The sequence below is a fragment of the Candidatus Pelagibacter sp. genome, from assembly GCF_052049855.1.
GTDB lineage: Bacteria > Pseudomonadota > Alphaproteobacteria > Pelagibacterales > Pelagibacteraceae > Pelagibacter.
On the sequence record NZ_JBNGZE010000001.1, the window covers coordinates 286440 to 344110 of the forward strand.

General features: G+C 30.2%; 62 protein-coding genes, 1 tRNA gene and 1 riboswitch (2 of these 64 cut by a window edge). Of the genes, 47 read left to right on the forward strand and 16 right to left on the reverse strand.

Features of this window, described 5'->3' with window-relative positions; all coding sequences use genetic code 11:
* On the reverse strand, positions 1-803 hold the 5' portion of the coding sequence (fumC, locus tag ACTT9X_RS01500; RefSeq protein WP_440933930.1) for a class II fumarate hydratase. 586 nt of this gene lie to the left of the window's left edge; the window shows 803 of its 1389 coding nt (coding positions 1-803); it begins with the start codon at positions 801-803; its stop codon lies beyond the left edge, outside the window.
* A gap of 67 nt (positions 804-870) precedes the next feature.
* On the opposite strand from fumC, the gene ACTT9X_RS01505 reads away from it, so the two are divergent.
* The gene (locus ACTT9X_RS01505) at positions 871-1242 is read left to right on the forward strand and encodes a phosphoribosyl-ATP diphosphatase (RefSeq protein WP_440933931.1); all 372 of its coding nucleotides are present in this window, start codon (positions 871-873) and stop codon (positions 1240-1242) included.
* On the opposite strand, the gene nadC is transcribed toward ACTT9X_RS01505, so the two are convergent.
* Positions 1239-2072, reverse strand: coding sequence for a carboxylating nicotinate-nucleotide diphosphorylase (gene nadC, locus ACTT9X_RS01510; protein WP_440933932.1), 834 nt, complete (start codon positions 2070-2072; stop codon positions 1239-1241). The two genes, ACTT9X_RS01505 and nadC, sit on opposite strands and share 4 nt — an antisense overlap.
* A gap of 4 nt (positions 2073-2076) precedes the next feature.
* Positions 2077-3066 (reverse strand): quinolinate synthase NadA, encoded by a 990-nt coding sequence (gene nadA / locus ACTT9X_RS01515; protein ID WP_440933933.1) that lies wholly within the window; start codon positions 3064-3066, stop codon positions 2077-2079.
* 55 nt (positions 3067-3121) lie between these two features.
* Between nadA and ACTT9X_RS01520 the strand changes: the two genes are divergently transcribed.
* Positions 3122-3207 (forward strand) — tRNA-Leu (locus ACTT9X_RS01520).
* Positions 3208-3400: 193 nt separating this feature from the next.
* On the opposite strand, the gene ygfZ is transcribed toward ACTT9X_RS01520, so the two are convergent.
* A complete protein-coding gene (ygfZ, locus tag ACTT9X_RS01525) occupies positions 3401-4291 on the reverse strand; it encodes a CAF17-like 4Fe-4S cluster assembly/insertion protein YgfZ (RefSeq protein ID WP_440933934.1) in 891 nt (296 codons plus the stop codon).
* Positions 4292-4334: 43 nt separating this feature from the next.
* Between ygfZ and ACTT9X_RS01530 the strand changes: the two genes are divergently transcribed.
* Positions 4335-5642, forward strand: coding sequence for a dihydroorotase (locus ACTT9X_RS01530; RefSeq protein WP_440933935.1), 1308 nt, complete (start codon positions 4335-4337; stop codon positions 5640-5642).
* On the opposite strand, the gene ACTT9X_RS01535 is transcribed toward ACTT9X_RS01530, so the two are convergent.
* On the reverse strand, positions 5635-5967 hold the full coding sequence (locus tag ACTT9X_RS01535) for a DMT family transporter (protein WP_440933936.1): 333 nt from the start codon (positions 5965-5967) through the stop codon (positions 5635-5637). The genes ACTT9X_RS01530 and ACTT9X_RS01535 overlap by 8 nt on opposite strands.
* Entirely contained in the window at positions 5960-7861 is a 1902-nt protein-coding gene (locus ACTT9X_RS01540; protein WP_440933937.1) for a propionyl-CoA synthetase, read from the reverse strand. The genes ACTT9X_RS01535 and ACTT9X_RS01540 overlap by 8 nt, the downstream gene beginning before the upstream one ends.
* 209 nt (positions 7862-8070) lie before the next feature.
* Here ACTT9X_RS01540 and ACTT9X_RS01545 point away from each other — a divergent pair, with 209 nt between their 5' ends.
* From ACTT9X_RS01545 to ACTT9X_RS01570, 6 genes are all read left to right on the forward strand, one after another.
* A complete protein-coding gene (locus ACTT9X_RS01545) occupies positions 8071-8844 on the forward strand; it encodes a bacteriorhodopsin-like (RefSeq protein WP_440933938.1) in 774 nt (257 codons plus the stop codon).
* Positions 8845-8945: 101 nt separating this feature from the next.
* The gene (locus ACTT9X_RS01550; RefSeq protein ID WP_440933939.1) at positions 8946-9947 is read left to right on the forward strand and encodes a fatty acid desaturase; all 1002 of its coding nucleotides are present in this window, start codon (positions 8946-8948) and stop codon (positions 9945-9947) included.
* Between the two features lie 60 nt (positions 9948-10007).
* Entirely contained in the window at positions 10008-10328 is a 321-nt protein-coding gene (locus tag ACTT9X_RS01555; RefSeq protein ID WP_440933940.1) for a 2Fe-2S iron-sulfur cluster-binding protein, read from the forward strand.
* Positions 10329-11345 (forward strand): NAD(P)/FAD-dependent oxidoreductase, encoded by a 1017-nt coding sequence (locus ACTT9X_RS01560; RefSeq protein ID WP_440933941.1) that lies wholly within the window; start codon positions 10329-10331, stop codon positions 11343-11345. It begins immediately after the preceding gene.
* On the forward strand, positions 11342-11968 hold the full coding sequence (locus ACTT9X_RS01565) for a glutathione S-transferase family protein (protein WP_440933942.1): 627 nt from the start codon (positions 11342-11344) through the stop codon (positions 11966-11968). Before ACTT9X_RS01560 ends, ACTT9X_RS01565 begins: the two co-directional genes overlap by 4 nt.
* Positions 11969-12024: 56 nt before the next feature.
* Complete coding sequence (locus tag ACTT9X_RS01570) at positions 12025-13311, forward strand: hypothetical protein (protein WP_440933943.1); 1287 nt, start codon at positions 12025-12027, stop codon at positions 13309-13311.
* Positions 13312-13512: 201 nt separating this feature from the next.
* Here ACTT9X_RS01570 and ACTT9X_RS01575 read toward each other — a convergent pair whose 3' ends face one another.
* A complete protein-coding gene (locus ACTT9X_RS01575) occupies positions 13513-14028 on the reverse strand; it encodes a TraR/DksA family transcriptional regulator (protein ID WP_440933944.1) in 516 nt (171 codons plus the stop codon).
* A 78-nt stretch (positions 14029-14106) separates the two neighbouring features.
* Between ACTT9X_RS01575 and ACTT9X_RS01580 the strand changes: the two genes are divergently transcribed.
* The 4 genes from ACTT9X_RS01580 to ACTT9X_RS01595 are packed head-to-tail and all read left to right on the forward strand — an operon-like array spanning position 14107 to position 18883.
* Positions 14107-15429: a glycosyltransferase family 39 protein gene (locus ACTT9X_RS01580; RefSeq protein ID WP_440933945.1), complete on the forward strand. Its 1323-nt coding sequence runs from the start codon at positions 14107-14109 to the stop codon at positions 15427-15429.
* Positions 15430-16299, forward strand: coding sequence for a glycosyltransferase family 2 protein (locus ACTT9X_RS01585; protein ID WP_440933946.1), 870 nt, complete (start codon positions 15430-15432; stop codon positions 16297-16299).
* A gap of 2 nt (positions 16300-16301) precedes the next feature.
* Positions 16302-17735: a DUF1800 family protein gene (locus tag ACTT9X_RS01590; RefSeq protein WP_440933947.1), complete on the forward strand. Its 1434-nt coding sequence runs from the start codon at positions 16302-16304 to the stop codon at positions 17733-17735.
* Positions 17732-18883, forward strand: coding sequence for a DUF1501 domain-containing protein (locus tag ACTT9X_RS01595; protein WP_440933948.1), 1152 nt, complete (start codon positions 17732-17734; stop codon positions 18881-18883). The genes ACTT9X_RS01590 and ACTT9X_RS01595 overlap by 4 nt, the downstream gene beginning before the upstream one ends.
* Here ACTT9X_RS01595 and ACTT9X_RS01600 read toward each other — a convergent pair.
* Positions 18880-19101: a hypothetical protein gene (locus ACTT9X_RS01600; protein WP_440933949.1), complete on the reverse strand. Its 222-nt coding sequence runs from the start codon at positions 19099-19101 to the stop codon at positions 18880-18882. The genes ACTT9X_RS01595 and ACTT9X_RS01600 overlap by 4 nt on opposite strands.
* A gap of 85 nt (positions 19102-19186) precedes the next feature.
* Here ACTT9X_RS01600 and ACTT9X_RS01605 point away from each other — a divergent pair, with 85 nt between their 5' ends.
* From ACTT9X_RS01605 to ureG, 7 genes are read left to right on the forward strand one after another with little or no spacing between them, the layout of a single operon-like run.
* Positions 19187-19996 (forward strand): urease accessory protein UreD, encoded by an 810-nt coding sequence (locus ACTT9X_RS01605; RefSeq protein ID WP_440933950.1) that lies wholly within the window; start codon positions 19187-19189, stop codon positions 19994-19996.
* The gene (locus ACTT9X_RS01610; protein ID WP_440908215.1) at positions 19997-20299 is read left to right on the forward strand and encodes an urease subunit gamma; all 303 of its coding nucleotides are present in this window, start codon (positions 19997-19999) and stop codon (positions 20297-20299) included.
* 7 nt (positions 20300-20306) lie between these two features.
* Complete coding sequence (locus ACTT9X_RS01615; protein WP_440933951.1) at positions 20307-20612, forward strand: urease subunit beta; 306 nt, start codon at positions 20307-20309, stop codon at positions 20610-20612.
* Entirely contained in the window at positions 20609-22318 is a 1710-nt protein-coding gene (gene ureC / locus ACTT9X_RS01620; protein ID WP_440934027.1) for an urease subunit alpha, read from the forward strand. The genes ACTT9X_RS01615 and ureC overlap by 4 nt, the downstream gene beginning before the upstream one ends.
* Before the next feature lie 3 nt (positions 22319-22321).
* Positions 22322-22765, forward strand: a complete 444-nt coding sequence (locus ACTT9X_RS01625; protein ID WP_440933952.1) for an urease accessory protein UreE — start codon at positions 22322-22324, stop codon at positions 22763-22765.
* Positions 22731-23411, forward strand: coding sequence for an urease accessory protein UreF (locus ACTT9X_RS01630; RefSeq protein ID WP_440933953.1), 681 nt, complete (start codon positions 22731-22733; stop codon positions 23409-23411). The genes ACTT9X_RS01625 and ACTT9X_RS01630 overlap by 35 nt, the downstream gene beginning before the upstream one ends.
* A complete protein-coding gene (gene ureG / locus ACTT9X_RS01635; protein ID WP_440933954.1) occupies positions 23408-24019 on the forward strand; it encodes an urease accessory protein UreG in 612 nt (203 codons plus the stop codon). The genes ACTT9X_RS01630 and ureG overlap by 4 nt, the downstream gene beginning before the upstream one ends.
* Before the next feature lie 10 nt (positions 24020-24029).
* On the opposite strand, the gene ACTT9X_RS01640 is transcribed toward ureG, so the two are convergent.
* Both ACTT9X_RS01640 and ACTT9X_RS01645 read right to left on the reverse strand, forming a co-directional pair.
* A complete protein-coding gene (locus tag ACTT9X_RS01640; RefSeq protein WP_440933955.1) occupies positions 24030-25307 on the reverse strand; it encodes a Y-family DNA polymerase in 1278 nt (425 codons plus the stop codon).
* Positions 25285-25680, reverse strand: a complete 396-nt coding sequence (locus ACTT9X_RS01645) for a LexA family protein (RefSeq protein ID WP_440934028.1) — start codon at positions 25678-25680, stop codon at positions 25285-25287. Before ACTT9X_RS01645 ends, ACTT9X_RS01640 begins: the two co-directional genes overlap by 23 nt.
* A gap of 187 nt (positions 25681-25867) precedes the next feature.
* Between ACTT9X_RS01645 and ACTT9X_RS01650 the strand changes: the two genes are divergently transcribed.
* The 6 genes from ACTT9X_RS01650 (at position 25868) to alaS (ending at position 32877) form a co-directional block, all read left to right on the forward strand.
* Positions 25868-26251 (forward strand): VOC family protein, encoded by a 384-nt coding sequence (locus tag ACTT9X_RS01650; protein WP_440933956.1) that lies wholly within the window; start codon positions 25868-25870, stop codon positions 26249-26251.
* Between the two features lie 12 nt (positions 26252-26263).
* Entirely contained in the window at positions 26264-26629 is a 366-nt protein-coding gene (locus tag ACTT9X_RS01655) for a GFA family protein (protein WP_440933957.1), read from the forward strand.
* A gap of 7 nt (positions 26630-26636) precedes the next feature.
* Entirely contained in the window at positions 26637-27566 is a 930-nt protein-coding gene (locus ACTT9X_RS01660; protein WP_440933958.1) for a uridine kinase, read from the forward strand.
* Positions 27563-28855 (forward strand): TolC family outer membrane protein, encoded by a 1293-nt coding sequence (locus ACTT9X_RS01665; protein ID WP_440933959.1) that lies wholly within the window; start codon positions 27563-27565, stop codon positions 28853-28855. Before ACTT9X_RS01660 ends, ACTT9X_RS01665 begins: the two co-directional genes overlap by 4 nt.
* Before the next feature lie 107 nt (positions 28856-28962).
* A complete protein-coding gene (gene recA / locus ACTT9X_RS01670) occupies positions 28963-30117 on the forward strand; it encodes a recombinase RecA (protein WP_440933229.1) in 1155 nt (384 codons plus the stop codon).
* A gap of 93 nt (positions 30118-30210) precedes the next feature.
* Positions 30211-32877 carry an alanine--tRNA ligase gene (gene alaS / locus ACTT9X_RS01675; RefSeq protein WP_440933960.1) on the forward strand — a complete coding sequence of 889 codons (2667 nt, stop codon included), beginning with the start codon at positions 30211-30213 and terminating at the stop codon, positions 32875-32877.
* On the opposite strand, the gene ACTT9X_RS01680 is transcribed toward alaS, so the two are convergent.
* Positions 32869-34083, reverse strand: coding sequence for an NADP-dependent isocitrate dehydrogenase (locus tag ACTT9X_RS01680; protein WP_440933961.1), 1215 nt, complete (start codon positions 34081-34083; stop codon positions 32869-32871). The two genes, alaS and ACTT9X_RS01680, sit on opposite strands and share 9 nt — an antisense overlap.
* A gap of 76 nt (positions 34084-34159) precedes the next feature.
* Between ACTT9X_RS01680 and ACTT9X_RS01685 the strand changes: the two genes are divergently transcribed.
* Genes ACTT9X_RS01685 through panB form a run of 9 tightly spaced genes read left to right on the forward strand, consistent with a single transcriptional unit; the run spans position 34160 to position 41468 of the window.
* Positions 34160-34807 carry a phosphatidylserine decarboxylase gene (locus ACTT9X_RS01685; protein WP_440933962.1) on the forward strand — a complete coding sequence of 216 codons (648 nt, stop codon included), beginning with the start codon at positions 34160-34162 and terminating at the stop codon, positions 34805-34807.
* Positions 34808-34809: 2 nt separating this feature from the next.
* Positions 34810-35619 carry a CDP-diacylglycerol--serine O-phosphatidyltransferase gene (gene pssA / locus ACTT9X_RS01690; protein WP_440933963.1) on the forward strand — a complete coding sequence of 270 codons (810 nt, stop codon included), beginning with the start codon at positions 34810-34812 and terminating at the stop codon, positions 35617-35619.
* Positions 35619-36530, forward strand: coding sequence for a glycosyltransferase (locus ACTT9X_RS01695; RefSeq protein WP_440933964.1), 912 nt, complete (start codon positions 35619-35621; stop codon positions 36528-36530). Before pssA ends, ACTT9X_RS01695 begins: the two co-directional genes overlap by 1 nt.
* Complete coding sequence (locus tag ACTT9X_RS01700; RefSeq protein WP_440933965.1) at positions 36531-37142, forward strand: RlmE family RNA methyltransferase; 612 nt, start codon at positions 36531-36533, stop codon at positions 37140-37142.
* Between the two features lie 37 nt (positions 37143-37179).
* The gene (gene guaB, locus ACTT9X_RS01705) at positions 37180-38256 is read left to right on the forward strand and encodes an IMP dehydrogenase (protein ID WP_440933966.1); all 1077 of its coding nucleotides are present in this window, start codon (positions 37180-37182) and stop codon (positions 38254-38256) included.
* Positions 38256-38696, forward strand: a complete 441-nt coding sequence (locus ACTT9X_RS01710) for a tetratricopeptide repeat protein (protein WP_440933967.1) — start codon at positions 38256-38258, stop codon at positions 38694-38696. Before guaB ends, ACTT9X_RS01710 begins: the two co-directional genes overlap by 1 nt.
* Positions 38686-40248, forward strand: a complete 1563-nt coding sequence (gene guaA / locus ACTT9X_RS01715) for a glutamine-hydrolyzing GMP synthase (RefSeq protein ID WP_440933968.1) — start codon at positions 38686-38688, stop codon at positions 40246-40248. Before ACTT9X_RS01710 ends, guaA begins: the two co-directional genes overlap by 11 nt.
* A 22-nt stretch (positions 40249-40270) precedes the next feature.
* On the forward strand, positions 40271-40690 hold the full coding sequence (locus ACTT9X_RS01720; RefSeq protein ID WP_440933969.1) for a VOC family protein: 420 nt from the start codon (positions 40271-40273) through the stop codon (positions 40688-40690).
* Positions 40691-40694: 4 nt separating this feature from the next.
* Positions 40695-41468 (forward strand): 3-methyl-2-oxobutanoate hydroxymethyltransferase, encoded by a 774-nt coding sequence (panB, locus tag ACTT9X_RS01725; protein ID WP_440933970.1) that lies wholly within the window; start codon positions 40695-40697, stop codon positions 41466-41468.
* On the opposite strand, the gene ACTT9X_RS01730 is transcribed toward panB, so the two are convergent.
* The 3 genes from ACTT9X_RS01730 to ACTT9X_RS01740 form a co-directional block, all read right to left on the reverse strand.
* The gene (locus ACTT9X_RS01730; RefSeq protein ID WP_440933971.1) at positions 41469-42080 is read right to left on the reverse strand and encodes a TerC family protein; all 612 of its coding nucleotides are present in this window, start codon (positions 42078-42080) and stop codon (positions 41469-41471) included.
* Between the two features lie 98 nt (positions 42081-42178).
* The gene (locus ACTT9X_RS01735) at positions 42179-42664 is read right to left on the reverse strand and encodes a tetratricopeptide repeat protein (protein WP_440933972.1); all 486 of its coding nucleotides are present in this window, start codon (positions 42662-42664) and stop codon (positions 42179-42181) included.
* On the reverse strand, positions 42657-43436 hold the full coding sequence (locus ACTT9X_RS01740) for a 5-oxoprolinase subunit PxpA (protein WP_440933973.1): 780 nt from the start codon (positions 43434-43436) through the stop codon (positions 42657-42659). Before ACTT9X_RS01740 ends, ACTT9X_RS01735 begins: the two co-directional genes overlap by 8 nt.
* A gap of 27 nt (positions 43437-43463) precedes the next feature.
* Between ACTT9X_RS01740 and ACTT9X_RS01745 the strand changes: the two genes are divergently transcribed.
* The 10 genes from ACTT9X_RS01745 to ACTT9X_RS01790 all read left to right on the forward strand — a co-directional run bounded on the left by ACTT9X_RS01745 (position 43464) and on the right by ACTT9X_RS01790 (position 54238).
* Positions 43464-44141: a 5-oxoprolinase subunit B family protein gene (locus ACTT9X_RS01745; protein ID WP_440933974.1), complete on the forward strand. Its 678-nt coding sequence runs from the start codon at positions 43464-43466 to the stop codon at positions 44139-44141.
* Entirely contained in the window at positions 44131-45075 is a 945-nt protein-coding gene (locus ACTT9X_RS01750) for a biotin-dependent carboxyltransferase family protein (protein WP_440933975.1), read from the forward strand. Before ACTT9X_RS01745 ends, ACTT9X_RS01750 begins: the two co-directional genes overlap by 11 nt.
* Positions 45075-45947, forward strand: a complete 873-nt coding sequence (locus tag ACTT9X_RS01755; protein ID WP_440933976.1) for a DMT family transporter — start codon at positions 45075-45077, stop codon at positions 45945-45947. Before ACTT9X_RS01750 ends, ACTT9X_RS01755 begins: the two co-directional genes overlap by 1 nt.
* 29 nt (positions 45948-45976) lie before the next feature.
* Positions 45977-46062: riboswitch (glycine riboswitch) on the forward strand.
* A 77-nt stretch (positions 46063-46139) separates the two neighbouring features.
* A complete protein-coding gene (gene gcvT, locus ACTT9X_RS01760) occupies positions 46140-47243 on the forward strand; it encodes a glycine cleavage system aminomethyltransferase GcvT (protein WP_440933977.1) in 1104 nt (367 codons plus the stop codon).
* Positions 47243-47623: a glycine cleavage system protein GcvH gene (gene gcvH, locus ACTT9X_RS01765; protein ID WP_440933978.1), complete on the forward strand. Its 381-nt coding sequence runs from the start codon at positions 47243-47245 to the stop codon at positions 47621-47623. Before gcvT ends, gcvH begins: the two co-directional genes overlap by 1 nt.
* Positions 47623-50493 carry an aminomethyl-transferring glycine dehydrogenase gene (gcvP, locus tag ACTT9X_RS01770; RefSeq protein WP_440933979.1) on the forward strand — a complete coding sequence of 957 codons (2871 nt, stop codon included), beginning with the start codon at positions 47623-47625 and terminating at the stop codon, positions 50491-50493. The genes gcvH and gcvP overlap by 1 nt, the downstream gene beginning before the upstream one ends.
* A gap of 6 nt (positions 50494-50499) precedes the next feature.
* Entirely contained in the window at positions 50500-51738 is a 1239-nt protein-coding gene (locus ACTT9X_RS01775) for an NAD(P)/FAD-dependent oxidoreductase (protein ID WP_440933980.1), read from the forward strand.
* A complete protein-coding gene (locus tag ACTT9X_RS01780) occupies positions 51731-52495 on the forward strand; it encodes a DUF1365 domain-containing protein (RefSeq protein WP_440933981.1) in 765 nt (254 codons plus the stop codon). Before ACTT9X_RS01775 ends, ACTT9X_RS01780 begins: the two co-directional genes overlap by 8 nt.
* On the forward strand, positions 52495-53673 hold the full coding sequence (locus tag ACTT9X_RS01785; RefSeq protein WP_440933982.1) for a class I SAM-dependent methyltransferase: 1179 nt from the start codon (positions 52495-52497) through the stop codon (positions 53671-53673). Before ACTT9X_RS01780 ends, ACTT9X_RS01785 begins: the two co-directional genes overlap by 1 nt.
* A gap of 16 nt (positions 53674-53689) precedes the next feature.
* Positions 53690-54238, forward strand: a complete 549-nt coding sequence (locus ACTT9X_RS01790) for a DUF3833 domain-containing protein (RefSeq protein WP_440933983.1) — start codon at positions 53690-53692, stop codon at positions 54236-54238.
* Here the strand turns inward: ACTT9X_RS01790 and ACTT9X_RS01795 are convergent.
* Positions 54235-54981: an SDR family NAD(P)-dependent oxidoreductase gene (locus ACTT9X_RS01795; RefSeq protein WP_440933984.1), complete on the reverse strand. Its 747-nt coding sequence runs from the start codon at positions 54979-54981 to the stop codon at positions 54235-54237. The two genes, ACTT9X_RS01790 and ACTT9X_RS01795, sit on opposite strands and share 4 nt — an antisense overlap.
* A 23-nt stretch (positions 54982-55004) precedes the next feature.
* On the opposite strand from ACTT9X_RS01795, the gene ACTT9X_RS01800 reads away from it, so the two are divergent.
* Together ACTT9X_RS01800 and ACTT9X_RS01805 are read left to right on the forward strand one after the other, a co-directional pair.
* Entirely contained in the window at positions 55005-55472 is a 468-nt protein-coding gene (locus ACTT9X_RS01800; protein WP_440933985.1) for a TspO/MBR family protein, read from the forward strand.
* A 2-nt stretch (positions 55473-55474) separates the two neighbouring features.
* Complete coding sequence (locus ACTT9X_RS01805) at positions 55475-56578, forward strand: NAD(P)/FAD-dependent oxidoreductase (RefSeq protein ID WP_440933986.1); 1104 nt, start codon at positions 55475-55477, stop codon at positions 56576-56578.
* A 1-nt stretch (position 56579) separates the two neighbouring features.
* On the opposite strand, the gene ACTT9X_RS01810 is transcribed toward ACTT9X_RS01805, so the two are convergent.
* A protein-coding gene (locus ACTT9X_RS01810) for a protein adenylyltransferase SelO (RefSeq protein ID WP_440933987.1) crosses the window boundary here: on the reverse strand, positions 56580-57671 show its 3' portion. 357 nt of this gene lie beyond the right edge of the window; 1092 of the gene's 1449 nt are visible here — the last part of the coding sequence; its start codon lies beyond the right edge, outside the window — the gene reads right to left on this strand; it ends in the stop codon at positions 56580-56582.

Sequence of the window (57671 nt, forward strand, 5' to 3'; positions counted from 1 at the left end):
GCAAGTTCTGCAAATTTATTTGGTGCTGGTTTGAATTTGATTTTTGTAAGTTTGGCAATTTCTTTTATAATTTTTTTATCAAAATTTTTCTTTGAATTTATTCCGGTACCTACAGCTGTACCACCTTGAGCGAGAAACAATATTTCTTTTAGAGCATACTCTATTCTTTCAATGCTTTTTTTAATTTGAAAATGATATCCAGAAAACTCTTGTCCAAGAGATAATGGAGTCGCATCTTGTAAATGGGTTCTTCCAATTTTAACTATATTTTTAAATTCATTAGATTTTTTTTTCAATTCCTTTTCTAGAATTTTTAAACTTGGTAACATTTTAGAAATAGTTTCTTTAGCAACAGAGATGTGCATAGCAGTTGGAAAAACATCATTTGTAGATTGAGATTTGTTTACATGATCATTTGGATGAACAGGTTTTTTTGTACCTTTTTTGCCACCTAAGATTTGAATGGCTCTGTTAGCAATAACTTCATTTACATTCATATTAGTTTGAGTACCAGAACCTGTTTGCCAAACTTTTAAAGGGAAATTTTCATCTAATTTACCCTTGATTACTTCATCTGATGCTTTGATTATTGCTTTAGAAATTTTACCATCAATTGATTTGTCTTTAGCATGCACAATTGCAGCTGATCTTTTAATAATTGCTATTGATTTAATAATTGAAATATTAACTAAAATTTTTCCAATATTGAAAAATTTATTGGATCTCTGAGTAGATGCTCCCCAATATTTATCATTTGGGACATTTATGCTTCCAATACTATCAAATTCTTTTCTTAATTTCATTGATTAATTTTTAAGTAACAAATAATTATTAACATACAGTAATTTTTTAAAAACATACAGGAGCATTATGTCGAATTTTAGTAAAGTTGGCACTTTCATGAAAACTTTTGGCCAGGAAGTTAAAACTAGACCATCATTTAGCACTGATAAAATAAATAAATTAAGAATAGATCTAATTAAAGAGGAGTTAGAGGAGCTTACAGAAGCCATGAATAATAAGGATTTGTTGGAAGTAGCTGATGCGCTAACAGACATATTGTATGTCACTTATGGAGCAGGGCACGCCTTTGGAATTAATTTGGATAAGTGTTTTGATGAGGTCCAAAATTCAAATATGAGCAAGTTAGATGAAAATGGCAAACCAATCTACAATGAGTCTGGAAAAGTTATGAAAGGACCAAATTACTTTAAACCCGATCTTTCTAAATTTGTAAATTAGATTTCTAACTTAAAGTCAACAGCAGGAGCGCTATGAGTAATACTTCCAATAGAAATTCTATTGACACCAGTAGATGCAATAGCTTTGACGGTTTTTAAATTAACATTACCAGAAGCTTCAGTTTGGTAATATTTTTTTGCAATTTTTACACTTCTTTTTAAATTTTTAATACTCATGTTGTCTAGTAGAACAGTATTAAATTTAAGACCTAAAATTGATCTAAGCTGCTTGATTGTATCAACCTCGACAGTAATTTTTTTTCCTTTTTTATTTTTAATAGCTTTTAAAACCAAACTCTTTAAATCTGAACTAGCAATATGGTTATCTTTAATTAAATATTCGTCACTTAAATTAAATCTATGATTAGTACCACCACCCAAGTTAACAGCATATTTTTGTACAACCCTTAAATTTGGAATTGTTTTTCTTGTGCAGCAAATTTTGCTTTTATTTTTAACTAATTTAACAAACTTATTTGTTTTAGTTGCAATTCCAGAAATGTGAGATAAAAAATTTAAAGCAACTCTTTCTGCAATTAAAATATTTTTTGCTTTTCCTTTAATTGAAGCAATTACAGAACCTTTCTTTACTCTTGAACCATCCTTTTTTTTAACAATGAAATTTATTTTACTATCAATTAATGAAAAGGCTTCTTTAGCAAATAATAACCCCCCAACAATTGCACTTTGGTTCGATATTAATTTAACTGTTATTACGTTATCATTATTTATCAGACCTGAGGTAATATCTCCTGAAGGATAAAGATCTTCATTTAATGCTAGCTTTACAGTGCTTTTGATAAATTCTTTGCTAAGTTTTATTTTCGACACTTATTTATCTGCCAATAGCTGCCATTCTTTCTACAGATATTCTGGCTTTATCAATCGTTTCCTTGTCCATGATAATTTCACCAGTCTCATTTTCTAAACAATCTAAAATCTTTGGAAGTGTAATTTTTTTCATGTGAGGGCACATATTACACGGTTTAACAAAGTCTACATTCGGATTTTCTATCTGGATATTGTCACTCATTGAGCACTCAGTGACCATCATTACTTTTTTTGGTTGATTATCTTTTACATATTTTATCATTCCAGATGTTGATCCAGCGAAATCACTTGCTTCAATTACATCAGGAGGACATTCTGGATGCGCAATAATTTTAATTCCTGGATTATTTTTTCTTATATCCTCTATTTCTTTTTTATTAAATTGATCATGGACAATACAAATTCCTTTCCAAGAAATAATTTCAACATCAGTTTGAGAAGCAACATATTTAGCTAAATAATCATCAGGTAAAAATATTACTCTTTTTACTCCAAGTGATTTAACTATTTTAACTGCGTTCGCAGATGTACAACAAACATCTGTTTCCGCCTTAACTTCTGCAGATGTATTAACATAAGATACAACAGGTACGCCTGGGTATTTTTCTTTTAATAGCCTAACATCTTTTCCTGTAATAGATGATGATAAAGAACAGCCTGCATCCATATCAGGAAGAATAACTTTTTTATTTGGGCTCATTAATTTTGCAGTTTCTGCCATGAAATGTACTCCAGCCATTAAAATAATATCAGCTGAAGTTTTTGATGCTTCAATTGCTAAAGCTAAAGAGTCTGCAGAAAAATCTGCTACACCATGATAAATTTCTGGTGTTTGATAATTGTGAGCAAGAATTACAGCATTCTTCTCTTTTTTTAATTTATTAATTTTATGAATATAAGGAGCATGCACTGACCATTCAATTTCAGGCATAACCTTAGAAATTTTTTGATAAATAGGATCTGTTGCTTTACGCACTTCTTGTGTAAATTCCATAAGGATTTTTACCAATTTGAATCATGATTGTCATTCATTTATTATGGGACATATCGCGGTCGTGCTGAAATTGGTAGACAGGCACGGTTGAGGGCCGTGTGGACCCAGTCCATGAGAGTTCGAGTCTCTCCGACCGCACCAAAGTGAATTTTATTGAGGAGATTTTGATGGATAAATTGCTTTCTGTAATATTTATGATCGGGGTTTTAATTTTAGTTCTACCAAGTTTTTTACAATCAAATTCTCAATTAAAGCAATTTCTTAAAAATCTCAGTATATGGATTATTATAGTTTTTGTTATTTTAATGATTATTTATTTATTTAAATAAGAAAATTAGTTTTTTATCCAATCAGGTTTATTGATATTTATTGAGGCCTCTTTAGTTTTAAAATTTGCTTTTTCATCAAAGTTTTCGTTTAAATATTTAATTAAAGCAAAAGGGTAGTCGCTATCAATTAAAACCTTACCTATTTCAATTTCATTATTATATATACTTTCGCCTTCGTGCAGTGTTCCATTAATTATATTTATTGGAAATAATCTTTTTGAAAGTTTGTTCTTCAATTTAATTCGTGCTGTATTTTCTTGACCAACATAACAGCCTTTTCTGAAATCAATTCCATTTAATTCTTCAAAATTACATTCAATACCAAATAGTTTGTCCTTCAATTTATTTAAATCTTTTGGAACAATTCCAAGGCTATGACTTAATGAATAATATTCTTTAAGATTAGCATCATGAAGATCTAGTTTTTTTAAAGATAAATAAAGTTTTTCTAGATTAATAATTAATCTAGCACCCAAATTCTTATTTCTTGGATCTAAAAAAATTGGATCTTCTCTATATTTAATTGTGCATCCTGGTTGATCTTCTGCTCCATCAAAAGTTAAGAATTTTTTATGAGAAAATGCTGCTACAACAAATTCATTACTTAAATTTAGTATTTCAACTTTTGATCTTAATTTATATAGGGATAATTGTTTGAATAACTCCTCTGCCTGAGGTTTTTCACAATCCAAAAGATATCCAGACTTATGTTTTACAATTATAAATTCATATAAAAATTTACCTTGAGGTGTAAGTAATGAGCTAAAACAACTAGTTACATCACTTACTTTGTTTATATCGTTAGTAATAAGATTTTGAAGAAACTCTTTTGCATCTTCTCCGTTAATATAAAGAATTGCTCTGTCATCTAAAATGTAAACGTTTTTGATATTCATAATTGATTAATTATAGAATGTAATATAATAACAATTTCTCAAAATGTTAGATCTTATAATTAAAAACGGACAATGTTACGTCGATGGTGAATTAAAAGATGTTGATGTTGCTATAAAAGATGGAAAAATTCAACAGATTGGACAAATTTCAGAGGAAGCAAAAAAAACAATTAATGCAGAGGGCCATACAGTATTACCTGGTTGTATAGATACTCAAACTCACTTTAGAGAGCCAGGATCAACGGACACTGAAGATCTTCATTCAGGTAGTAGAGCGGCAATAGCCGGAGGTATAACCAGTGTATTTGAAATGCCTAACACTAATCCGCCAACTTCAAATATGAAAGAATTTCAAAGAAAATTAGATCTCGCTAAAAATAGAATGTATTCCAATTATGCTTTTTATTTTGGAGCAACAGCAGATAATGCAGATGATCTAGCAAGTCTAGAAGGTTTAGAAGGTTGTTGTGGAATTAAACTGTTTGCAGGGTCATCAACTGGTAATTTATTGGTTGCCGAAGAAGAAGATATTGATAAAGTTTTTCAAAACGCCTCTAAAGTTGTGGCAGTTCATTCTGAAGATGAGGCAATTTTAAAAGTAAACAAGAAATTAATAAAAGAGGGTGATGTTCATACTCATCCAGTATGGAGAAGTGCGGAATGTGCAATAGCATCTACAAGAAGAATTGTTCGAATTGCGGAAAAGCACAATAAAAAAGCACATGTGCTTCATATTACTACTAAAGAAGAAATAGACTTTTTATCTCAGCACAAAGGAAATATTACATTTGAAATAACACCACAGCATTTAACTCTTTATGCTCCAGATTGTTATGACAAGCTTGGAACATACGCTCAAATGAACCCACCATTAAGAGATAAATCTCATTATGACAGATTATGGTATGGAGTTAGAAATAATTTTAATGATACAATTGGATCAGATCATGCTCCTCATTTAAAAGAAAATAAAGACAAGGTATATCCAAACACACCCTCAGGAATGCCAGGAGTTCAAACTTTAATGCCTGTTATGCTTAATCACATAAATGATGGAAAGTTATCTCTTAATCAATTGATGAACTTTGTTTGTGAAAATCCAGTAAAGATTTTTGGAATTAAAAATAAAGGATTTATTAAAGAAGGCTATGATGCTGACTTTACAATTGTTGATATGAACAAAACAATTGAAATTAAAAATGAAAACATTGAAAGTAAATGTAAGTGGTCACCATTTAATGGTTTCGAATTCAAAGGAACACCTACTCATACAATTATTGCAGGTAAAATCAAAATGCAGGATGGAAAAATTTTAGGTGATCCTGATGGTACACCTTTACAGTTTAGTTAAGCTTTCCGGTAAAACTATTTACAAGTATCACACCAATTACTATTAGGAATAATCCAACAATTGCTTGCCAAGCCAAAGTTTGTTTAAAAAATATATATCCAAGTATTGCAATGGTAAAAATTCCTAATCCACTCCATGTTGCATACACAATTGCTATTGGTAGCTTATTAACTACAAAAGTTAATAGATAGAATGCTGTAAGATAAAAAGCAGATAGAGCAAATGTTGGTATAAGTTTTGTGAAGTTTTGAGAAACAGGTAGTAACATTGTTCCAGCAACCTCACAAAATATTGCAGCGATTAAAAAAATATAAGTTTTAACCATCGTTTAAGATTTTGTGATTAATTAAATCTTCTTTTATTTCTGTTAAAATTGCAGGATCATCTATTGTTGGAGGTACTTTATATTCAACACCATCAGCAATTTTTCTTATAGTTCCTCTTAAAATTTTTCCCGATCTTGTTTTTGGTAATCTTTTAATAACAATAACCACTTTAAATGCAGCAACTGGTCCGATTTTATCTCTTACCATTTGTACACATTCTTTAGATATAGTGTCATTATCTTTATCTACACCAGACTTTAAAACTACTAATCCAATAGGTAATTGACCTTTTAATTTATCTGCAATTCCAAGAACTGCACATTCAGCAACTGATTGATGTTCGGACAATACTTCTTCAATTGCACCTGTAGACAACCTATGACCAGCTACGTTAATTATGTCATCAGTTCTCGACATGATCCAAATATAACCATCATCGTCAATATGGCCCGCATCATACGTTTGATAGTAACCATCATAATTAGACATATAGTTTTCCTTATATCGTTGGTCTGCGTTCCATAAAGTAGGGAATGTGCCTGGAGGCAAAGGTAGCTTTACTACTATATCTCCCATTTCATTGGGTTTTGCTAAAGATTGATCTGGCTTGATAATTTTTACGTCGTACCCTGGTACTGCCTTACATGCTGAACCATATTTTGTTTCCATCATTTCAATACCAGTGCAATTTGAACTTATTGCCCAGCTTGTCTCTGTTTGCCACCAATGATCTATGACTGGAACTTTAAGTAAATTTTCAGCCCATTTTATTGTGTCTGGGTCAGCTCTTTCCCCAGCAAGAAATAAACTTTCAAAACTGCTTAGATCATATTTTGAGAAAAATTTTCCTTCAGGATCTTCTTTCTTGATAGCTCTAAAAGCAGTTGGAGCAGTAAAAAGAGATTTTACTTTATAGTCAGAGATAATTTTCCAAAAGGCACCAGCATCAGGAGTTCCCACAGGCTTTCCTTCAAATAAAACTGTAGTGCAACCTTTAAACAATGGTGCATAAACTATATAAGAGTGCCCAACAATCCAACCAATGTCACTTGCAGACCACCAAATATCATCTACATCAATATTGTAGATATTTTTCATAGTCCATTTTAGAGCAACAATGTGACCTCCAATATCTCTAACTATACCTTTTGGAGTTCCAGTTGTACCTGATGTATATAATATGTATGCAAATTCATTTGAGTTCATCTCAACGCAATCAGTATCTTTAGCATTGGAGACAACTTCTTCCCAACTAACTTCATTTGGGGCATTTAATTTGACTTCATAACCAGGTCTTTGAAACAAAATCATCTTTTCAATTTTGTGACTAGCTATTTTTATAGCTTCATCGACAAGCGGTTTGTACTCAACTGTTCTACCAGGCTCAAAACCACACGAAGCTGTCACTAATAATTTTGCTTTACTGTCATCTATTCTACTTGCAAGCTCGTTTGATGCAAATCCACCAAAGACTACTGAGTGAATTGCACCAATTCTTGCACAAGCAAGCATAGCAACCACTGCTTCAGGGATCATTGGCATATAAATAATCACACGGTCACCTTTATTAACCCCTTGAGTTTTCAATGCTCCAGCAAAATTAGAGACCTTTGTCCTTAATTCCTCATAAGTGAACTCACCCTTGTTCCCTGTAATAGGACTATCGTATATTAAAGCTGTTTTTTGACCTCTTCCTTGATCAATATGAATGTCCAAAGCATTATAACAAGTGTTTGTTACCCCATCCTCGAACCACTTATAGAAAGGCGGGTTAGAATTATTTAAAATTTTTGTAGGTTTTTTAAACCAAAAAATTTCTTCTGAAGCTTCCTGCCAAAATTTTTCAGGATTTTTAATAGAATTTTCATAAATTTTATCAAACTTAGAAGACATAAATATTTGATTCGAATTCCTTATTTTTTTTGATTTTTAACTTATAAATTGTATTTAATTTTAAAAATTAAGTAAAATCAATGAGAATTAGTCGCAATTAAGTCTTCATTTATCTAATTTAATTTGCTATTAAGCGCGGAATTGGCTTAGGGAAACTTAAGTCTAGTTTATATAAACTAAAATAAAAACTAACGAAGAGGGAGTTTTTTATGAATAAACTTAAACTGTTTGCTTTAGCAGCTATGGGCTTGATTGGTTTTTCAGGTATAGCTATTGCAGCAGACGCAACGATGTTGATGCAAGATGACTTCGTAGGAATTTCATTCTGGGTTATCTCTATGGGAATGTTAGCAGCTACTGCTTTCTTTTTCATGGAAGTAGGCAACGTCGCAGCTGGTTGGAGAACATCAGTAATTGTTGCTGGTCTAGTAACTGGTATTGCATTCATACACTACATGTACATGAGAGAAGTATGGGTTGCTACTGGTGACTCGCCAACAGTATACAGATACATTGACTGGTTAATCACTGTGCCATTACAGATGGTAGAATTCTATTTAATTCTAGCAGCTATTAACAAAGCAAATTCTGGAATGTTCTGGAGATTGTTAATTGGTTCATTAGTGATGCTTATCGGTGGATACTTAGGTGAAGCAGGATATATCAATGCTACACTAGGTTTCATCATCGGAATGGCAGGTTGGGTATACATTCTTTATGAAGTATTCTCAGGTGAAGCTGGTAAAGCTGCATCGAAGAGTGGTAACAAAGCTCTTGTAACTGCATTCGGAGCAATGAGAATGATCGTTACTGTAGGTTGGGCAATTTACCCACTAGGTTATGTATTTGGTTACTTAACTGGTGGTGTAGACGCTGACTCACTAAACGTCGTTTACAACTTAGCTGACTTCATTAACAAAATTGCATTTGGTCTAGTAATTTGGGCTGCTGCAACTAGTTCTGCGGGAAGAAGAGCTAAGTAATTTAGCTAAAATTTAAATTAAGGGCAGGTACATTTTTGTACTTGCCCTTTTTTTTTACCTTTATTAACATTATGTATAATAATTATACATAATTTTTACCTATGGATGTGAAATTAGAAAAATGGCATAAATGTCAAGTTGATAAAGAAGTCCTTAAAGAACTTTCAAAAAAATCTGATTTAAAAGGACTTCAGCATGTTTCATTTTTTTTTGGACTATTAATGATAACCGGAATTCTAGCTTATCAAACTTGGGGAACATGGTGGTCAGTATTTTGGTTTTTAGTTTATGGAAATATTTATTCCTTCTCTAATCCTTTATGGCATGAGACAGGCCACAAAACTGCTTTTCAATCGAAATTTTTAAACGAACTTTTTTATTATATCTCCTCTTACATGGCCAACTTTGAGCCAACAAGATGGAGATACACACATTTTGTTCATCATGGAAACACTTATTCAACAGAAAATCCTTTTGATCATGAAATTGAATACGGAAATGATTTAAAAGAAACACCAAAAAGATTAATTATAAATATAATTCCATTTCTAGATTTAGTTTTTTTTAAAAAACATATTTCATTTGAAATTATTCAGCATGCCCTTGGAATTAAAACAAAAGTAATGAAAGACAGCATTCCAGAAAATGCACAAGCAAAAGCAATTTTTATTTCAAGAGTATATGTTGCTATTTGGCTATCAATTATTTTATGGTCTATACTAGTTTCATCTTGGATGCCTTTATTATATTTTGTGTTACCACAATTTTATGGAAAAACTTTACATAAACTTGTTGCATTTACTCAGCATGCTGGTTTAGCTAGAAATATAAAAGACCATAGAGTTTCATCACGTGAAATGTATTTAAATCCAATATTAAGTTTTTTATATTGGAAAATGGAATATCATTTAACTCATCATATGTTTCCAACTGTTCCTTCATATAATCTTGATAAGCTGCACCATCATATAAAAGATCAACTACCTAAACCAAATGATGGATTAATAGACGCATATAAAGAGATTATCCCTGCGTTAATGAAACAAAAAGAAGATACAAGCTATTTCATAAAAAAAGAGCTACCTAAACCTCTGAATATTTAAAAAATACCAAGTATGATTTTACTTACTTGTCCTATTTAGATAAGAAACTATATATAACGCATGGCAAAAATTACATATCACACACACAATAATAAAACCCATACAGTTGATGTTCAAAAGGGATTAACTGTAATGGAAGGTGCTATCCAAAACGATATTCCAGGAATAGATGCTGATTGTGGAGGAGGTATGGCATGTGCTACTTGCCATGTTTACGTCAAAGAGGAATGGTTAAATAAGCTTCCAGCAAAAGAGGATGGTGAAGAAGACATGCTTGATATGGCGTATGAGCCAAAAAATAATAGTAGATTAAGTTGTCAGTTAATAGTTTCAGACGAGTTAGATGGTTTGGAAGTTAATATTCCATCAAAGCAAGGTTAAATGAATAAATCAGATGTATTAATTATTGGAGCAGGGCCAACGGGTTTATTTTGTGCACATCAACTTGGGATAATTGGTTTAAGTTGTGAAATAGTGGATAACCTTGATAAAGCAGGTGGCCAATGTATCGAACTTTATCCTGATAAGCCTATTTATGACATCCCAGCCGTACCTGAGTGTACTGGGGAAGAGCTAACTAATAATCTTTTAAAGCAAATTAAACCTTTCAATATTAAATTTCATTTAAATGAAAGAGTAGAAGAATTAAAAAAAAACAAAAACAGATGGCATGTTAAAACTTCTGCTGGAATAGAATTTGATGTTGCAGCAATTGTTATTGCTGGTGGTGTTGGATCTTTTGAACCTAGAAAGTTTCCAGTAAAAGAATGCGAAAAATTTGAAGGAAATTCTTTATTTTATTCAATAAAGGATAAATCAATTTTCAAAGATAAAACTATTTCAATTTTTGGAGGAGGGGATTCCGCTTTAGATTGGGCTATTGAGCTATCAAATACTTCTAAAGTAAATTTAATTCATAGAAGAGATGGTTTTAGTGGAGCAGAATCCAGTGTTCAAAAAGTAAAAGAACTTAATGATCAAGGAAAGTTAAATTTATTTACAAAATATCAAATGGATTATGTAAGCGGAGATAAACAAATTCAATCTGTTAAAATTAAACATGACGAAGGTGAAATTAAAGAGATTAAGTCTGATTATGTATTAGGTTTTTTCGGTTTGATTATGCAGCTTGGCCCTATTTTAGATTGGGGATTAAATATTGATAAAAAAACTGTTCAGGTAAATACTGAAAACTTTGAAACCAATGTACAAGGGATATTTGCAATTGGAGATATTTGTTCTTACCCAGGCAAATTAAAATTAATTCTTTCAGGATTCCATGAAGGTGCCTTAGCTGCAAGAGGTTGTTTTAAATACGCAAAACCAGATGAGAAATTAAGATTTGAATTCACTACAACATCTAAGGCCGCACAAGAAAGACTTGGTATTAAAAAATGATAGAACTTTTTTCTGCTAATACTCCTAATGGCTGGAAAATTAGTATTATGCTTGAAGAAATCGGTTATGATTATAAAGTTACTAAAATTGATTTAGGTAAAGATGAACAATTAAAACCAGAATTTATAAAGTTAAGCCCTTTCGGAAAAATTCCTGTAATCATTGATCATGAAAATAAAAAAAGTATTTTTGAGTCTGGTGCAATATTAATCTATTTAGCTGACAAAAGCGGAAAGCTTTATAATCAAAAAGATAGACTGGTTATTAATCAATGGTTGATGGCTCAAATGGGAACAGTAGGCCCAATGATTGGCCAACATCATCAGTTTCATCACTATAATCCCGGCAAAAGTGAATTTGGGGAAGAAAGATATTTTAAAATTACTAAAAGAATTTATGGAGAACTAGATGCTAGATTAAAGGATTCCAAATTTCTTGCAGGTCACGATTATACAATTGCAGATATTGCAACTTGGCCATGGATGGCAAGACATGAATGGCATGATATTGGTTTAAAAAATTATAAAAATTTATCTAGATGGTATCTAGAAATAGCTGAAAGAGAAGCAGTTATTAAAGGTTATAAGTTTATGGACAATGATATTAAAATTCCAAAACCTTAGGAATTTGCTATATATCAAATTTAATATAACCATTAATCTTTTCAAAATTTATTTTGATGACTTTAAATAATTTTAACCAAAATAAGTATCTTAAAATTTATTTAGTTACCTTAGCAGCTTTATCAATTTACTGGTTATATTATAAATCATCAGTAGGAAATGATTCCACAATATCAGAATGGATTATTAATTATCAAGGTGGATTTACGAGAAGGGGTTTACCTGGTGAGATTGCTTTTCATTTGGCAAAATATTTTGATATAAGCCTTAGATTTACTATATTTATTTTTCAGTCCACAACATATGTACTTTATTTATACCTTGTCTATCTTTTTTTCAAAAAAATAAAATTAAATTTAATTTTCATTTTTGCATTTTTTACTCCAATATTTCTGATTTATCATCTCGCCGAGCTAGAAGTACTTGCAAGAAAAGAAATATTTATGTTTATTGGAATGATCTGGTTCTACCAAATATCTAAAAAGGATAGCGGAAATCTAAACCCTCTTATTTGGATATTTTGTATTTTACCTTTAGTCACAATTTTATATGAACCAGCAGCTTTTTATTATCCTTTTTTTGCCGCTGTCTTAATTATAAAATTAAGAAATTTTCATATATTTAAAATTTTAATCTCTTTAATTATTGTATTTATACCAGCTTTGGTTGCCTCTTGGTTAAGTGCATTTGAGCTTTTATCAAATGATGGTTTTGAAATGATGAAAAATTCTCTCAAAGAGAATTTTGGTGAAGAGTGCTATATGTCTTGTGGTTTAATGGGAAGTAAAAAAGAGGCCATAGTCCATATAAGTCATACAATTCAAAAACTTAAAGAAGGTGGAGAATATAGTATTTATATTTATTTATTTAGATATTTTTTAATTATGTTTATCGGTTCTTTGCCATTAATTTTAATCATTGCTTTTTCTAAGCTAAAAATTAAAATTTTAAATTTCAATTATCTTGTTTATCCATTTATATTATTAAATTTATTTGTGCCTCTTCATTGGTTAATGTTTTTAGACTGGGGACGTGCTGTGAATATTACATATGTCTCATCATTTTTATTTCTATTTTATCTTTATAAAAATAATTATATTGATGTTGATGAAAATAAAATTTACGAAAAAGTAAATTTTTATTTTGATTTGATAATTAAATATTCATTCTTTAAATCCAAAAGAAAATTAACTATATTTATTTTTATTATTTATGCTTTTGGATGGAGCCCACCAACTTTACTTTCTGCAGATGTAAATTCTTTTCCAGGTTATAGAATACCTTACAAGACTATTAAAACCTCTATACCTAAAGTTAAAAATTTTTTTCAACTACCCAAATAATCTATACAAAGTACTAAGAATACCGTATCCAGAAAATTCTATAGCGACTATTATTATAATAATTAATATTAATTTTTTATTCATTTGAGAAATAGATATAATATCAACACAAGCCAGAAAAAAGGGTAATAAAAATAAATATATTTTTTCGCAAAAAGAAACGAAATCGAATTTCTCTTGAAATTTTTTTTCCTTTTTTGTTTAATCATCTGCATGAACCTTTTCATCTTTTTCATGCTTTTCTTGAGCAGCAATAGTATATTTAGCGACAGGTCTTGCCATTAATCTTTTTAATCCAATTGGTTCCGCAGTATCTAAACAGTAGCCATAAGTATCTTCTCTAATTCTTCTCAAAGCCTTATCAATTTCTGATATTAATTTGATCTGTCTATTAATTGCTTTCATTTCTACATTACTATCAATATACGAGTTCGCTTGATCTACAATATCTGCAGAAATATTATTGTCATCCATGCTACCATTGTAGAGGGCTTCATTATTAGCTTTGATAAGTTCTTTTTTCCATTCAGTTAATCTTATTCTGAAATAAACCTTATGTTTTTCACACATATATTTTTCAGTATCTTTTGGAACGTAAGCTTTTGAGATTTTTACTATACCTTTAGATGCAACCTTGGCCTTTGTTGGTTTTGGTTTACTTGCAACTTTAGTTTTTGGTTTTGATACTTTTTTCTTTGCTTTAGCAGTCTTTGGCATAGCTTAAATTTAATCGCTCGGAGTATATTCAGCAAAATAGGGGTGTCAAGCAAGCTTAATTAATATAAATATTTATAAATGACCATTAATAACAAAAATATCAATAATGTTTTTTATATTTTTGTTATAGCTCACCTAATTTTTTGGACTCTGATTCCATCAATTACAAATCACAATCTGCCACTGGACACGATCGAAGCTTTAGCTTGGGGAAGTAATTTAGATTGGGGATTTAACAAACATCCCCCGATGAGTGCCTTCTTTGTAAAAATATTTTTTCAAATTTTTGGATCTCAAGATTGGGTTTATTATTTATTAAGTCAAATTTTTGTAATTATCTCTTTTTATTATGTTTTTAAATTTTCAAATGAAATAGTTAATAATAAATTGTTAGGTTTAGTTTCTGTATTATTAATTGAAGCTATTTATTTTTATAATTTCACCACTCCAGAATTTAATGTGAACGTTTGCCAGTTACCTTTCTGGTCTTTAACAATTTATTATTCTTGGAAAATTTATAGCGATAAAGAAATAAAATTTTTAGATTGTTTTTTAGTAGGTTTGTTTGCTGCTTTTGGTTTTTTATCAAAATATTTATTTATTTATTTGTTAGCATCAATCGATCTTTTATTTATTTATTTAATTTTTTTTAAAAAAGAGAGAAAGTTCGATTTTAAATATCTAATCACTATCGAAGCTTTCTTAGTAGTTTTAGTCCCACATTTTATATGGTTATATAACAATAATTTTATTACTATTACATATGGATTGGCCAGAACTGGTTTAGAACAGACTATTTTATTAGATCACATTAAATATCCATTAATCTTTTTACTAAAACAAATAGGAATATTAGTTCCATTTTTTATTTTAATTTGGTTATTAGTAAAAAAAATATACTTTAAGAATAACTTTAAAGATAAAAAATTACTATTTTTATTAGCAATTAATATTTTGCCAATTGTTTTAATGTTTTTAACATCATTAATTACTGGATCAAAAATAAGAACAATGTGGATGACACCTTTCTACCTATATTTTGGCACACTGTTTGTTTATTTGTTTCAAGCACAAATCAATTTAAAAAAATTAAAGCCATTTATGATTGGATTTGTTTTCTTTTTCTTTTTATCACCAGGACTTTACGCTTATGTTTCAATTTCAAAAGATGACAAGAGAACTGATTATCCAGGTAAAGAAATTGCAATCAAAACTCAATATGCTTGGGATCAACAATTTAATTCAACTATAAACGTAGTTTTAGGAGATGAATGGAACGCTGGAAATTTATCATATCATTTAAAATCTAGACCTGTTTGGGAAGGTTTTGTTAAAAGAGAAAAGCTTGACCAATTGAAAGATTATATGTGTCTTGATAGTGTTTGTGTAGGGTCAAGATAGATGAAATACGTAGTTTTAATTCCAATTTACAACGACAGACAGTCTTTAAAATTAGTTATTGAAAATATTAACCATGAAATAAATGATTTAAATCATGAAATATCAATAGTTGTTATAAATGATGCTTCTTCTCAACAGATAGTTGATACTTACTCAAATATTGAGAATATCAATTCAATTGAGATAGTTAACATGAAAGAGAACAGAGGTCATGCAAGATGTATTGCGTCAGGCTTGAAATATATCTTTGAGAAAAAAGAATTTGATTTTGTAATTCCTATGGATGGTGATGGAGAAGATAGACCTGAAGAAATCAAAAATTTTATTGAACTTTCTAAACAATCTATTGAAAAATCTTTTATAGGAGAGAGGGTAAAAAGATCTGAGGGTATAATTTTTAAAACTTGTTATCAATTTCATAAATTTCTAACCTTAGCATTTACTGGACAATCAATTAAATTTGGTAACTTTACATGTCTATCCAAATCAACTGTAAAGAAACTATTAGATGAAAAAGCTACGTGGAATAGTTTTTCTGGTTCACTAAAAAAAGTAGAGAAAGAACTTATTTCAATGCCATCTATTAGAGGAAAAAGATATTATGGCCCATCCCAGATGAGTTTTTTTAATTTATTAAAGCATTCACTTTCAATCATTAGTGTATTTAGAAAAACAGTTTTAATTAGATCAGCTTTGTTTATTATTTTTTATATCTTGCTTATAAAAAGCAACGCCTCAGTTATCACCTCATTGCCATTAGTTTTGTTGATGATAATGATTTACTCAATTTCTAGTTTAGCTTTAAGAGAAAATATTGAAGATTTTAATAATTCCTTAACAAATATTCACGATATTGATAAAATAAAATAATTATGAAAAACTTTTTTAGAAAAGTTGCATATGGAATTGGACCCAATGAAGCTATTCCCTCAGATCCTTTAAAATGGGCGCTTGATCAACTTAATGATGTCCCAGAATTATCTTGGCCAGGCAAAATTTATACTGAAAAAGAACTTAGGGGTTATTACAGAGATTGGGTTTATAATGACAGAAAAAAATTAAGAAAAAAATATAAAGACAATAAAACACTTTATAAAACTCACAAAGATATTTTAAGGCGAAATACAGGTCAAAAATTTTGGGAGTCTTTAGAAATTTCTATCAGACACAATGAGGCTGTTAATAGCCAACATCCTGTACTTGCAAAACTTTGGATGTTTTGGGGAAACTTTTTTGCAATTAGTGAAAAAGACTTTTTAGCAAATTATTCAACTGGTCCCTATCATAGAGAAATTATTAGACCAAACTTAAATCAAACATTTGAAAAAATGGTTTATGACGTGACTACTTCTTGGGCCATGATACATCATTTAGATAACAGCGAAAGTGCTGGTCCTAAAAGTGTTACTGCTAGTCAGGATTGGAGACGAAAAAAGAAAAGACCTGCAACGATTAATGAAAATCACGCAAGAGAACTTTTAGAACTTCACACAGTTTCGCCAAAAGCAGGATACACCCAAGAAGATGTAATACAACTCGCATACATTATGACTGGCTGGCAGCAAAGATGGAGCAAATCAAAATTAGAAACAGGGAATGTTTGGTTTAATTCAGAGTACCACCAGCCAGGCAAAAAAAATGTTTTAGGAAAAGAATATAAAAAAGGAAAAAAAACATTAGCTATAGTTATAAAAGATTTAGTAAACCATCCTAATTGCAGAGATTTTGTTGCTGAAAGACTTTGTAGATATTTAATTACAGATGAACCTACCAAAGAAATGAAGCAACCAATTATAGATGCTTTTAAAAGGTCTGATGGAAATCTTACAGAGATCCATAAAGCAGCTATAAAAGTTGCATTTAATTACAATGATAAATATAAAAAATTTCAAACTCCTGAAAATTGGTTTATTCAAGTTGCAAAATTAGGGGATCTACAATGGCCTCCGTCGCCCGAAATAATGGAGTCTTATGAGCTGGGAACACAACCTACAAGAAAACAAAGATCACCTGAGAGATTATTAAGAAATATTGGACATCATCCTTATAGAGCCAAACAACCAAATGGTTGGTCTGATCATTCTGACGATTGGATTTCACCAGAACTAATAATAAGAAGACTTGTTTATGCTAAGCTAAGTCACTCTTTCTCAAAAATGCAAAATAATAATGAGGGATATTATCAAAATATAGTTGAAAAAAATTTTGATAATCATGATAAAATAATGAAATATTTAAATCAAAAAAATAGAATTGTTGAAAAACAAACTCTTCTTTTTAACCATCCGGAGTTCTTAAGATCATGAAAATAACTAGAAGAGATTTTTTAAAAACTACGGCACTTACTTCATTGTATTTTGCTGGTTTTAGTGGAACAACTTATGCAAATGCTGAAATAAAGAAAAATTTAGTAATAATTATGCTTCGTGGTGGAATGGATGGTTTATGTGCAATTCCTGTTAAGGGAGACAAAAATTTTGAAAAATTAAGAAGTAAAATTAATCTTGATAGAACTTTAAAACTCACATCAGATTTTGATTTACATCCAGCTTTAAAAACATTCAAAAATCTTTGGGATGAAAACTTGAGTGCGGCAGTTCATGCAACAAATATTCCTTATACAGGTAGATCACATTTTGATGGTCAAAATTTAATGGAGTCGGGTGGCAAAATACCTTACCAAGAAAAAACTGGTTGGCTTGGAAGAGGAATGAAAATTGCTGGATTAACTGGAAATGGATTAGCTTTAGCATTGCCCATGCCTTTACTAATCAGAGGTGTTCCAATGAATAACAATTATTTTCCAGTGGGTCATAAATTGCCATATCCATCAACTCTAAAGATGATTCAAGAAGTGTATAAAGAGTATGATGAAAAATTATTAAGTGAAAATTTAGAGATCATTCAAACAAGAGAATTAAGCAATACATCAACTGATAGTAGCTGGGTACTTGCTTCAAATGCAGCTAATGAATTATCAAAAGTTGATGGGCCAAGAGTAGCAGTATTTGAAGTTGATGGCTTTGATACCCATGCAGCTCAAGGTGCTACCAATGGAGCTCATGCAGATTGTCTTTCAGATTACGATAACATTGTTAAATCTCTTAAATCTTCAATGAGCAAAGAAGCTTTTGATAACACTTTAATTTTAACATTAACTGAGTTTGGAAGAACTATTAAACAGAACAGCAGTAATGGAACAGAGCACGGTTACGGCTCAGCTATTTTAATGGCAGGTGGATTAGTTAAAAAAGCACAAGTCCATACTGATTGGCCAGGATTAAAGAGAAAAGAGTTATTTGAAGGAAGAGATTTAAATTCTACAATAGATTCAAGAGCAATTTATGCGTCTGCAATGTCTACAGTTTTTGATGTAGATTTCAAAAAAATCACTAAGGACGTTTTCTGGGGTGAAAATTTACCAAATTTAACTGATAAGCTTTTTAAAGTTTAGCAACAGCTGCAGCTTTTTTTAGCAGCTTTTGGTTGTTCGTTATCTTTTGCAGCTTCTAATTCTTTCTTTTCATTTTCAACAGCTTTTTGTTGCTTTGAAATCTTATCTTCAAAGTAATCATAAAGAGAGGCAAATCCTAATTTAGAGGCTCTTTTTTCCTCATAATTTCTTCGTCCTTTAAGATTTTCGATTATTTTAACTATTTCTTGGTTCTGCATGCTCTCTTTTTATTTAAAAAGGTAAATAATTCAAGCTCTAAAATTCGCAAACTATAAACAGGTTTTTTTGTGTTAGGATGATGTGATGAATATAAGTCAAAAAAAATTAGAAAAATCTAAAGGCAGATTAGAAATAAAAATAAAAGACCAAAACTTACAAAAACTTTATCAACAGGGATCTTCAAAAGCTTTGATGCCAGATTTTCATGAAAATTTAAAACAATTAATGCTTATCAATACTGCTGGTGGAATTACTTCTGGGGATGAATACGACCACAAATTTGAAATCGATAGTTCAAATCTTTGTATTTCAACGCAGGCGGCAGAAAAAATTTATAGTGGTTTTGGTAATCCAGCTAATCTAGAATTTAATTTAAATTTATTAAACAGTTCTAGTTTATTTTGGTTACCTAAAGAATTGATTTTATTTAATAATTGTAATTTAAAAAGAAAAATTAATTTTAATTTATCAAAAGATTCAAATTTACTTCTTTGTGAAAATATTATTTTTGGACGAACTTCTATGAAGGAGGAGTTTGAAAAAGGGTATTTTTCAGATTTTTGGAAAATTAATGTCAATAATAAATTAATTCATACTGAAGCAATAAATACAGGTTTATTCGAAAAAAAATATATGAATAGTTTTTCGACATTAAATAATAGTTCTGCAGTTGCGACAATAATTATTGTAGGAAATAAGTTTTTGAATAACGTTAATAATCTTTCTGAAACTTTAACTAACAATGAAAATACAACTTCAAATTATTCACATTGGGACAATAAATTGATCGTAAGACTTTTATCTAAAGATAGTTATAATCTTAAATTTGCAATTGATAAAATTTTGTCTTATTTTTTTGAAGGTTCAAAGATACCAAAAGTATGGAATATATAAATGAAACTTACTCCAAGAGAAAAAGATAAACTTTTAATAAGCCTTGCAGCGATTGTCGCTAAAAATAGATTGTCAAAAGGTATAAAATTGAATTATCCAGAGGCTATCGCTTTAATAACAGATTTTGTTGTAGAGGGAGCTAGAGAAGGAAAAAGTGTTGCAGAACTAATGGAGGCAGGAGCTCATGTTATTAAAAAAAAGGATTGTATGGAAGGTATTCCAGATATGGTGAAGGAAGTTCAAGTAGAAGCTACTTTTCCTGATGGAACTAAATTAGTAACAGTGCACAAACCTATTAGATGATAATATTATGAAGCCAGGTGAAGTAATTACAAAAAACGAGGAAATAGACTTAAATAAAGACACCAAGGTTACTAAGATAAAAATTTCTAATTCTGGAGATAGACCTGTACAAGTTGGAAGCCATTATCATTTTTTTGAAACAAATGAGTATTTAGTTTTTGACAGGGAATTATCATATGGAAAAAGATTAAATATACCTTCAGGAACTGCTGTAAGATTTGAGCCAGGTCAATCTAAAGATGTTGAGCTTATAGAAATAAATGGATCAAAAAAAATATACGGGTTCAATAAGAAAGTTATGGGGAAATTATAATGGTTAAAATTTCTAGAGCAGCTTATGCGGATATGTATGGGCCTACAACAGGAGACAAAGTAAGGCTCGCAGATACTGAATTAATTATTGAGGTTGAAAACGATCTAACAACTTATGGTGAAGAGGTAAAGTTTGGTGGTGGAAAAGTAATTAGGGATGGGATGGGCCAATCTCAAATAAGCAGAGAAAAAGGAGCTGCTGATACTGTTATTACAAACGCTTTAATAGTTGATGTAAATGGAATTTATAAAGCTGATGTAGGTTTAAAGGATGGAAAAATATTTGAAATTGGTAAAGCTGGTAATCCAGATACTCAATCTAAAGTAAATATTATTGTTGGTCCAGGAACAGAGATAATTGCAGGTGAAGGAAAAATTTTAACGGCAGGGGGTTTTGACAGTCATATTCATTATATATGTCCCCAACAAATTGATGATGCTTTGCACTCAGGTATTACAACTATGCTTGGAGGAGGTACTGGACCAGCTCATGGAACACTTGCAACAACGTGTACACCTGGACCATGGCACATACAAAGAATGATTCAATCTGCTGATGGTTTTTCTATGAATTTAGCTTTTGCAGGAAAAGGAAACTCTTCATTACCAGAAGGACTTGAGGAACAAATTCTAGCAGGAGCTTCAGCTTTAAAATTACATGAGGATTGGGGAACCACTCCTGGAGCAATTGATAATTGTTTAAATATTGCTGACAAAAATGATGTGCAAGTAATGATTCACACAGACACTTTAAATGAAAGTGGGTTTGTTGAAAATACCATCAAAGCAATTAACAAAAGAACTATACATGCTTTTCATACAGAAGGTGCTGGTGGCGGACACGCACCAGATATAATTAAAGTTTGTGGAGAAGAATATGTTATTCCTTCTTCCACAAATCCAACTAGACCATATACAGTCAATACAATAGAAGAACATTTGGATATGCTTATGGTTTGTCATCATCTTGATAAATCTATTCCAGAGGATGTTGCATTTGCTGAAAGTAGAATAAGAAGAGAAACAATAGCAGCAGAAGATATTCTCCATGACATGGGAGCCTTTTCAATTATTGCATCAGATAGTCAGGCAATGGGTAGAGTTGGAGAAGTTATCATTAGAACTTGGCAAACTGCACACAAAATGAAAGTTCAAAGAGGTAGTTTACCTGAGGAAAATGGAGACAATGATAACTTTAGAGTTAAAAGATATTTAGCAAAATACACAATTAATCCGGCAATTGCCCATGGAATTTCAAAACATATTGGTAGTATTGAAAAAAATAAACGTGCAGATTTAGTTTTATGGGACCCAGCATTCTTTGGTGCAAAGCCAGAAATGATATTGATAGGAGGTAGTATAGCTTGTGCGCAAATGGGAGACCCAAATGCATCAATTCCAACTCCACAACCAGTATATACTAGACCAATGTTTTCATCATTTGGGACGTCGTTAGAAAAATCCTCGGTAATTTTCACAAGTAAACTAGCTCTTGAAAAGAATTCTTTAAAAGATGCAAGAATTAGAAAAGACTTATTACCTGTAGAAAACACAAGAGCCATTTCTAAAAAAGATATGATTTTAAACAATAAGTGTCCAAAGATTGAAGTTAATCCTGAAACTTATGAAGTAAAGGCTGATGGTGAAATAATTACTTGTGAACCAGCCAAAGAACTCCCTTTGGCACAAAGATATTTTATGTTTTAGCTTATGGATAATTGTTTTTTAATAGTTAATAAAATTACCAAAAATAAAGCAAAAGATCACATATCTTTATCATATGATGAGAGATTTTTAAGAAGAAAAAAACTTGTTTCAGATAATGGTTTTGAATTTTTAGTAAATTTACCAGAGACAAAATCACTGTCAGAAAATCAAGCATTTAGACTTCAAAGTGGAAATTTGATTTTAATCAAAAACAAAAAAGAAAATTTATTAGAAATAAAAGGAAAAAATTTAATGCAATTGATTTGGCATATTGGAAACAGGCATATGCCATGCCAAATTGAAAATGACAGAATTTTTATTCAATACGATGATGTAATAAAAAAAATGATATTAAAACTAGGTGGAAAGGTTAAGAAAGTTTTAAGACCTTTTAAACCAGAGGGAGGAGCATATGGAATTGGTAGAACCCATAGCCATAGACACTAAAATAAAAAGTAAAAAAGATTTAAAAGAATCTTTACAAATTCTTCAAACTTGGTTTTCACCATCATTTCCTGTTGGAAGTTTTTCATATTCTCATGGTTTAGAGGCAATGATTAATGATAATTTTATTAAGTCAAAAGAAGATATTCTGGATTATTTAAAATGTATCTTAAAATATGGAACAGGTAAAAATGATATAATTTTAATGAAATATACTTATCAGGGAGAAGACTTAAATGAACTGGCCTTATCTCTTTGCCCATCCAAAGAAAGAAAAATAGAGTCTATTGAAATGGGTAATGCTTTTAGAAAAGTGTTAGCTGATAGTTGGGATTTTAAAATTCTTGAAAATACTGCTTATCCAATTGCAGTTGCTAAAGCAGCTAAACATTTTGATATACCACTTAACTTAACAATAGTATCTTATCTACAATCCTTTGTATCAAATCTAATAAATGTTTGCATTAAACATATACCAATTGGGCAAAAAATTGGACAGGACTGTATAATTAAGACTTACGAATTAATAAGAGAAATAGAAAATGAAAATCAAAATTTTAATTTAGAAGACTTAGGTGGAATTTGTTTTAATAGTGATATCTACAGTATCAAGCATGAAAATTTGAAAACGCGAATTTATAAGACATGAAAAATATAAATGGACCATTAAAAGTTGGAATAGGTGGACCCGTTGGTGCAGGGAAGACAAGTTTAACAGCTGAATTGTGTAAATTTTTATCAAAGAAAATTTCTATGGCCGTAATATCAAACGATATTTATACAAAAGAGGATGCAGAATTTTTAATGAAAGTCCAAGCCTTACCTTTAGAGAGAATTAAAGGAGTTGAAACAGGAGGATGTCCACATACAGCAATTCGTGAAGATGCTTCAATTAATATGCTTGCTGTAGAAAATATGAAAAAAAAATTTCCTGATCTTGATTTGATTTTAATCGAGTCTGGCGGAGATAATTTAGCAGCAACTTTTAGTCCTGAATTAGTTGATCTATCTATATATGTTATTGACGTTGGTATGGGTGGAGATATCCCTAGAAAAGGTGGCCCTGCCATTCAGAAATCAGACTTGTTAATTATTAACAAGACAGATTTAGCTCCTCATGTAGAAGTTAATCTCGAAACCATGAAAGAAGACGTAAAAAAGGCCCGAAATGGCTTACCTTATGTTTTTTGTCAGATGAAAAAACAAATTGGAGTCGAAGATATTGCTAAATTCTTATTTTCATCAGGCGGATTATAGAGTTTTTGATCTAAGCCCTAATCGTTGGCAAACAATAGAAATCAGCTGTATCAATTTTAGAAGAATATTGTCTTCGCATATTCCATTTTTTATGAACGCCTGCACTAGCGACACTTAAAGTAGATCTTCCGTATCGATGATTAGTATTATCAATTGATCTCATTAAGCTATTTATTTTTTCATCCTTTTCAGAAGTAAATAAATTTGTTTTATCACTAGCATTAGATAGTCCTGTTAGCATCACACCTGCTTTTTGATAACGATAACCATTTTTGAAAATACTTTCTAATATTGAAACTGCTGTCTTAACTGTTTCAATACTGTTGTTTGTTGCAATTGGAAAATCAACGGTCTTTGCATTTGAGTAATAACCAAAGTTTCTCTGGAAAGGACTAGTTCTTACAAATACAGTAATTGCTTTTGCAACTAAAGACTCTGATCTAATTTTTTCAGATGCATTTAAACAATAGTTTGCAACTGCTTCTTTTAATTCTTGGAACGTTTCAATTCTTTTTCCAAATGATCTTGAAACCACACAGCTTTTTCTTTTAGTTGTAGTGGTCTCTAATCCAATACAAGAAATTCCTCTAAGCTCCATTGCGGTTCTTGAACTTAGAACGTTTGAACTTTTCTTAATCCATGTATTAGATTTATTTTTTAATTGTCTAGCATTATAAATTCCATGCTTTTGATAAAATTTAGTTAATTGTCTTCCAACTCCCCAGACATCATTGATTTCGACTTTTTCTAAAATAGGATCCAAGTTTTCAATCCCAATTAAACTTGTGACCCCTGATTGTTTTTTCTTTGCAATGTGGTTTGCAACTTTACTTAATGTTTTTGTATTTGCTATTCCAATACTTGTTGGAATACCAGTCCATTGTAAAACTGTTTCTCTAATTTCTTTTCCAACTTTTTCTACTTCACTATCAGGAAAGTTCGATAAGTCTAAAAAGGCTTCATCAATTGAATAAACTTCTATTTCTGAATTAAATCTTTTAAGAGTTCGCATCACTCTTCTTGATAAATCTCCATATAAAGAATAATTAGATGAAAAAACTTCAACTTTATTTTTAAGAATAATATCTTTTGCTTTAAAGTAAGGTTCTCCCATTTTAATACCCAAAGCTTTTGCTTCATTTGATCTTGAAATAATACAGCCATCATTATTCGATAAAACAACAACAGGTTTTCTTCTTATTTTTGGATTAAATAATCGCTCACAGGAAACGTAAAAAGAATTACAATCAATTAATGCTATTTTTTTAGTACGTTGAATGGATGACATAAGTAACAACCCCCCAAATAAAAATATCTTGTTCTTCATTAATTAAAATTCTGTCAGCAAATTCTTTAGATCCAGAAGTTAAAAATTTTTTATCTCTTTCTTGAACTAAAGTTTTAACTACAAGCTCGTCATGAACATTCGCAATCACCGTTGAAAAGTTTTTTGGTTTTAAACTTTTATCGACAACTAATAAATCACCATCATTAATTCCAACATCGACCATTGATTTACCCTGAACTCTGATGATGAAAGTTGCTGGAACATTTCTTATTAAATGCATGTTCAGATCAATATCTTCTTCGATATAATCAGTAGCAGGGGAAGGGAAACCAGCGCCTGCTTTATGTAGATAATAAGGGATTGTTAGTTTCATGTTCTTGTTTTGTTCTACTTTATAGACCATTTATACAATACACTCAAGAGGTTGTATTTTGAGTCCGTAATTGAATCAAAAGTGAATCAAAACGTGAACATCCAAACTACATTTTGTATGCTTGTGGATAACTTCAACCACTAGTAGTTTAAGTTGGTTATTAAGTTATATAAATTTTAATTTGATTATGAGTATTTTAGATTTTGTAATGGTTGGTTCTAATGATTATAAAAAATCAAGCGAGCTATATGATGCTGCTTTTGAACCATTAAATTTAAAAAAAATTCTAACAACAGAAAAATATATTGGTTATGCTCATTCAAGCGAACCTGAGAAAGTAATATTTTATATAACTAATCCAGTTAATGGTAAACCAGCGACCATGGGTAATGGATCACAAGTAACACTGTTAGCAGATAATAAAGAAGCAGTTGAAAAATTTTATGAGATTGCAATTTCGAAAGGAGCAATAGATGAGGGAGCACCAGGGGTTAGAAAAGATGGAAATTATTACGGATACATTCGTGATTTAGATGGAAATAAGATTGCAGCAAAAAGTGTTTTAAAATAAAAAAGGAGTTATATGAAATTAAATTGTCATTGTGGAGCTGTTGAAGCAGAAATTAATGCTACAATTAATGAATTAGCAAAAATTGTAAGATGCAATTGTTCAATATGTAAAAGGAAAAATGCAACAATGGGAATGGTTAAAAACGAAGATTTTAAAGTTACTAAAGGACAAGATAAATTAAAACTTTATCAGTACCATACTAAAGTTGCTAACCATTACTTTTGTACTGAATGTGGAATTTACACCCATCACAATCCAAGAAGTGCACCTGCTATGACTGGTTTTAATATGGGATGTGTAGATGAAGTTAAAGTAGAAGATTTAAAAGAAGTAGCAAACTTTGATGGTTTAAACCATCCGATGGATCAAGAAAAATAAAAGTCTAATGAAATTATCTGAAGAGTGTTTTAAGAAAGTTAAAAAAGATTGTTTTAAATTTATTAAATCACAAGAAACTTCGACTGAAAAGTTTGGCAATAAAGAGGGGATGATTAAGAATTTTTTAATCCCAATATGTTTTTGGATTGCAAAAAAAGCTGATAACAAAAAACCTTACTTTGTTGGTTTAGCTGGAGGACAAGGAACAGGCAAAACAACAATAAGTTCAATAATAAAGATAATATTAGAAAAATATTTTAAATTGAAAGTATTCAAGATCTCTATTGATGATTTTTACAAAACTAGAAAAGAAAGAATAGCTTTATCAAAAAAAGTACACCCAATGTTACTTACTAGAGGAGTTCCTGGAACTCATGATATCAATATGATGTTAGATTTCTTTAAAAAATCAAAAAGTAAAAAATTCAAAAAATTAAAATTACCAAATTTTAATAAGGCAATTGATGACAGATTTCCTAAAAACAAATGGAATAAAATTAACAATAGACCTGATGTTATTATTTTTGAAGGATGGTGTGTTGGAGCAAGAGCAGAAAATAATAAGACATTAAAAAAATCTATTAATTCGATGGAAAAAGCTAATGATGGTAAATTAGTTTGGAGAAAATATGTAAATCAGCAATTAAAGACCAAATATAAAAAGCTATATTCTCAGTTAAATTGTATGATTTACTTAAAAGCAAAAAACTTTAGTTTATTACAAAAGTGGAGATTAAAGCAGGAACACAAACTATGGTTAAAAACAAAGAAAAAAGGTGGTCATAAAATAATGAGCAAAGGGGACGTAATAAATTTTATGCAAACTTACCAAAGAATAACTCAAAACATGTTCAAAAATATGCCCAAACACGCCTCTATAATTTTAAATTTAAACAGTAACCATCAAATTAAAACTGCTGTATATAAATCGAAATGAAAAAAATATTTATAATAATAATCGCATCAATATTCTATTTTAGTAACGCTTTCGCAGTCACTCTTCTCGATGCATTAAATCAAACATATAAAAACAATATTCAATTAAACGCTGAAAGAGAAAATATTAAAGCATCAGAGGAGGATGTAAATATTGCTAAAAGTTATTATAAACCTTCTTTAACTTTGAGTGGATCTCAAAGTTTTGAGGATACAAATAAACTTACAAACCAAAGTGGGGGAGATGCAACTATCAGTGATGTAGATCCATTTTCAACTTCGATTAAATTAGATCAAACTTTATTAGATTTTGGAAGAGGATTAACTCTTCAAAAAAATATTACAGCTTTAGATTTAGCAAAAGCACAGTTAGTAAAAAAAGAACAGGATATTCTCCACAATGCTATTTATGCTTTCACAAACTTAATTTTTGCAAGAGAAGCATTAGATATAAATGAAAAGAATTTAAATTTATTAATTAGGCAAGTTGAAAATGATAAAATTAGAAGAGACAGAGGTCAAATTACTAACACTGACTTAGCACAATCCGAGTCATCACTTGCAGGTGCACAAGCTGAGTTTGTAAAAGCTAAAAGTGATTTGTTAATTAGCAAACTTAATTATGAAAATATAATTGGCAAAATAAGTGATCCAAATCAGTTACAAAAGAATACAAATGCAATTGTCTCTTTACCATCAACTTTAGATGAAGCATTAAATCTTTCTAAACAAAATAATCCAGATATTTTAATTGCAAAATTAGACTTAGAAAAATCAGAAAAAGATTTAGCAATTTCAGAATCTGATTTAAAACCTACCGCATCATTATCATTACAAAGAACCTACACAGATGATTTAAGCTCTACTGTTGATGAAAAAGAACAAGATGTATTAAAAGCTACTCTTAGTTGGCCTTTTTATTCTGGTGGAAAAAAACGATCAACAATTAGCAAAAATTCAAATCTAACAACTCGAAAAAGATTACTTTTAGATGATGCAGTTAGAACAAATGAAACTAATGTTGCAAGCGCATGGTCAAGTTTGCAATCTTCTGAAAGTTTTCTAAACTCTGTGAAAGTTCAAGTAAGTGCTGCTGAAATAGCTAACGAGGGAATTGCAGCAGAGTACGAAAGAGGATCAAGAACAACACTTGATGTTATTCAATCAAATTCATTATTACTTTCTGCTCAAATTTCTCTAGCAAGTTCTGAGAAAAATTTCCTAATGGCTCAATACGGCTTGTTGAAGGCAGTAGGACTTCTCAATAGCCAGTATCTAAAACTTAAGTAAATATTTGATTTTTTTGACTAAAAAATAAATATATTGCTAATGAGAACAAAATGTGTACATTTATTTCATGATTCGAGTGTTAAAAAATTTAAAAAAAGAGGCAAAAAATGACGAAAAATAACCTAAAAGTAGTTAAATCTACTAAAGATCAAGAAATGGATGTTAAAGAAAAGAACAAAGCGTTAGACGCTGCGATAGCTCAAATTACAGATAATTTTGGAAAAGGCTCTGTAATGAAGCTTGGTGAAAAGAGAGCGATGGATATTGAGTCTGTTTCAACAGGTTCTTTAAGTCTTGATTTAGCTTTGGGTATTGGTGGATTACCAAAAGGAAGAATTATTGAAGTTTATGGACCAGAGTCATCTGGAAAAACAACATTAGCATTGCAAGTTGTTGCTGAAGCTCAAAAATCTGGTGGAATTTGTGCGTTCGTTGATGCAGAGCATGCATTAGATCCAGTTTATGCAAAAAAATTAGGTGTAAACACTGAAGAACTTTTAATTTCTCAGCCAGACACTGGTGAGCAAGCTTTAGAAATTGCTGATACACTAGTAAAATCAGGCTCTATTTCAGTAATTGTTATCGACTCTGTTGCAGCTTTAACTCCAAAAGCTGAAATTGAAGGAGAGATGGGAGATCATCATGTTGGTCTTCAATCAAGATTAATGAGTCAGGCATTAAGAAAATTAACTGGTTCAATATCAAATACAAATACGATGATGATTTTCATTAATCAAATCAGAATGAAAATTGGAGTTATGTTTGGAAGTCCAGAAACAACATCTGGTGGTAATGCACTTAAGTTTTACTCATCTGTAAGAATGGATATTAGAAGAATTGGTGCAATCAAAGATAAAGATGAAATTATTGGTAACTCTACAAGAGTGAAAGTAGTTAAGAATAAAGTTGCGCCACCATTTAAAGTTGTTGAGTTTGACTTGATGTATGGAAGAGGAATTAGCAAGATGGGTGAATTAGTCGATCTTGGTTCTAAAGCAGATATAATTGAAAAATCAGGTGCATGGTATGCTTACAAAGGTGAGAAGATTGGTCAAGGTAGAGAGAATGCTAAGACTTATCTAGCTCAAAATCCTAAAGTTGCTGCAGAAATTGAAATGGCAATTAGAGAAAAAGCAGGTGTGATTTCTAAGAAAATAGAAGGAAATCCAATCGATCCTGAAAAATTGGAAAAAGAAAAGAAAGTAGCTGAAAAAGAAGAGGCTGATAAAGCAGAAGCTACTCCTCCGTCTAAAAAGAATTAATAGGTCATCTTTATTAATAAAAGGCGCTTAATTTAAGCGCCTTTTTTCCCTACAGTATCTAGACATAGAATAAAAAAGCTGTATTTTAAAAATATGGCAGACAAAACGCTTAATGAAATAAGAAATACTTTCTTAAAGTATTTTGAAAAGAACGATCATAAGATTGTGGAATCTAGTAATTTGGTTCCAAACAATGATCCCACCTTAATGTTTGCCAATTCAGGGATGGTCCAGTTTAAGAACGTTTTTACAGGATTAGAAAAAAGAGATTACGTTAGAGCCACAACTTCACAAAAATGTGTAAGGGCAGGTGGTAAGCACAATGATTTAGAGAATGTTGGTTACACACCAAGACATCATACATTCTTTGAGATGTTGGGAAATTTTTCTTTTGGTGATTATTTTAAAGAGCAAGCAATTCATTATGCCTGGGATTTGATAACCAAAGATTTTGGAATAGATAAAAACAAGCTTTATGTAACTGTATTTCATGAGGATGATGAGGCTTTCAATTTTTGGAAGAAAATAGCGGGTTTTAGCGATGATAGGATTATAAGAATAGCAACTTCTGATAATTTTTGGTCAATGGGAGAGACAGGTCCTTGTGGTCCATGCTCGGAAATATTCTTTGATCATGGTGATCATTTACCTGGAGGATTACCGGGAAGTAAAGATGAGGATGGAGATAGATTTATCGAAATTTGGAACTTGGTCTTTATGCAGTTTGAACAAGTTACTAAAGATAAAAGAATTAATCTTCCAAAACCATCAGTTGATACTGGAATGGGATTAGAGAGAATTGCAGCTTTATTGCAAGGTTCACATGATAACTATGAAACAGATCATTTCAAAAAAATAATTAATTCTGCATCTGAAATTACAAAAGTTAAATCAGACAAATCTAATCTTGCAAGTTTTAGGGTAATAGCAGATCACTTAAGAGCAAGTTCGTTTTTAATAGCTGAAGGAGTTTTACCTTCAAATGAAGGAAGAGGGTATGTTCTTAGAAGAATTATGAGAAGGGGAATGAGACACTCTCATTTACTTGGATCTAATGAACCAGTTTTTTATAATTTGTTTGACACTCTTAAAAATGAAATGTCAGGAAACTATCCAGAATTAGTTAGAGCTGAGTCTTTAATTAAAGAAACTTTAAAAATGGAAGAAGAAAAATTCTTAGTTCTTTTAGATAGAGGAATAAAAATTTTAAATGATGAAATATCTAAAATAGATAAAGTGTTGCCAGGTGAGGTAGCTTTTAAATTATATGACACTTATGGTTTCCCGTTAGATCTTACCGAAGATATTTTAAGAAACAAATCAATGTCAATTGATACAGAAAAGTTTAATTCTTTGATGAAGGAAAGCAGAGAGCTTGCTAAAAAAAATTGGAAAGGTTCTGGTGATGCAGCGGTTGAAGATATCTGGTTTGGAATAAAAGATAAAATTGAGCCAACTGAATTCTTAGGATACGAAACTAATCAAGCAGAAGGTGTCGTGTTATCTCTTTTGAAAGACAACAACGAGGTAGATCAATTAAAAGAAAATGATGAAGGAATGATTATAGTAAATCAAACTCCTTTCTATGGGGAATCTGGAGGACAAGTAGGTGATACTGGTGAAATAGTATCGAATAATTTTAGATTTGAAGTAACCGATGTTCAAAAAAAACTTGGAGATTTATTTGTCCATTATGGAAAGGTTAAGAGTGGATCTATAAAACTTCAAGAAAGTGTAGAGTTAAAAATTGATGTGGAAAGAAGAAATAATACTCGTGCTTATCATTCAGCAACCCATCTGCTACATGAATCATTACGAAGAGTTCTGGGAACTCATGTAACTCAAAAAGGATCTTTAGTAGAGCCAAGTAGATTAAGATTTGATTTCAGCCATATGAAGCCAATTTTGAATGAGGAAATCGATAAAATAGAAGAGTTTGTAAATACAATGGTCTCTAAAAAATCTGATGTTAAAACTAGATTAATGACACCTGATGAGGCAGTTGAAAATGGTGCTTTAGCATTATTTGGCGAAAAATACGGAGATGAAGTAAGGGTTCTTTCAATGGGAGACGAGGATGGTAAATATTTTTCAACTGAATTATGTGGTGGAACGCACGTCAAAAACACTGGGGATATTGGTAAATTTAAGATTGTAAGCCAATCATCTATTGCTGCAGGGGTTAGAAGAATTGAGGCTTTAAGAGATAAACAATTAGAGGAATATTTAAAAAATAAAGAAAAATTATCAAACTTATCTGCCGAAAAAGACGAAGAAACAATTAAAGATTTAAGTCAGCAAATTATAAAACTTGGTGGAAAGCCAAGTTTAGAAGAAGCTGACCAAAAAACTTTAATAAAAAATTTAACTAAACAATTAGAGACCATCTCAGTAAATGCAATTTTAGAGGATAAATCAAAAAATATTATTAAAGATGATGAAATTAATGGAGTTAAGTTGAGACTTCAAAAAATAGATGGATTACCTCCAAAAGAATTAAGAAAACTTGTAGATAAAGGTAAAAAAGATTTAGGCGAAGGTATTGTTGTTGTGTTTGCAAATAAAGATGACAAGGTTGGCTTAGCAGTTGGAGTAACAGATAATTTAACCAGCAAGTTTGATGCAGTAAAATTTGTTAAAGTTGGATCAGAAATAATCGGTGGTAAAGGCGGTGGAGGAAGAAAAGACTTTGCTCAAGCTGGTGGACAGGATCAATCAAAAATTGAGGAAGCTTTTGAAAAGCTTAAGAGTTTAATTTAATTTCTTTTTTAAATTACCATCAATTTCATCTAAAAACTGATTGGTAGTTAAATACTTGCTATCAGGACCAATAAGAATTGCCAAATCTTTTGTCATTGATCCACTTTCCACACATTCAATACAAACTTTTTCTAAAGTTTGAGCAAATTTAATTAGTGCATCATTATTATCTAACTTACCTCTGTGAGCTAATCCTCTAGTCCACGCAAAAATTGATGCGATAGGATTGGTTGAAGTTTCTTTTCCTTGTTGATGCATTCTATAGTGTCTAGTTACTGTTCCGTGTGCAGCCTCTGCCTCCATTATTTTTCCGTCTGGTGTTAACAATGTACTTGTCATTAATCCTAAAGACCCATAACCTTGAGCCATAGTATCTGATTGGACATCTCCATCATAATTTTTACAAGCCCAAATATATTTACCACTCCACTTCATTGCACATGCAACCATATCATCAATTAATCTATGTTCATAAGTCAAATTATTTTTTTCAAATTCACTTTTGTATTCTTTGTCAAAAATTTCTTGGAAAATATCTTTAAATCTTCCATCATATTGTTTTAGTATCGTATTTTTTGTAGACATGTAAACAGGCCATTTTTTAATTAACCCATAACTGAAACAAGATCTTGCAAAGTCTTCAATAGATTTATCTAAATTGTACATTGATAAAGCAACACCGGGGCCAGTAAAATTAAAAACCTCATATTTGATTTCATCTTTTCCATCTTCTGATGTCCACTTTACTTCCATTTTTCCTTTTCCAGGAACTTTAAAATCCGTTGCTCTATATTGATCACCAAATGCATGTCTTCCAATAATTACTGGATCTGTCCAAGAGGGTACAAGTTTAGGAATATTTTTACAGATTATTGGCTCTCTAAATACTGTTCCCCCAATTATATTTCTTATTGTTCCGTTAGGAGATCTCCACATTTTTTTTAAATCAAATTCTTCTACCCTTGCTTCATCAGGGGTAATTGTTGCACATTTTATTCCAACACCAATCTTTTTGATTGCATTTGCAGAGTGTATTGTGATCTGATCGTCTGTATTATCTCTGCTTTTCATTCCTAAATCATAGTATTCAATACCAAGATCTAAATATGGAAGAATTAGTTTGTTTTTGATGAACTCCCATATAATTCGTGTCATTTCATCACCATCTAGCTCCACTACCGGGTTATTTACCTTGATTTTGCTCATTAAATAAAAATTATCTTAATAATTGAATTTGACCATTTTATATACATATTAATCGAAATTTAGCAAATAGAAGAATATGTTTAGTAAGATATTTCCAAAGATTCATACTGAAGGCTATAAGTTTATAGTAATAGCTGTATTCATTACTATTATTTTTTTAATTATAAATAATTTTTTAGGATTTATAGGAATATTACTAACGATCTGGGTTTATTATTTTTTTAGAGATCCAGAAAGAATTATCATTGGAGATGACAGTTATTTAGTTAGCCCTGCAGATGGTGAAATAATTAAAGTTGAGGAAGTAGATGGTCCAAAAGAACTTGGATTAGAAAACAAAAAATTTAAAAAAATAAGTATTTTTATGAATGTCTTTGATTGCCATGTAAATAGAACACCATGCTCAGGTATGGTTGAGGATATTTTATATAAACCAGGTAAATTTTTGAATGCATCTTTAGACAAAGCAAGCGAAGACAATGAGAGAAATTATTATAAAATTAAAGATAAGCATGGGAATGATATTGTAGTCGTTCAAATCGCAGGATTAGTTGCAAGAAGAATTGTTTGTGAAACAAATAAAAATCAGGAAGTAAACCAGGGCGATAGAATTGGGATGATTAGATTTGGTAGTAGAGCAGATGTTTATTATGAAAATTATGAACCTTTAGTCAAAGTTGGTCAAACAGCGATTTCAGGAGAAACTTTGCTGGCTAAAAATTAATTATGGAACAGCCAAAACACAATTTAAAAATTGTTACAGATAAAAAAACTAACGCAAGAGTGATTTTACCTAATATGCTTACTCTTATTGGAGTTTGTATAGGTTTATCTTCGATCAGATTTGCATTGGATGGAAAATTTGAATTTGCAATTATAGCAATTATGTTTGCTGCTCTTATTGATGGATTAGATGGAAGAATAGCAAGATTAATTAAAGGGACATCAAAAGTTGGTAAAGAGCTAGACTCCTTAACAGATATGATAAGTTTTGGAGTAGCCCCAGCATTCATTATGTATTTCTGGAAATTAAATACATTAGGCAGATTTGGATGGTTGTTATGTTTAATATATGTAATTTGTGTTGCATTACGTTTAGCTCGTTTTAACGTAAATACAGGTCAAGTACCTTCTTGGAGAGATAATTTTTTTGAAGGAGTTCCATCTCCAGCAGGAGGTATCTTAGTTCTAACTCCATTAATCTTTAGTCTTACAAGCTTTGATTTTATAAATATTAATTATGATATAGTTGTCCCGGTCTTTTTTATTATTACATCTTTATTATTAATCAGTAAATTTCCAAGTTATTCGTTTAAAAAAATTGTAATTCAAAGAAAAGCAACCATTTTTCTTTTATTTGGAATAGTTTTATTTTTTGGATTACTTCTAATATATCCATTTAACGTTATATCTATTAGTGCAATCATTTATTTAGGTATGCTTCCAATTAGTTTTTTTCATTATCAAAAATTAAAAAAACAAAACGAAGATCAGAATTATAAAGACGAAGATGATGATCTCGAAGATATTTTATAATGAAAAAAAATGTGATTGTATCATTAGCTGATTCAAATTATTTCCCTTTATTAAATGAGTTAATAGACTCTATAAAAGAATTTAAAGAGAGTTCTGAAGTTGCAATCTGTATTTTAGATGCTGGTTTATCAGATGATCAAAAAACAAAATTATCAACAAAAGTAGATCAGATAAAACCAGCAGAGTGGGATATAAAAGTTCCAGATAGTAAAATTAAAGGACGTGAATGGTTAAAGAGTCAAGTATCTAGGGCTTTTTTACCCAAATATTTTCCGAGCTATGAAAAATATTTATGGATTGATTGTGATGCTTGGGTCAATGATTGGCAATCTGTTGAGCTTTATTTTAAAGCTTGTGAAAATGGTAAATTAGGAATTACACAAACTATCGGACCAGGTTACAAGATTACTTCAAGGGTAAATTGGGTTTTTGGAAAACTAGCAATTATTAAATCTCAAAATTTTAAACACGCAATAAAATCTAATATTAGTCTAGAAAAAGCAAGAAAGTTAGCCTTTGCACCTCACATCAATATCGGTGTTTTTTCTTTAGAAAAAAATTCAGCGTGCTGGAATTCATGGCAGGAAAATTTAAAACAAACACTTATGGGTGGAGAAATATTTGGCTCTGAACAATTAGCGATGAATATGTCTGTGTACGTTGATAATGTCGAAACCGAATTCCTTCCATTAAACTGTAATTGGATCACTAGTAATTTATTGCCAAAGTTTGATGAGGATAAAGATACATGGGTAGAGCCTTATTTACCAAATTATAAAATTGGGATTATGCATTTAGCTGCTGGTATCTGGATAGATAATGAGGATATGAGGCTAAACAAGAGTATTAAGATAGATATTCAAACTCTTACAGGTAAAATTTTAAATAAAAGTTTAAGATTTAATAACTAATTGAAAAAAAACAAAATATCCAAGAACTGGGTTAATAAACAGCGTAGAGATATCTATGTGAGACAATCCAAAGTAGATGGTTATCGTGCTAGATCAGCTTACAAATTAATCGAAATTGATCAAAAATTTAAAATTTTTAAAGGTGGATTATCAGTAATTGATATTGGTGCAGCTCCTGGAAGCTGGTCACAATATGCTCTTAAATCAGCTAAAAGTGGAAAGTTGATATCGATAGATTTAAAAAAAATGCAGCCCATCGGTAATAGCATTCAAATTCAAGGAGATTTTACTGAAGAAAAAACTCAAGAAGAAATTAAAAAAAATATAAACAGCAAAGTCGATGTCGTAATGTCTGATATGGCAGTAGATACAACTGGTATAAAAAATATAGACTCAATACAAACTGGAGAACTGTGTAAAGAAGCGATGCTTTTTGCAAAAGATTTAATGAAAGAAAATGGATATTTTATTTCAAAAATTTTTATGGGTGGAACATTTAACGAAATCGTCGCAGAAGGAAAAAAATATTTTAAAGAAGTTAAGGTTTTTAAACCAAAATCTAGCAGAAAAGATTCAAAAGAAAGTTTTATAATTTGTAGAAAAATTCGATAGAGACTTTTAATTTAGAAGGAATCGTATATAAAAGATTATGGTTCCCATAAAAGAAGCACTTACCTTTGACGATGTTACATTAGCTCCAAAGTATTCAGAAATATTACCTTCTGATGCAGATACTAGTGTATCTTTAACAAAGCATTTGAAACTTAAAATTCCACTATTATCATCTGCAATGGATACTGTCACAGAGAGCAGAATGGCAATAGCTATAGCTAAAGCTGGTGGTATTGGGGTAATCCATAGAAATCTCGATATAAAAAAACAATTATCAGAGATAAAAAAAGTAAAAAAACAAAAACAAATTGTTGGAGCTGCTGTAGGTGCGGCACCAAATGAGTTTATTAGAGCTAAAGAAATAATTAAAGAAGGTGTAGATTTAATCGTAGTAGACACAGCACATGGCCATACAAAGAAAGTTGCAGAAATAATCAAATATATAAAAAAAATAAAAACTAAAAAAATTGCTTTATGTGCAGGAAATATTGCAACACTAGAAGCTGCAAAATTCCTAATAAAATTAGGAGTAGATATAATTAAAATCGGTATAGGACCAGGTTCTATTTGTACAACAAGATTGGTTGCTGGAATAGGAGTTCCCCAATTAAGCGCAATTTTAGCTGTAAGAAGTGGTTTAAAAAATAAAAATGTAAAAATAATTTCAGATGGAGGAATAAAATATTCTGGTGATCTAGCAAAGGCTTTTGCTGCAGGAGCTGATGCTGTAATGATTGGCTCGTTATTTGCAGGTACAAACGAAAGTCCTGGAAAATTAATTAAAAAAAATGGACAACTCTTTAAAAGTTTTAGAGGAATGGGCTCCGTAGGAGCCATGAATAAAGGTTCAGCTGATAGATACTTTCAAAAAAAACAAAAAGATTCTTCAAAATACGTACCTGAGGGTGTTGAAGGTTTTGTAAAATATAAAGGGGATGTTGGAAATATAATTTATAAATTAATTGGTGGATTAAAATCTTCCATGGGGTATCTTGGATCAAAAACCATTATTAAATTAAGAAATAAACCAAAATTTGTGAAAATTACAAAAGCTGGATTTTATGAAAGTATGGTTCATAATGTAGATGTGGTAAAAAAAGATAGTAAATATTAATGAGCAAATTTTTTAAATTTATAGGATTAATACTTTTAATAGCTTCTTTTAATAGTATATCTTTTGGTAAAGAAAACTTTTTTAATCAAGCTTTAAAATTATTTAAAAAAGAAAAATATGAAGATGCACGTTTCTTATTTGAGAGAAATATAGTTTTTAATCCAAAAGATGCAAATTCATATTTATATTTGGCAAAAATTTATAACCACGAAAAAAATCAAAGAAAAGAAGAGCAAAATTTAGAAACAACTCTTTTAATTGAGCCTGATAATGAGGAAGCTTTATTGATGTTAATGAAAATTGCTTTAGAAAAATCAAATTATGAAAAAGTCAAAGATCTTTCAGATACGTTTGTGAAAGTTTGCAAAAATTTATGCAACGAAAAAAAGGATATTCAAGATTCATTAAAAAATATAGAACCTGAAAATAATGAGTCCTGATCAAAATCTTAATAAAGTATTAATAATAGATTTTGGCTCTCAATTTACCCAATTAATTGCAAGAAGAGTAAGAGAATTAGGCGTTTTTTCAGAAATAGTTAGCCACAAAAAAATAAAACTGAAATACATTAATAACAACACTAAAGGAATAGTATTATCAGGTGGTCCATTAAATGTTTATCAAAAAAACAAGTATTCATTTGATAAAAAAATTTTACAACTTAATATACCAGTCCTTGGAATATGTTTTGGGCATCAAATTTTATCAAAACTTAATGGTGGAAGAGTAAAACAATCAAAACACAGAGAATTTGGTCTAGCTAATGTTTACAAAAAAAATAACAGTCCCTTAACAATTAATTTTTTTGGAAATAAAAAATCCAAACAAGTCTGGATGAGCCATGCTGATCAAGTTTCAAAACTACCTAAAAATTTTAAAGTTGTTGCATCAAGCACTAATTCGAAATTTGCAATTGTTGAAAATAAAATAAAAAAATATTATGGAGTACAGTTTCATCCCGAAGTAACTCACACAGAGAATGGAAAGAAATTAATAAGTAATTTTATATTTTTAATTTGCAAACTTAAAAAAAATTGGTCCCCTAGGGATCAAAAAAATCAGCTTATTAAAGATGTTAGACAACAAGTTGGAAATAACAAAGTTATTTGTGCATTATCTGGTGGTGTAGATAGTAGTGTAGTCGCTCAATTATTGAATAAAGCTATTGGTAAAAAACTTTATTGTATATTTGTAAATACTGGACTTCTTAGAAAAAATGAGGAAGTACAAGTAGTTCAAACTTTTAAGAAGCGTTTAAAAATGAATTTAATTTATGTAAATGCTGAAAAAGAATTTTTAAAAAAATTAAAAAATGTTTCTGACCCAGAGAAAAAAAGAAAAATAATTGGTAATTTATTTATTAAAATATTTGAGAGGTGTGCTAAGAAAATTAAAAATGTTAAATTTTTAGCTCAGGGCACTCTTTATCCAGACCTAATTGAAAGTAAATCAGTTACTGGTAGTCAAACTTCTAAAATAAAATCACACCATAATGTTGGTGGCCTACCAAAAAAAATGAATTTAAAATTAGTAGAACCATTAAAATTCTTATTTAAGGATGAGGTAAGAAAATTAGGATTAGAATTAAAATTAAGTAAAGAAATTATTTCCAGACATCCTTTTCCTGGACCAGGCTTAGCAATCCGAATGCCAGGTATAATAACTAATGAAAAAATTAAAATTCTAAAAGAGGCTGATAATCATTTCATTCAATCTTTGAGAGATCATGGTCTTTATCATAAGATTTGGCAAGCTTATGCTGCATTACTCCCAGTCAAAACTGTAGGGGTAATGGGTGATAATCGTACATATGAGTATTTATGTTTATTGAGAGCAATTACGTCTGAAGATGGAATGACAGCAGATTATTATGAATTTAAAAAGTCTTTCATACAAGCTGTATCAAATAAAATAGTAAATAGTATAAGGGGTATAAATAGGGTAGTTTATGATGTTACTTCCAAACCACCTAGCACTATTGAATTAGAGTAGTTTTTAATTATAAATCAATATTATGAAGTATTTACATACAATGATAAGAATTAAAGACGTAGATGAGTCATTAAGATTTTTTTGTGAAGGGCTTGGCTTGAAGGAAACAAGAAGAATGGAAAATGAAAAAGGAAGATTTACTTTAATTTTTCTTGCGGCACCAGATGACGAAAAAGCAGAAATAGAATTAACATATAATTGGGATGGTGACGAGCTTGGTGAAGGTTCAAGAAATTTTGGTCATCTTGCCTATAGAGTAAATAATATTTATGAAACCTGCCAAAGACTAATGGATATGGGCTATACTATTAATAGACCTCCAAGAGATGGTCATATGGCTTTTGTTAGATCACCAGACAAAATCTCAATTGAAATACTTCAAGAGGGAAATCTAGAACCTAAAGAACCTTGGGTTTCCATGGGAAATACCGGCTCTTGGTAGGTCGATGAAAAAAAAAATTTTAGATTTTATAAAAAAAAAGAATAAACAAAAAATTGTAAGTTTAACTGCTTACTCAAAAAACGTAGCATCAATTTTAGACAATTATTGCGATATAATACTTGTCGGAGACTCTCTTGGATCTGTTTTATACAATTATAAGTCTACAAGAGATGTAAGTTTAAATACCATGATTGAACATTCTAAAAGTGTCAGATTGGGTATAAAAAAAAGTTTAATGATCGTTGACATGCCACACAACACCTATCGAAATTCTAAAGAGGCTTTGAAAAATGCAAAACAAATAATGAGTAAAACTAAATGTGATGGAGTGAAATTAGAAGGTGGAAAAAAAATTTATAAAATAATCAAAACTTTAGTACAAAATAAAATTCCAGTTATGGGACATTTAGGTTTACTTCCTCAGTCAGATAAAACTTTCAAATTTAAAGGTAAAAAAAAATTAGAGAGAGATAATATTATAAGGGATTCAGAATTATTACAAAAAGCAGGCGTGTTTTCGGTTGTTTTAGAATGTGTTGAAACTTCTTTGGCAAAGCTTGTGACTCAAAATTTAAATATAATTACTATTGGCATTGGAGCATCTAAATATTGTGATGGTCAAATATTAGTAATTGATGATCTAATTGGCTTGAATCCAACGAATTATAGGTTTGTAAAAAAATATGCTAATATTAGAAATTATATATCTAAAGCTGTCTCAAATTATTCAAAAGAAGTTAAAAAACTTAAATTTCCAAATAAAAAAAATTCTTATTAATTAAAAATATTTTTTAAATTCTTCATTAATATTTAATATTTCAAGATCGACCAATCCACCAATTACTAGTTGAAGACCAACAATTAATATAAATACCAAGCCAACATAAGCTATCCAAATATGTCTTTGTATGTAATGAGCCATATATGTCGCTAAAGCGCCGGTTAAAACAACTGATAACATAAGTCCAAATATCATAAATCCAAAATAGCCTTTTGCAGCTGCAACTACACCAATAACATTATCAAAACTAATCATGATATCTGCAAACAAAACTTTTCCAATACTGCTTATGTAAGAAGGTTCTTTTCCTTTTTTTGTAGTGGGCTTTACTCTTTTAATGTCTAATAAATCTTTTCTTAAATCATTTACAATCCAAATTAACAATAAACCACCTAAAATTTTTATAAAATAAAATTCAAATAAAAAAGTTGCAAAAATTGCAAAAAATATTTTGAAAACAAAAGCTCCAATTACACCCCAAAGAATTATTTGTTTCCTATTTTTTGGAACAAAATTTGAAGCGATAGATCCAACAATCACAGCATTATCTGCTGTTAATATAATTGTTATAAAAATTATATTGGTTAAAATTATGAGTTCTTCAATCAAGATGGGATAATATTATTTCAATTTGTGAATTTTTCAATAAATACTATTTTTAAGCTGGTGATTTTAACACCAGCTTATTTTTATATTTAGTGTTTAAATTAATATTTAGACTTTTTAGTACCTTCAATAACTTCTTTTAACTGGGTATATTCTTTGCAGTTACAGTTTTCTAATATTTTTAATCTTTCTTTTGCTAAGTTTAATCTATTTGTTGCAACATACAGTTCACCCAAATATTCGTTTATACCTATATGATTAGGTTCAATTTTCAGACCTTGTAGATAATATTTTTCACCGTTCTCGTAATCACCAAGTTTTCTAGTAGTAAAACCTAAATAATTTAAAGTATCAGCTTTGTTAGGTTTTTCTGAGTTTGATTTTAAAAGTAGTTTTTGAGCTTTAGCATATCTTTTTTTTGCCTTTTCAAGTTTACCTTTTGACTCATATTTTTTTGCAAATTTAATTGACTCTACTGCTTTATCATAATTTGATTTTACTTTTGAAGAAGTTGAATCTGATCCTGCAGAAAAAGAACTTGTCGTAAACAATGTTAAAATTAAAATTATAAATATTTTTTTAATCATTTATAAATTTCTCCATTTTATTTAAAGGTTTTAATTGTAATCCATTTTCTAACAGGTTTTCTCTTATTGATTTTGCTGTAGATAACGAACTTTCGTTATCCCCATGTATGCACACAGAGTCAATTTCACAAGGTATCTGCTTTCCACTGTGACAATTAAGCGACTGATTTTTAACCATATTTAGCACATGTTTTTTCGCTTCTTCTGGATCAGTAATAAGAGCGTGTGGTTTTTTTCTAGAAACCAAATTGCCATCATCCTCATAATTTCTATCTGCAAAAATCTCACAAGCTATACGCATGTTCATTTTTTTTGCTGCTTGTTCCATTTTAGATACCGTAGGAACCAAATAAATTAAATCTTTACTAATCTCATTTATTGTTTTTGCTAAAGTAGTAGCTAAATCAATATCTTCACAAGCCATATTATTTAAAGCGCCGTGTGGTTTAATATGAGTAACATTTTCTCCATGATCTTGAGCAATTTTTTGAAGAATTTCATATTGATCAATTATTAATTTTCTCACCTCTTTTGACGGAAGATTCATTCTTTTTCTTCCAAAATTTTCTGGATCTTTAAAAGATGGATGCGCTCCAATACTAACACCATTTTTTTTTGAAATTTGAACTACTTGTTTCATAGAATCATCGTCACCTGCATGGTAACCACATGCTACATTAGCTGAATTTACTATTTCGAGTAAATTTGGATCATTCTTATTTGAATGATGTTTTGATTTTTCCCCTAAATCACAATTTATATTAATTTCCATAGACTATAATGTTGAGTATAACATGGCATGATAAAAAATATATCAAATCTTGGTGACGCAGCTGTATACTGTGATTTTGGTAATGAAGTAAACAAAACAATCAATTCAAAAGTAATAAAATATTTTAAAACTATTAAAAAAAATAATATTGAGGGAATTAATAATTTAACTCCTTCTTATAATAAATTAATTATTTCTTTCGATCTTAATAAAACAAGTTTTAAACAGGTTAAAAATTATGTAGAAAATATTGATCTTGAGGACTCTCAAAACATAAATTCTAAAAAATTAGAAATACCAGTTTGCTGTGATGAAAATTTCTCAATGGATATTAAAAGATTGGAAAAAATATTAAAACTAAGTAGAGAAAAAATTTTAGAGAAATTTTTGAATAAAGAGTATTTTTGTTATATGACAGGTTTCATCGCTGGTATGCCTTTTCTTGGTGACTTAGATGAAAATATGCAAGCTCAACGTTTAGAAACTCCAAGAGTTAAAGTTCCTAAAGGATCAGTAGCAATCACTGAGCAATTTGCAAATATTTATACATTTGAAAGTCCAGGTGGGTGGAATATTTTAGGAAATACACCTTTAGAGGTTTTTGATAGTTCGAAAGAAGATAAACCAAATCTAATTAACCCAGGAGATACAGTAATTTTTAAGGAAATTACCTTAGACCAATACAAAAATTTTAATGAGCGATAATCATATAAATATAATTAGATCTGGAATTAATACCACTTTTCAAGATAAGGGCAGGGATCATCTTTATCATATTGGCATACCATTTAGTGGTGCCATGGATAATAGAAATTTTCTTATAGCAAACAAGCTTGTTAACAATAATTTAAATTCAGCAGTGATTGAGTTTGCTTACCAAGGTCCTCATATTAAATATTTAGGAGAAAAAATTAATATTGCTATCACTGGAGATGTAATTTTTTCAATAAAAAAAAAAAATGCTGAAATTGAAGGTCATTGTTACAAAAGTTATCAAATTGAAAATGGAGATGAAATAAATATCATTTCTACAAATAAGTCAGTCTATGGCTATTTAGCTCTAGGTGGTGAATTTGATCTTAAACTTCAATGGAATAGTTGTTCTATAAATACTAAGGCAAATATTGGATCTAATGATGGAAAAAAATTAGAAACAGATCAAAAAATTAATTTAATAAAAATAAATGCAAATAAAGATATTAAAAAAACTAATTACACTAATAGCAAAATAGAAAATATAAGAGTGATCAAAGGTACTAATTTTGAGTACTTTTCTGAGGAAGGTAAAAAAATATTTTATGATAAAGAATTCACAGTATCGAAACTTTCAGACAGAATGGGTATGAGATTAGAAGGACCTAAAATAGATAATATAGTGAATACTAATATTAAATCTGAGGGATTGATTAAGGGTGTAATCCAAGTCCCTCCAGATGGAAATCCAATCATAATGCTTTCAGATCACGGTACTATTGGTGGATATCCAAAAATAGGAGTAGTTGCTAGTGTAGATTATGACCGATTAGTGCAGATGTCACCTGGTTCAAAAATAAAGTTTAAAGAGATTAATTTATCTGATGCAGAGACTTTATTTAAGTTATATGAAATGGAAACTCAAAATCTACTTTCACAAATCTAATGGATTTTTTATCAAAAATACCAGGTCCTTTTTTAGTTTTTTTGGGAGCATGTGCATTAAGTTTTGGAGGTTTAATTGTTAAATCTTTTGATGGATCTACTCTTTGGCAAATATTATTTTGGAGATCACTCTTTTTTATAGGTGTCATTACAATTTTTCTAGCAATTTCTTATAAAGGAAATATTTTTAAGGTTCTTTATAAATCTGGAATTCCAGGTTTATTTGGTGGCATAATTTTATCAATTGGATTTGCAAGTTACGTATTTGCTATGTATGAAACAACTGTAGCAAATGCAAACTTTATAATACAAACTCAAGCATTGTTTTTAGCAATTTTTGGCTATGTATTTTTAAAAGAAAAAATTTCTAAAATCACTTTACTTTGCATTCTTACTGCAGTGGTTGGAATTATTTTAATGTTAGGAAGTACACTAACACCTGGACAAATGACTGGAAATCTAGTTGCATTTATTATGCCAATCTCATTTGCAATTTTAATTTTAATTGTGAGAAAATATCCTGAAGTAGATATGATTCCTTTACAATTAGTTGCTGGAATTTTTGCAACATTAATAGGTTTGATTATGTCACCAACTATTATTGTTTCATCACATGATATTTTTCTAGGTTTTATTGCTGGATTTTTTCAAGTCGGACTTGGCTTCATACTAATAACAATCGGAGCAAGATCAACTCCTTCAGCAATAGTTGGAATAATTATGTTAACAGAAGCAGTTCTAGGGCCCTTTTGGGCATGGATGTTTGTAAATGAGAATCCACCACTCTCAGTATTAATAGGGGGTGCTGTGGTTATATCAGCTGTAGTGACGCAGTTTTTGTCACCATTAATTGTTAAAAAGTTAGCTAAATAATTTCACATTAAAATCTAAAATGTGCTATAAATAATTATACGGGAGAGACTACTCTTGTAGCGCCGAAGGAGCAACCACCCCGGAAACTCTCAGGCAAAAGGACCGTACATATTAACTCTGGAAAGAGAATTATTCTCGCCGAAGGAGCAAATCTCTCAGGCACCAAGACAGAGGGGGCAAAAAAGAGTTAATATGGAAATTAAAAAAACATCACTGAATAAACTACATCAAAACAATCAAGCTAAATTTGTTGAATTTGCTGGTTATGAAATGCCTATCCAGTATAGCAAAGGTATTATTGAGGAGCATAAATTCACAAGATCACATTCTGGAATATTTGATGTATCTCATATGGGTCAATTATTCATATATGGCGATGAAAGCTTAACAGAAGAATTAGAAAAAATTTTTCCTTTAGATTTAAAAAATCTAAAACAGAACAACTCTAAGTATAGTTTTTTGATGAATGAAGACGCTGGAATTTACGATGATTTAATCATTACCAAAATTGAGGAGGGATACTTAATTATCTTAAATGCTGCATGCAAAGAAAAGGATTTTGAGATTTTATCCAATCTATTAGGTAAGAAATTTAAAATGATTTTAGACAACAATAGATCTTTGATAGCAATTCAAGGACCCAAATCAGTTGAAATTTTAAATTCAGTTATTAATGGGGTTGATCAATTAAATTTTATGACAGGAAATTGGTTTGATGTGAATAATCAAAAATTATTTGTCACAAGATCTGGTTATACAGGAGAAGATGGATTTGAAGTTTCAATCTCAAATGATAAAGCTGAGGAATTTGTTCAAAATTTAATTGAAAAGGGTGCACAACTTATAGGACTTGGGGCAAGAGATACCTTAAGATTGGAAGCTGGATTATGTTTATATGGTCACGAATTAGATATTAATAAAACACCAGTTGAGGCAAATCTTAAATGGGCAATTTCAAAATCTAGATTATCAAATGGAGGTTTTATTGGATCAGAGAAAATTAAGAACCAAATGCAAGATGGAGCAAATCAAGTAAGAGTAGGCATTAAACCTGAGGGAAGATTGATTGCTAGAGAAAAAACAAAAATATTTAAAGATTTAGACACACAAATAGGCGAAATAACAAGTGGAACTTTTGGACCAAGTGTAAATGGCCCTATAGCCATGGGCTATGTAGATAAAGAATTTTCAAAAATTGATACTAAGATTTTACTCGAGGTAAGAGGAAAAAAATATCCAGCTAATGTTTGTGCATTACCATTTTATAAAAAAAATTATGTGAAAGGAGTAAATTAATGAGCGAAGTAAAATTTTCGAAGGAACACGAGTGGATTACTTTAGAAGGAGATGTGGCCACAATAGGAATTACAAAACATGCAACAGAAATGCTTGGTGATATAGTTTTTGCAGAACTTCCTGAAAAAGGATCTAATGTTGAAAAGGATGGTACTGCAGGAGTCGTAGAGTCTACAAAAGCTGCTAGTGATGTTTATACTCCAGTTAGTGGTGAAGTGGTAGACACCAATCAATCTATTGTAGATGATCCTGCCAAAATTAATGAGGACCCTGAAGGTGGTGCATGGTTTTTTAAATTGAAAATTAAAGACTCATCTGAGCTAGATACTTTAATGAATAAAGAAGAATACGATAAATTTGCAAAGGAGACATCAAGCTAATGTTACATAATTCACAAAAAGATTTTATAAGACGACACATAGGTCCATCGAAAAAGGATCAAGAAAAAATGCTTAAAGCTCTAAACTTTAAGTCATTAGAAGAATTTATTAATAGTACCATACCAGAAAAAATTCAGTTTAAAGGCGAATTAAATATTGGTGAACCAAATTCAGAATATGAAGCTTTAAGAAAATTAAAGTCAATTTCAAAAAAAAACCAGATTTACTCAAATTTTATCGGAATGGGTTATTATGGAACCTACACACCATATGTAATTTTAAGAAATATATTAGAAAATCCGGGTTGGTATACATCTTATACACCTTATCAGCCTGAAGTAGCTCAAGGTAGATTAGAGATGCTATTAAACTTTCAACAAATGATTGTTGATTTTACAGGAATGGATATAGCAAATGCGTCTTTACTTGACGAAGGAACGGCAGCTGCTGAGGCTATGGGTTTAAGTCATAGACTTAATAAAAGTGATAGTAATTTAGTTTTTGTTTCAGAGAATTGTCATCCCCAAACAATTGATGTTATTCAAACTAGAGCAGAGCCGATGGGTCTTAAAGTCCTTGTTGGAAATGAGGACAAAGTTCTTGAGCAGTTAAAAGAAGATATTGTTTGTGGAGTTTTACAATATCCAGGAACTTTAGGTGATATTAAAGATCCTAGCGAGGCTATAAGCAAAATTCATAAAAAAAACGGAAAAGCAATTTTAGTTTGTGATCTTCTTGCACTATCTATGCTAAAAACACCTAGAGAGCTTGGAGCTGATATTGCAGTCGGTAGCTCCCAAAGGTTTGGTATTCCAATGGGATATGGAGGACCTCATGCAGCCTTTTTTGCAACAAAAGATGAATATAAAAGATCTATGCCAGGTAGGATTGTTGGCGTTTCGGTAGATAGACATGGAAACAAGGCTTATAGATTATCATTACAAACTAGAGAGCAACACATTAGAAGAGACAAAGCCACAAGTAATATTTGTACTGCTCAAGCCTTACTGGCGATTGTTTCAGCAGCATATGCCATTTATCACGGTCCGGATGGAATTAAAAGCATATCTGAAAGAGTATCTCAACTAGCAAAAAATTTTGCTGATAAAATAAAGCAATCTGGATATGAATTATACTCAGACTATTTTTTTGATACTGTAACTATTATCACCAAAGAAAAGACTGATCAGATTTTCAAAAATGCTCTAGATCAAAAAGTAAATATTAGAAAAGTAAATTCAGAAATGCTGTCTGTTTCTTTCGATGAAAGAAAAAATGTTTATAGAGTAAATCAACTTCTAAAAATTTTTAATGCCGCAGAATCAATTAAAAAAGAAGATCCTACTGTAAGTTTACCAAATTTACCTAAAAATTTATTAAGAACTTCAAAATATTTAGAACATCCTGTTTTTAATTCATATCACTCAGAGACAGAGATGCTTAGATACCTTAAAAAGTTAGAAGATAAGGATATAGCCCTTAATAGAACAATGATCGCCTTGGGTTCATGCACTATGAAATTAAATGCCACTGCAGAAATGATACCTATTTCGTGGAGAGAATTGGCAGAGCCTCATCCATTTGTACCAGTTGAACAAATGGAGGGATATAGAGAAATGTTCACTGATCTTAAAAATTGGCTAAGATCTATAACTGGTTTTTCAGGTGTTTCACTTCAGCCAAACGCAGGAGCTCAAGGTGAGTATGCAGGCTTAATGGTAATAAGAAAATATCATTTAGATAGAGGGGAAGAAAATAGAAATATATGTTTAATACCAAGCTCAGCACATGGAACCAATCCTGCTAGCGCACAAATGGTAGGAATGAAAGTTGTCGTTGTTGATTGTGACAAAGAAGGAAATGTTGATTTTGAGGATTTAAAGAAAAAAGCAGAAATGCATTCTGAGAATCTTGGAGCATTAATGGTCACTTATCCGTCTACTCACGGAGTATTTGAGGAAAAAATTAAAGATATATGCGAAATAATTCATCAACATGGTGGTCAAGTTTATATGGATGGAGCAAACTTAAATGCACTTGTTGGTGTAGCAAAACCAGGAAATTTTGGTCCTGATGTTTGTCATATAAACTTGCATAAAACATTTTGTATTCCGCATGGTGGAGGAGGACCTGGAATGGGACCTATCGCATGTAAAAGACATCTACAAGTTTATCTCCCTAATCATCCGGTTGTAAAAGATTGTGGACCAGCAAGTGGAATAGGTGCGGTTTCAGCAGCTCCATGGGGAAGCTCAAGTATTTTATCTATTTCTTGGATGTATATTAAGATGATGGGATCAGAGGGTGTAAAACTTGCAACACAAATTGCAATCCTAAATGCAAATTACATTGCATACAGATTAAAAGACCATTATCCAATTCTTTACAAGGGTTCAAATGGTAATGTAGCACACGAATGTATTATTGATATTAGATCTATTAAAAGTGACACAGGTATTTCAGAAGAGGATATAGCTAAAAGATTAATAGATTATGGATTTCATGCACCAACAATGTCATGGCCAGTTGCCGGAACAATGATGATTGAACCAACAGAAAGTGAGAGTTTATCTGAACTAGATAGATTTTGTAACACTTTGATTAGCATTAAAAAAGAAATAGATATGGTCAAGTCAGGCAAGTTTGACAAAGTTGATAACCCTATAAAAAATGCACCTCATACTGATATAGAATTAGCTTCAGATGAATGGAATCATAAATACTCAAGAGAGCAAGCTGCATATCCAGCAAAATTCTTAAAAGTAAATAAATTTTGGCCTCCGGTTGCAAGAGTTGATAACGTATATGGAGATAAAAATATTTTTTGTACCTGTCCAAGCATGGATGAGTTTAAAGAAGATGCAGCATAGTAATTAATGAAAATTGCTGTTGTTGGCTCAGGTATTTCTGGACTAAGTTCTGCTTATTATTTATCTAAAAAACATCACGTAGATCTTTTTGAGAGAGAGGATCACTTTGGTGGACACTCTCATACAATAGATTTGTTTTTTGATGAAAAAAAAGTTTCAATAGATATTGGTTTTATTGTTTTTAATTTTCAAACTTATCCAAATTTAATTAATTTTTTTAAGGAAAATGATATTCAAATTGAAAAAAGTAACATGTCTTTTTCAGTTTCAGTAGATAATACGGAATTTGAATATTGTGGAAAAGGATTAAGTGGGATTTTCTGCAATAAATCAAATCTATTTAACATTGATTTCTTAAAAATGTTTTTTGATATAATTAAATTTTATAAAAAAAGTGATCAAGTATCCATATCCAATGACAAAATTACCTTAGGTGAATATTTAAAAATTAATAAATTATCTAAAACATTTGTTGATTATCATATAATACCAATGGTATCTGCAATTTGGTCTATGCCCCCTTATGAAGCAAGTAAAATGCCAATTAGTTTTTTTCTTAGATTTTTTCAAAATCATGGTTTGTTTAAATTGAAAAATAGACCACAGTGGTACACAGTAACCAATAGAAGCAGAACCTATGTTAGTAAAATAATTTCACAATTAAGTGGGGAACATTATAAAAATTATAAAGTCACAAAAATTAAAAGAAAAATTTCAGGACTAGATTTATATTACGGTGGAGAAAGTGAATTTTTTGATTATGACAAGGTTATTTTGGCAACACATGCTGATGAAGCCTTAAAGATAATTGAAAATCCAACTGAGGATGAGAGAAATATTCTTTCGAATTTTAGCTATAAAGAAAATATAGCTTACATACATACAGATCAGCGGGCCATGCCAAAAAATAAAAAAGCATGGTCTTCTTGGAATTCATCAATAGATGACAAGAATTTAGAGAAAAATTCAATAACCTACTGGTTAAATTTATTGCAAAATTTAAAGTGTGATGAAAATATTTTCTTAACACTAAATCCTTACTTCAATATTGATGAGAAAAAAATATTGAAAAAAGTAAAATTTACACATCCATATTACGATCAAAAAGCATTAGATGCTCAATCAGAGCTTATTAAAATACAAAATCAAAAAGATTTACTTTTTTGTGGCAGTTATTTTGGTTACGGATTTCATGAAGATGGAATAAAATCATCTCTTGAAATGCTGAAAAACCTTAATGATTAGTTCTTGTATATATAATGGAAATGTAATCCATAAGAGATTCAAACCAAAAGAACATTTTTTTAAATATAAAGTATTTTCACTTTTAATTGATCTATCAGAGCTAAATGAGCTTAATGATAAATTAAAATTTTTTTCATTAAATAAATTTAATCTTATTAGTTTTTACGAAAAAGATCATGGTGACCGTGATGGGTCATCTCTTTTTGAGTGGGTAAAAAAAAATCTAATTAATAACGAAATCAGTACAGACAAAATAAAAGTTAAACTTTTATGCTATCCAAGAATATTTGGCTATGTTTTTAATCCATTAAGTATTTTTTTCGTATACAATAATAATGATAATTTAATCTCTATATTATATGAGGTTAAAAACACATTTGGTGAGCAACACACTTATGTTTTTAAAGTAGAGGGACAAAATAAATTAATTCAAAATAATTGCTCAAAAAAATTTCATGTTTCACCATTTATTGAAATGGATTGTAATTATTTTTTTAGAATATTAAATCCAGAACAGAAGTTGTCAGTTGTAATTGATCAATATGATCAAGAAGGAAAAATTCTTTTTGCATCTCAAGATGGTGAAAGATCTGCTTTAACAAGTAAAAACTTAATGAATTCTTATCTTAAACACCCTTTAATGACATTTAAAATTATCTCTGCGATACATTTTGAAGCGTTTAAATTGTGGTTTAAAGGAATTAAATTTATTAAAAAAAAATTTAAAATTAAAAATAATATAACAGTAGAAAATTAATGTTTTTAAATAACACTGCAGATAAATTAGTTTTTAAATTCCTTAATAAATTAAATTATGGTTATCTAGAGCTTACTACACATGATGGAAAAGTTTTAAAGTTTGGAAATCCAAATGAAAAATTGCATGCAAATATTTCAATCAAAAAACCAGATTTTAATTATAATTTAATTAGAGGTGGTAGTATTGGATTTGCTGAGAGCTACATGAGAGGTGAATTTGAAACTAATAACTTATCAAATTTAATTGAATTAACTGCAAGAAATATAGAAGTAATACATAAATTCTCAGGCCTTCTTGATTTTCCAATAATTAATTTTGTAAAAAATAAAATTATTAAAAATACAAAAAGTAGAAGCAGAGAAAATATTGCTAAACATTATGATCTAGGTAATGATTTTTTTTCTCTTTGGTTAGATGACACACTTACATACTCTAGCGCTATTTTTGATGATAAATCAAAAAATCTATCTGATGCTCAAAATAACAAATATCAAAAATTAATTGATCTAATTAAACCTAATAATGGTGACAAAATTTTAGAAATAGGATGTGGTTGGGGAGGTTTTGCCGAGTATCTAGGTAAAAAATACGATGTTAAACTAGACTGTATTACAATATCAAAAAAACAATTTGAATACGCAAAAGAAAGAATTTTTAATTGTGGTTTAAACGAAAAAGTAAATATTGAAATAAAAGATTACAGAGATCTTAAAGGCAAATACAATTCAATTGCTTCTATAGAGATGATTGAGGCAGTTGGTCAAAATTATTTAGAGGGTTATTTTAAAACTATTAAAAATAACTTATCTGATGGTGGCAAAGCAGCTATTCAAGCAATTACTATCGATGATAGGTTATTTGATAGATATAAAAACAAACAAGATTTTATTCAAAAATATATTTTTCCAGGTGGTTTTTTGCCAAATAAAAATAGCATTAATCGATATGTTTCTGACAACGGTTTAACTGTTAATTCATATATTTCTTATGCTGATCATTATGCAAATACATTGGCTATATGGAGAAATGAGTTTTTAAAAAAATGGGATTTAATAAAAAATCAAGGTTTTGACTCAACATTTAAAAGAATGTGGGAGTTTTACCTTTCTTATTGTGAAGCAGGATTTAAGTCAAAAAATATAGATCTAATTCAGTTTTCAATGCAAAATAAATAAAATGATGGAGATATTTATGCGACATATAAAAATTATTAAGCCAATTTCGTTGATAATTTTATTATTCTTAATTACAAGTTGCTCGAATAATAGCGCTATGAAACCAGAAGATTTTAAAAATAAAGAACCGAGATTAATCATTGAAGAATATTTATCTGGAAATGTTAAGGCTTGGGGTGTTTTACAAAACAGATCAGGAAAAGTTACAAGACAATTTTCTGCAGACTTAAATGGAACTTGGGATGGAAAGCAGCTAATTCTTAAAGAAAAATTTAATTGGGATGATGGTGAAGTTCAAGACCGAGAATGGACAATAAACAAAATTGACGAGCATAATTATGAAGGAACAGCAGGTGATGTTGTAGGTAAAGCAAAAGGTTATTCTTATGGATCAGCCTTTAAATTTGAGTATGTTTTATTAGTCCCAGTCAAAGGTAAAGAGATAAAAATTACTTTTGATGACTGGATTTTTAAGCAAGACGATAGGGTTGCAATAAATAGAGCAACCATGACTAAGTTTGGTTTTAAAGTAGCTGAGCTTACAGTTGTGTTTGTAAAGGATTAACGATTTACGTACTTAGAAATTAAGTAATTATAGATTTTGTTTGGCAGTATTTGAATTATTTTATAGATTAATTTTATTTGATTAGGAAAAATTATTTCAAAATTATTTTTCTTAGTTAATCCATTAAAAATTTCATCTGCTGCATATTCTGTAGACTTTAAAAAAGGCATTTTAAACTCATTTTTATCTGTCAGAGCTGTTTTAATAAATCCAGGAGTTATTAGTGTAACCTTGATATTAAATTTTTTGAAATCAAAATAAATTCCTTGAGTGAAATTATTAAGTGCAGCTTTAGAGGGGGTATATCCCGATGATTTTGGAAGACCTCTATAACCAACTGGCGATGAAACAATTGCAACATGACCGTTTTGTTTGGTTTTATAATATTTTTCAACCACACTCACACAATTAATTACTCCAATAAAGTTTACCTCCATAACATGTCTGATATTTTCTACTATTAATTCTTTCTCAGATTTTCTTTCATAAGTTCCTGAGCTAAACAAACATAGGTCAATATTTTCATGATCATTGATTATTTTACTAAATACTTCTTTAGTTTGTGCCATATTCGTAACATCTAAAGGATATGAAAAAATATTTTCATTTTTTGAAAGTTCATTTAATAATTCAGCTCTTCTAGCTGAAATAAGAACCTTCCATCCTTCATCAGCAAATTTAATTGCAGATGCTTTCCCAATGCCACTACTAGCTCCTGTAATCCAAATAGTTTTTTTACTCATTTTTTGTTATGTATATATTTATCATGCTTAAAAATAAATTTTTAACATTTCTATCGTTTCTTGCTATTACATTCTCTGCCTCATTGATTGGAGGGTTAGCTACTATTAAATTTAAAGAACCTTGGTACTCACTACTAAATAAACCAACATTTAATCCACCAGATTGGATATTTGGTCCTGTTTGGACATCTCTTTATCTAATGATGACCGTCGCTATATGGCTTTATTGGCATTCAAATTATAGTGATAGGAATACAGTTTATATTTATTTTATTCATTTAGTTTTCAATACAACTTGGAGTGTAGTTTTCTTTGTTTTTCATAATATGGCCTTGGCTTTATTAGTATTAATCATTCTAATAGCACTGATAATTAACCTAATTTTAAGGTTTAAACGCGTCAAGATGTTGAGCGCCTACTTAATGATTCCATATTTACTTTGGTGTAGCTTTGCACTAATTCTGAATACAGGCTTGATTATATTAAATTAGATATGGACGATGTTGTAGTAATTGGCGGTGGAATAATTGGGGCAGCAACAGCCTATTTTTTATCTAAAGAGGGAAGAAAAGTAAAAGTTATTGAAAGGGATCCTACTTATAAAACAGCTTCATTTCCATTATCCCTAGGTGGATTTCGTAGACAATTTTTCCAAAAAGAAAATATTCTGTTAGGAAAATTTGCAAGAGAATTTATTTTTCAAATACCAGAATTATTAAAAACAGAAAAAAATCCTAACCCTACAGCTAGTATGGTAACAAATGGATATCTTTTAATGTTTGGACCCGAACATGCTGAAGAGCAATATAGAGCATTAGAAAATCATAAAGATTGTGACGCAGGAACAAAAAATATTAAAGGCTCAGAATTATCTAAAGTTTTTCCTTATGTTAATAGTGAGGGAATTGAAACAGCAACTTATACAGATAACCAAAGTGAAGGATGGATTGATCCATTTATGTTTCATAGTGCCCTAAAGAGCAAAGCTATAGAGCTTGGAGCTGAATTTATTAAAGGTGAAGTAAAAAGCATTTCTGAAATTAATGCTAAAACAATTGTTTCTGCTGCAGGGTGTTGGACAAAAGAATTATTAGAGGATATACCAGTTGTTCCACAAAAGCATACAGTTTTCAGAGTTAAATGCCCAACATATATAAAAGAGATGCCTCTAAGCGGAGACTTAACCACAGGTGTTTACTGGAGACCAGAAGGAGGAGAATATTTAGCAGGATCACCTATATCCGTATTTGATGCTGAAGATTTAGAACCAGCTTGGAATGATTTTGAGGAGTTAGTTTGGCCAGCTCTAGCTAAGAGAATACCTGCCTTTGAAGAATTAAAGTTAACTGGTGGATGGGCAGGTTATTATGATTGTAATAGATTAGATAATAATGCAGTCGTTGGTAAACATCCAAAATATGAGAATGTCTACATGGCTTCTGGATTTACCGGTCGAGGATTAATGCAGGCACCAGGTATTGGTAGAGCCTTAACTGAGCTTATTACAACAGGAGCATACCAAACAATTGATATAAGTGATTTTGCAGTTGAAAGAGTTTTAGGCAAATCAGCTAGGCCAGAGCCCTACGTCCTATAATTTAAGTTCCACAAAAAGTTTGATATTTTTCATTGCTCAATGGAGCAGGCGCTTGATATTCTTCAATATTATTCTGATTATCATAAGGTTTTTTTAAAATAGCTAATAACTTTTTCATTTTATCTAAATTTCCTTTGTCTGCTTCAGCTAAAGCTTCCTCTACTTTATGATTTCTAGGAATAACTGTTGGATTGTTTATTTTCATAAGTTTACCTTGTTTTTCCTTAGTTGAATTATTTAATTTAGATCTTTTTTTCCATTCTTTTTTCCAATTGATAAAATCATTATTTTTGTAGATTTCATTAGAATTGATATCCATTAAATTACAGAAAGTATTTGTATAATCTGCTTTATTTTTTTCCATCCAATACAATAAATCAATAATTAATTTTTTGTCTTTATAGTCCTCACCAAATAAACCAAGTTTATTTTTCATCATCTTTAACCATTTATCCTCATAAATATTTTGGAAATTATCTATTAAATCAGTAGCTAATTTTATTGCATAGTCCTCACTTTTATCAATTAAAGGGACTATGCACTCAGCAAATCTTGCTAAATTCCATTTGGTGATTGGTGGTTGATTAGAAAAAGCATATCTTCCAAATTTATCTATTGAGCTAAATACAGTTTTTGGATCATAATGATCCATGAAGGCACAAGGTCCATAATCTATAGTTTCACCAGATATTGACATATTGTCAGTATTCATTACACCATGAATAAATCCAACCCTCATCCAGTCTACTACTAGGCTGCATTGTCTTTCTATTACTAAATTCAATAAATCATAAGCTTTAAACTTAGATGAGGTTAATTGAGGGTAATGCCTTTGAATTGTATAGTCTACAAGTGTATTTAAATTTTCAATATTTTGAGTTGCCGCAATATATTGAAAAGTTCCTACCCTTATATGACTAGATGCTACTCTAGTCAAAATAGCACCGTCTAAAAGATTTTCTCTTACAACTTTTTCTCCAGTTTTAACAACCGCAAGGCTTCTTGTTGTTGGAATTTTTAATGCATGTATAGCTTCACTAATTAAGTATTCTCTTAACATTGGTGCTAAAGCTGCACGTCCATCACCTTCTCT

What these genes read in the sequence shown, in the direction of transcription:
- gcvH (WP_440933978.1), top strand. Translation starts at nt 47,243, where the DNA reads ATGAGCGAAGTAAAATTTTCGAAGGAACACGAGTGGATTACTTTAGAA.
- ACTT9X_RS01785 (WP_440933982.1), top strand. Translation starts at nt 52,495, where the DNA reads ATGTTTTTAAATAACACTGCAGATAAATTAGTTTTTAAATTCCTTAAT.
- ACTT9X_RS01545 (WP_440933938.1), top strand. Translation starts at nt 8,071, where the DNA reads ATGAATAAACTTAAACTGTTTGCTTTAGCAGCTATGGGCTTGATTGGT.
- ureG (WP_440933954.1), top strand. Translation starts at nt 23,408, where the DNA reads ATGAAAAATATAAATGGACCATTAAAAGTTGGAATAGGTGGACCCGTT.
- ACTT9X_RS01790 (WP_440933983.1), top strand. Translation starts at nt 53,690, where the DNA reads ATGCGACATATAAAAATTATTAAGCCAATTTCGTTGATAATTTTATTA.
- ACTT9X_RS01680 (WP_440933961.1), bottom strand. Translation starts at nt 34,083, where the DNA reads ATGAGCAAAATCAAGGTAAATAACCCGGTAGTGGAGCTAGATGGTGAT.
- ACTT9X_RS01640 (WP_440933955.1), bottom strand. Translation starts at nt 25,307, where the DNA reads ATGTCATCCATTCAACGTACTAAAAAAATAGCATTAATTGATTGTAAT.
- ACTT9X_RS01665 (WP_440933959.1), top strand. Translation starts at nt 27,563, where the DNA reads ATGAAAAAAATATTTATAATAATAATCGCATCAATATTCTATTTTAGT.
- ACTT9X_RS01755 (WP_440933976.1), top strand. Translation starts at nt 45,075, where the DNA reads ATGGATTTTTTATCAAAAATACCAGGTCCTTTTTTAGTTTTTTTGGGA.
- ACTT9X_RS01720 (WP_440933969.1), top strand. Translation starts at nt 40,271, where the DNA reads ATGAAGTATTTACATACAATGATAAGAATTAAAGACGTAGATGAGTCA.
- ACTT9X_RS01775 (WP_440933980.1), top strand. Translation starts at nt 50,500, where the DNA reads ATGAAAATTGCTGTTGTTGGCTCAGGTATTTCTGGACTAAGTTCTGCT.
- ACTT9X_RS01555 (WP_440933940.1), top strand. Translation starts at nt 10,008, where the DNA reads ATGGCAAAAATTACATATCACACACACAATAATAAAACCCATACAGTT.
- ACTT9X_RS01630 (WP_440933953.1), top strand. Translation starts at nt 22,731, where the DNA reads ATGGAATTGGTAGAACCCATAGCCATAGACACTAAAATAAAAAGTAAA.
- nadA (WP_440933933.1), bottom strand. Translation starts at nt 3,066, where the DNA reads ATGGAATTTACACAAGAAGTGCGTAAAGCAACAGATCCTATTTATCAA.
- ACTT9X_RS01610 (WP_440908215.1), top strand. Translation starts at nt 19,997, where the DNA reads ATGAAACTTACTCCAAGAGAAAAAGATAAACTTTTAATAAGCCTTGCA.
- ACTT9X_RS01735 (WP_440933972.1), bottom strand. Translation starts at nt 42,664, where the DNA reads ATGATTAAAAAAATATTTATAATTTTAATTTTAACATTGTTTACGACA.
- ACTT9X_RS01600 (WP_440933949.1), bottom strand. Translation starts at nt 19,101, where the DNA reads ATGCAGAACCAAGAAATAGTTAAAATAATCGAAAATCTTAAAGGACGA.
- pssA (WP_440933963.1), top strand. Translation starts at nt 34,810, where the DNA reads ATGGAACAGCCAAAACACAATTTAAAAATTGTTACAGATAAAAAAACT.
- recA (WP_440933229.1), top strand. Translation starts at nt 28,963, where the DNA reads ATGACGAAAAATAACCTAAAAGTAGTTAAATCTACTAAAGATCAAGAA.
- ACTT9X_RS01580 (WP_440933945.1), top strand. Translation starts at nt 14,107, where the DNA reads ATGACCATTAATAACAAAAATATCAATAATGTTTTTTATATTTTTGTT.
- ACTT9X_RS01795 (WP_440933984.1), bottom strand. Translation starts at nt 54,981, where the DNA reads ATGAGTAAAAAAACTATTTGGATTACAGGAGCTAGTAGTGGCATTGGG.
- ACTT9X_RS01605 (WP_440933950.1), top strand. Translation starts at nt 19,187, where the DNA reads ATGAATATAAGTCAAAAAAAATTAGAAAAATCTAAAGGCAGATTAGAA.
- ACTT9X_RS01745 (WP_440933974.1), top strand. Translation starts at nt 43,464, where the DNA reads ATGATAAAAAATATATCAAATCTTGGTGACGCAGCTGTATACTGTGAT.
- ACTT9X_RS01560 (WP_440933941.1), top strand. Translation starts at nt 10,329, where the DNA reads ATGAATAAATCAGATGTATTAATTATTGGAGCAGGGCCAACGGGTTTA.
- ACTT9X_RS01615 (WP_440933951.1), top strand. Translation starts at nt 20,307, where the DNA reads ATGAAGCCAGGTGAAGTAATTACAAAAAACGAGGAAATAGACTTAAAT.
- ACTT9X_RS01750 (WP_440933975.1), top strand. Translation starts at nt 44,131, where the DNA reads ATGAGCGATAATCATATAAATATAATTAGATCTGGAATTAATACCACT.
- ACTT9X_RS01540 (WP_440933937.1), bottom strand. Translation starts at nt 7,861, where the DNA reads ATGTCTTCTAAGTTTGATAAAATTTATGAAAATTCTATTAAAAATCCT.
- ACTT9X_RS01595 (WP_440933948.1), top strand. Translation starts at nt 17,732, where the DNA reads ATGAAAATAACTAGAAGAGATTTTTTAAAAACTACGGCACTTACTTCA.
- gcvT (WP_440933977.1), top strand. Translation starts at nt 46,140, where the DNA reads ATGGAAATTAAAAAAACATCACTGAATAAACTACATCAAAACAATCAA.
- ACTT9X_RS01535 (WP_440933936.1), bottom strand. Translation starts at nt 5,967, where the DNA reads ATGGTTAAAACTTATATTTTTTTAATCGCTGCAATATTTTGTGAGGTT.
- ACTT9X_RS01570 (WP_440933943.1), top strand. Translation starts at nt 12,025, where the DNA reads ATGACTTTAAATAATTTTAACCAAAATAAGTATCTTAAAATTTATTTA.
- ACTT9X_RS01740 (WP_440933973.1), bottom strand. Translation starts at nt 43,436, where the DNA reads ATGGAAATTAATATAAATTGTGATTTAGGGGAAAAATCAAAACATCAT.
- ACTT9X_RS01710 (WP_440933967.1), top strand. Translation starts at nt 38,256, where the DNA reads ATGAGCAAATTTTTTAAATTTATAGGATTAATACTTTTAATAGCTTCT.
- ACTT9X_RS01655 (WP_440933957.1), top strand. Translation starts at nt 26,264, where the DNA reads ATGAAATTAAATTGTCATTGTGGAGCTGTTGAAGCAGAAATTAATGCT.
- guaB (WP_440933966.1), top strand. Translation starts at nt 37,180, where the DNA reads ATGGTTCCCATAAAAGAAGCACTTACCTTTGACGATGTTACATTAGCT.
- ACTT9X_RS01685 (WP_440933962.1), top strand. Translation starts at nt 34,160, where the DNA reads ATGTTTAGTAAGATATTTCCAAAGATTCATACTGAAGGCTATAAGTTT.
- ACTT9X_RS01660 (WP_440933958.1), top strand. Translation starts at nt 26,637, where the DNA reads ATGAAATTATCTGAAGAGTGTTTTAAGAAAGTTAAAAAAGATTGTTTT.
- ACTT9X_RS01505 (WP_440933931.1), top strand. Translation starts at nt 871, where the DNA reads ATGTCGAATTTTAGTAAAGTTGGCACTTTCATGAAAACTTTTGGCCAG.
- gcvP (WP_440933979.1), top strand. Translation starts at nt 47,623, where the DNA reads ATGTTACATAATTCACAAAAAGATTTTATAAGACGACACATAGGTCCA.
- ACTT9X_RS01650 (WP_440933956.1), top strand. Translation starts at nt 25,868, where the DNA reads ATGAGTATTTTAGATTTTGTAATGGTTGGTTCTAATGATTATAAAAAA.
- ACTT9X_RS01550 (WP_440933939.1), top strand. Translation starts at nt 8,946, where the DNA reads ATGGATGTGAAATTAGAAAAATGGCATAAATGTCAAGTTGATAAAGAA.
- ACTT9X_RS01645 (WP_440934028.1), bottom strand. Translation starts at nt 25,680, where the DNA reads ATGAAACTAACAATCCCTTATTATCTACATAAAGCAGGCGCTGGTTTC.
- ACTT9X_RS01565 (WP_440933942.1), top strand. Translation starts at nt 11,342, where the DNA reads ATGATAGAACTTTTTTCTGCTAATACTCCTAATGGCTGGAAAATTAGT.
- ACTT9X_RS01625 (WP_440933952.1), top strand. Translation starts at nt 22,322, where the DNA reads ATGGATAATTGTTTTTTAATAGTTAATAAAATTACCAAAAATAAAGCA.
- ACTT9X_RS01780 (WP_440933981.1), top strand. Translation starts at nt 51,731, where the DNA reads ATGATTAGTTCTTGTATATATAATGGAAATGTAATCCATAAGAGATTC.
- ACTT9X_RS01585 (WP_440933946.1), top strand. Translation starts at nt 15,430, where the DNA reads ATGAAATACGTAGTTTTAATTCCAATTTACAACGACAGACAGTCTTTA.
- ACTT9X_RS01800 (WP_440933985.1), top strand. Translation starts at nt 55,005, where the DNA reads ATGCTTAAAAATAAATTTTTAACATTTCTATCGTTTCTTGCTATTACA.
- alaS (WP_440933960.1), top strand. Translation starts at nt 30,211, where the DNA reads ATGGCAGACAAAACGCTTAATGAAATAAGAAATACTTTCTTAAAGTAT.
- panB (WP_440933970.1), top strand. Translation starts at nt 40,695, where the DNA reads ATGAAAAAAAAAATTTTAGATTTTATAAAAAAAAAGAATAAACAAAAA.
- ACTT9X_RS01575 (WP_440933944.1), bottom strand. Translation starts at nt 14,028, where the DNA reads ATGCCAAAGACTGCTAAAGCAAAGAAAAAAGTATCAAAACCAAAAACT.
- guaA (WP_440933968.1), top strand. Translation starts at nt 38,686, where the DNA reads ATGAGTCCTGATCAAAATCTTAATAAAGTATTAATAATAGATTTTGGC.
- ACTT9X_RS01695 (WP_440933964.1), top strand. Translation starts at nt 35,619, where the DNA reads ATGAAAAAAAATGTGATTGTATCATTAGCTGATTCAAATTATTTCCCT.
- ACTT9X_RS01590 (WP_440933947.1), top strand. Translation starts at nt 16,302, where the DNA reads ATGAAAAACTTTTTTAGAAAAGTTGCATATGGAATTGGACCCAATGAA.
- ygfZ (WP_440933934.1), bottom strand. Translation starts at nt 4,291, where the DNA reads ATGAATATCAAAAACGTTTACATTTTAGATGACAGAGCAATTCTTTAT.
- ACTT9X_RS01530 (WP_440933935.1), top strand. Translation starts at nt 4,335, where the DNA reads ATGTTAGATCTTATAATTAAAAACGGACAATGTTACGTCGATGGTGAA.
- ACTT9X_RS01805 (WP_440933986.1), top strand. Translation starts at nt 55,475, where the DNA reads ATGGACGATGTTGTAGTAATTGGCGGTGGAATAATTGGGGCAGCAACA.